Source organism: Streptomyces sp. NBC_01003, assembly GCF_045162695.1.
GTDB lineage: Bacteria > Actinomycetota > Actinomycetes > Streptomycetales > Streptomycetaceae > Streptomyces.
The window spans coordinates 5,548,773-5,603,906 of sequence record NZ_CP108707.1; the positions used below are offsets into that span (position 1 = coordinate 5,548,773).

At 70.7% G+C, this 55,134-nt stretch carries 58 protein-coding genes (2 of these 58 running past the window's edge); 42 read left to right on the plus strand and 16 right to left on the minus strand.

Going from position 1 to position 55,134, the window contains the following annotated elements:
- The 6 genes from OG698_RS25455 to OG698_RS25480 form a co-directional block, all read left to right on the plus strand.
- Positions 1-582, plus strand: the 3' portion of a protein-coding gene (locus OG698_RS25455; RefSeq protein ID WP_406105630.1) for a hypothetical protein. 210 nt of this gene lie to the left of the window's left edge; the window shows 582 of its 792 coding nt (coding positions 211-792); the start codon falls outside the window, past its left edge; the stop codon is at positions 580-582.
- Positions 582-1,442 (plus strand): hypothetical protein, encoded by an 861-nt coding sequence (locus tag OG698_RS25460; RefSeq protein WP_406105632.1) that lies wholly within the window; start codon positions 582-584, stop codon positions 1,440-1,442. Before OG698_RS25455 ends, OG698_RS25460 begins: the two co-directional genes overlap by 1 nt.
- Positions 1,439-2,299: a hypothetical protein gene (locus tag OG698_RS25465; protein ID WP_406105633.1), complete on the plus strand. Its 861-nt coding sequence runs from the start codon at positions 1,439-1,441 to the stop codon at positions 2,297-2,299. Before OG698_RS25460 ends, OG698_RS25465 begins: the two co-directional genes overlap by 4 nt.
- Positions 2,300-2,556: 257 nt before the next feature.
- On the plus strand, positions 2,557-3,129 hold the full coding sequence (locus OG698_RS25470) for an FABP family protein (RefSeq protein WP_406105635.1): 573 nt from the start codon (positions 2,557-2,559) through the stop codon (positions 3,127-3,129).
- 82 nt (positions 3,130-3,211) lie between these two features.
- On the plus strand, positions 3,212-3,679 hold the full coding sequence (locus OG698_RS25475; protein ID WP_406105636.1) for a Fur family transcriptional regulator: 468 nt from the start codon (positions 3,212-3,214) through the stop codon (positions 3,677-3,679).
- 60 nt (positions 3,680-3,739) lie between these two features.
- The gene (locus OG698_RS25480; protein WP_406105638.1) at positions 3,740-4,705 is read left to right on the plus strand and encodes a YgfZ/GcvT domain-containing protein; all 966 of its coding nucleotides are present in this window, start codon (positions 3,740-3,742) and stop codon (positions 4,703-4,705) included.
- Positions 4,706-4,723: 18 nt separating this feature from the next.
- Here the strand turns inward: OG698_RS25480 and dtd are convergent, their stop codons facing one another.
- A complete protein-coding gene (dtd, locus tag OG698_RS25485) occupies positions 4,724-5,149 on the minus strand; it encodes a D-aminoacyl-tRNA deacylase (protein ID WP_326775119.1) in 426 nt (141 codons plus the stop codon).
- A gap of 305 nt (positions 5,150-5,454) precedes the next feature.
- Here dtd and OG698_RS25490 point away from each other — a divergent pair, with 305 nt between their 5' ends.
- The 3 genes from OG698_RS25490 (at position 5,455) to OG698_RS25500 (ending at position 8,453) form a co-directional block, all read left to right on the plus strand.
- Positions 5,455-6,075 (plus strand): ABC transporter substrate-binding protein, encoded by a 621-nt coding sequence (locus OG698_RS25490; RefSeq protein ID WP_406105640.1) that lies wholly within the window; start codon positions 5,455-5,457, stop codon positions 6,073-6,075.
- 84 nt (positions 6,076-6,159) lie between these two features.
- Positions 6,160-7,158 carry an asparaginase gene (locus OG698_RS25495; protein ID WP_406105641.1) on the plus strand — a complete coding sequence of 333 codons (999 nt, stop codon included), beginning with the start codon at positions 6,160-6,162 and terminating at the stop codon, positions 7,156-7,158.
- Between the two features lie 41 nt (positions 7,159-7,199).
- Positions 7,200-8,453, plus strand: coding sequence for a GNAT family N-acetyltransferase (locus tag OG698_RS25500; RefSeq protein WP_406105643.1), 1,254 nt, complete (start codon positions 7,200-7,202; stop codon positions 8,451-8,453).
- Between the two features lie 120 nt (positions 8,454-8,573).
- On the opposite strand, the gene OG698_RS25505 is transcribed toward OG698_RS25500, so the two are convergent.
- Positions 8,574-8,759, minus strand: a complete 186-nt coding sequence (locus OG698_RS25505) for a hypothetical protein (RefSeq protein WP_100595631.1) — start codon at positions 8,757-8,759, stop codon at positions 8,574-8,576.
- 175 nt (positions 8,760-8,934) lie between these two features.
- On the opposite strand from OG698_RS25505, the gene OG698_RS25510 reads away from it, so the two are divergent.
- The gene (locus tag OG698_RS25510) at positions 8,935-9,831 is read left to right on the plus strand and encodes a GntR family transcriptional regulator (RefSeq protein WP_406105645.1); all 897 of its coding nucleotides are present in this window, start codon (positions 8,935-8,937) and stop codon (positions 9,829-9,831) included.
- A 21-nt stretch (positions 9,832-9,852) separates the two neighbouring features.
- On the opposite strand, the gene OG698_RS25515 is transcribed toward OG698_RS25510, so the two are convergent.
- Positions 9,853-10,041, minus strand: a complete 189-nt coding sequence (locus OG698_RS25515; RefSeq protein ID WP_406105647.1) for a hypothetical protein — start codon at positions 10,039-10,041, stop codon at positions 9,853-9,855.
- Positions 10,042-10,167: 126 nt separating this feature from the next.
- Between OG698_RS25515 and OG698_RS25520 the strand changes: the two genes are divergently transcribed.
- The 5 genes from OG698_RS25520 to OG698_RS25540 all read left to right on the plus strand — a co-directional run bounded on the left by OG698_RS25520 (position 10,168) and on the right by OG698_RS25540 (position 16,264).
- Entirely contained in the window at positions 10,168-11,052 is an 885-nt protein-coding gene (locus tag OG698_RS25520) for a GntR family transcriptional regulator (protein WP_406105648.1), read from the plus strand.
- Positions 11,052-11,792 (plus strand): HAD family hydrolase, encoded by a 741-nt coding sequence (locus tag OG698_RS25525; protein WP_406105650.1) that lies wholly within the window; start codon positions 11,052-11,054, stop codon positions 11,790-11,792. The genes OG698_RS25520 and OG698_RS25525 overlap by 1 nt, the downstream gene beginning before the upstream one ends.
- Positions 11,793-12,047: 255 nt before the next feature.
- Positions 12,048-13,124, plus strand: a complete 1,077-nt coding sequence (locus OG698_RS25530; RefSeq protein ID WP_406105651.1) for a phosphotransferase — start codon at positions 12,048-12,050, stop codon at positions 13,122-13,124.
- Positions 13,125-13,459: 335 nt separating this feature from the next.
- A complete protein-coding gene (locus OG698_RS25535) occupies positions 13,460-14,092 on the plus strand; it encodes a TetR/AcrR family transcriptional regulator (protein WP_406105653.1) in 633 nt (210 codons plus the stop codon).
- Between the two features lie 63 nt (positions 14,093-14,155).
- Entirely contained in the window at positions 14,156-16,264 is a 2,109-nt protein-coding gene (locus tag OG698_RS25540; protein WP_406105654.1) for a HelD family protein, read from the plus strand.
- A gap of 11 nt (positions 16,265-16,275) precedes the next feature.
- On the opposite strand, the gene OG698_RS25545 is transcribed toward OG698_RS25540, so the two are convergent.
- From OG698_RS25545 to OG698_RS25555, 3 genes are all read right to left on the minus strand, one after another.
- Positions 16,276-16,740 carry a TIGR03618 family F420-dependent PPOX class oxidoreductase gene (locus OG698_RS25545; RefSeq protein WP_406105655.1) on the minus strand — a complete coding sequence of 155 codons (465 nt, stop codon included), beginning with the start codon at positions 16,738-16,740 and terminating at the stop codon, positions 16,276-16,278.
- Between the two features lie 47 nt (positions 16,741-16,787).
- Positions 16,788-18,233: an MFS transporter gene (locus tag OG698_RS25550; RefSeq protein ID WP_406105657.1), complete on the minus strand. Its 1,446-nt coding sequence runs from the start codon at positions 18,231-18,233 to the stop codon at positions 16,788-16,790.
- Positions 18,234-18,379: 146 nt separating this feature from the next.
- Positions 18,380-18,865, minus strand: coding sequence for a MarR family winged helix-turn-helix transcriptional regulator (locus OG698_RS25555; protein ID WP_406105659.1), 486 nt, complete (start codon positions 18,863-18,865; stop codon positions 18,380-18,382).
- A gap of 122 nt (positions 18,866-18,987) precedes the next feature.
- Between OG698_RS25555 and OG698_RS25560 the strand changes: the two genes are divergently transcribed.
- The 4 genes from OG698_RS25560 (at position 18,988) to OG698_RS25575 (ending at position 21,069) form a co-directional block, all read left to right on the plus strand.
- Positions 18,988-19,437, plus strand: a complete 450-nt coding sequence (locus tag OG698_RS25560; RefSeq protein ID WP_406105661.1) for a helix-turn-helix transcriptional regulator — start codon at positions 18,988-18,990, stop codon at positions 19,435-19,437.
- 108 nt (positions 19,438-19,545) lie between these two features.
- Positions 19,546-19,974, plus strand: coding sequence for a helix-turn-helix domain-containing protein (locus tag OG698_RS25565; protein ID WP_406105662.1), 429 nt, complete (start codon positions 19,546-19,548; stop codon positions 19,972-19,974).
- 28 nt (positions 19,975-20,002) lie between these two features.
- Positions 20,003-20,599, plus strand: a complete 597-nt coding sequence (locus OG698_RS25570) for a hypothetical protein (RefSeq protein WP_406105664.1) — start codon at positions 20,003-20,005, stop codon at positions 20,597-20,599.
- A gap of 128 nt (positions 20,600-20,727) precedes the next feature.
- On the plus strand, positions 20,728-21,069 hold the full coding sequence (locus OG698_RS25575) for a DUF2516 family protein (protein ID WP_100595782.1): 342 nt from the start codon (positions 20,728-20,730) through the stop codon (positions 21,067-21,069).
- Positions 21,070-21,112: 43 nt separating this feature from the next.
- Here the strand turns inward: OG698_RS25575 and OG698_RS25580 are convergent, their stop codons facing one another.
- From OG698_RS25580 to OG698_RS25590, 3 genes are all read right to left on the minus strand, one after another.
- On the minus strand, positions 21,113-22,453 hold the full coding sequence (locus OG698_RS25580; RefSeq protein ID WP_406105666.1) for a PP2C family protein-serine/threonine phosphatase: 1,341 nt from the start codon (positions 22,451-22,453) through the stop codon (positions 21,113-21,115).
- Positions 22,454-22,727: 274 nt separating this feature from the next.
- The gene (locus OG698_RS25585; RefSeq protein ID WP_406105667.1) at positions 22,728-23,789 is read right to left on the minus strand and encodes an NlpC/P60 family protein; all 1,062 of its coding nucleotides are present in this window, start codon (positions 23,787-23,789) and stop codon (positions 22,728-22,730) included.
- 222 nt (positions 23,790-24,011) lie between these two features.
- The gene (locus OG698_RS25590) at positions 24,012-24,806 is read right to left on the minus strand and encodes a class I SAM-dependent methyltransferase (protein ID WP_326775135.1); all 795 of its coding nucleotides are present in this window, start codon (positions 24,804-24,806) and stop codon (positions 24,012-24,014) included.
- A gap of 185 nt (positions 24,807-24,991) precedes the next feature.
- Here OG698_RS25590 and mshA point away from each other — a divergent pair, with 185 nt between their 5' ends.
- From mshA to OG698_RS25605, 3 genes are all read left to right on the plus strand, one after another.
- Positions 24,992-26,341: a D-inositol-3-phosphate glycosyltransferase gene (mshA, locus tag OG698_RS25595; RefSeq protein ID WP_406105669.1), complete on the plus strand. Its 1,350-nt coding sequence runs from the start codon at positions 24,992-24,994 to the stop codon at positions 26,339-26,341.
- Positions 26,342-26,348: 7 nt separating this feature from the next.
- Positions 26,349-26,843 carry a YbjN domain-containing protein gene (locus OG698_RS25600; RefSeq protein WP_406111271.1) on the plus strand — a complete coding sequence of 165 codons (495 nt, stop codon included), beginning with the start codon at positions 26,349-26,351 and terminating at the stop codon, positions 26,841-26,843.
- 188 nt (positions 26,844-27,031) lie between these two features.
- Positions 27,032-28,651: a glycosyl hydrolase family 28-related protein gene (locus tag OG698_RS25605; RefSeq protein WP_406111273.1), complete on the plus strand. Its 1,620-nt coding sequence runs from the start codon at positions 27,032-27,034 to the stop codon at positions 28,649-28,651.
- Positions 28,652-28,682: 31 nt separating this feature from the next.
- Here the strand turns inward: OG698_RS25605 and OG698_RS25610 are convergent, their stop codons facing one another.
- Positions 28,683-29,957 (minus strand): MDR family MFS transporter, encoded by a 1,275-nt coding sequence (locus OG698_RS25610; RefSeq protein WP_406105671.1) that lies wholly within the window; start codon positions 29,955-29,957, stop codon positions 28,683-28,685.
- 199 nt (positions 29,958-30,156) lie between these two features.
- On the opposite strand from OG698_RS25610, the gene OG698_RS25615 reads away from it, so the two are divergent.
- Positions 30,157-30,918 (plus strand): phosphoglyceromutase, encoded by a 762-nt coding sequence (locus tag OG698_RS25615; RefSeq protein WP_406105673.1) that lies wholly within the window; start codon positions 30,157-30,159, stop codon positions 30,916-30,918.
- Positions 30,919-31,019: 101 nt separating this feature from the next.
- Here the strand turns inward: OG698_RS25615 and OG698_RS25620 are convergent, their stop codons facing one another.
- The 3 genes from OG698_RS25620 to OG698_RS25630 form a co-directional block, all read right to left on the minus strand.
- The gene (locus tag OG698_RS25620; protein ID WP_406105674.1) at positions 31,020-32,285 is read right to left on the minus strand and encodes a serine hydrolase domain-containing protein; all 1,266 of its coding nucleotides are present in this window, start codon (positions 32,283-32,285) and stop codon (positions 31,020-31,022) included.
- 142 nt (positions 32,286-32,427) lie between these two features.
- Positions 32,428-32,934: a hypothetical protein gene (locus OG698_RS25625; RefSeq protein WP_406105676.1), complete on the minus strand. Its 507-nt coding sequence runs from the start codon at positions 32,932-32,934 to the stop codon at positions 32,428-32,430.
- Positions 32,935-33,035: 101 nt separating this feature from the next.
- The gene (locus OG698_RS25630; protein ID WP_406105677.1) at positions 33,036-34,523 is read right to left on the minus strand and encodes a purine-cytosine permease family protein; all 1,488 of its coding nucleotides are present in this window, start codon (positions 34,521-34,523) and stop codon (positions 33,036-33,038) included.
- Between the two features lie 161 nt (positions 34,524-34,684).
- Here OG698_RS25630 and OG698_RS25635 point away from each other — a divergent pair, with 161 nt between their 5' ends.
- The 6 genes from OG698_RS25635 to OG698_RS25660 all read left to right on the plus strand — a co-directional run bounded on the left by OG698_RS25635 (position 34,685) and on the right by OG698_RS25660 (position 39,972).
- Positions 34,685-35,593: a LysR family transcriptional regulator gene (locus OG698_RS25635; protein ID WP_406105679.1), complete on the plus strand. Its 909-nt coding sequence runs from the start codon at positions 34,685-34,687 to the stop codon at positions 35,591-35,593.
- Between the two features lie 126 nt (positions 35,594-35,719).
- Positions 35,720-36,256, plus strand: coding sequence for a flavin reductase family protein (locus OG698_RS25640; RefSeq protein WP_326775144.1), 537 nt, complete (start codon positions 35,720-35,722; stop codon positions 36,254-36,256).
- On the plus strand, positions 36,253-37,725 hold the full coding sequence (locus OG698_RS25645; protein ID WP_406105681.1) for a 4-hydroxyphenylacetate 3-hydroxylase family protein: 1,473 nt from the start codon (positions 36,253-36,255) through the stop codon (positions 37,723-37,725). The genes OG698_RS25640 and OG698_RS25645 overlap by 4 nt, the downstream gene beginning before the upstream one ends.
- Positions 37,722-38,144: a RidA family protein gene (locus tag OG698_RS25650; RefSeq protein ID WP_406105683.1), complete on the plus strand. Its 423-nt coding sequence runs from the start codon at positions 37,722-37,724 to the stop codon at positions 38,142-38,144. Before OG698_RS25645 ends, OG698_RS25650 begins: the two co-directional genes overlap by 4 nt.
- Entirely contained in the window at positions 38,141-38,818 is a 678-nt protein-coding gene (locus tag OG698_RS25655; protein ID WP_406105685.1) for a DUF1028 domain-containing protein, read from the plus strand. The genes OG698_RS25650 and OG698_RS25655 overlap by 4 nt, the downstream gene beginning before the upstream one ends.
- A complete protein-coding gene (locus OG698_RS25660) occupies positions 38,815-39,972 on the plus strand; it encodes a M20 family metallopeptidase (protein WP_406105687.1) in 1,158 nt (385 codons plus the stop codon). The genes OG698_RS25655 and OG698_RS25660 overlap by 4 nt, the downstream gene beginning before the upstream one ends.
- Here the strand turns inward: OG698_RS25660 and OG698_RS25665 are convergent.
- Positions 39,950-40,564, minus strand: coding sequence for a TetR/AcrR family transcriptional regulator (locus OG698_RS25665; RefSeq protein WP_406105689.1), 615 nt, complete (start codon positions 40,562-40,564; stop codon positions 39,950-39,952). The two genes, OG698_RS25660 and OG698_RS25665, sit on opposite strands and share 23 nt — an antisense overlap.
- A gap of 116 nt (positions 40,565-40,680) precedes the next feature.
- Between OG698_RS25665 and OG698_RS25670 the strand changes: the two genes are divergently transcribed.
- From OG698_RS25670 to OG698_RS25685, 4 genes are all read left to right on the plus strand, one after another.
- Positions 40,681-42,144 (plus strand): aldehyde dehydrogenase, encoded by a 1,464-nt coding sequence (locus OG698_RS25670; RefSeq protein WP_406105691.1) that lies wholly within the window; start codon positions 40,681-40,683, stop codon positions 42,142-42,144.
- A gap of 59 nt (positions 42,145-42,203) precedes the next feature.
- Positions 42,204-43,556 (plus strand): aspartate aminotransferase family protein, encoded by a 1,353-nt coding sequence (locus OG698_RS25675; protein WP_406105693.1) that lies wholly within the window; start codon positions 42,204-42,206, stop codon positions 43,554-43,556.
- A gap of 86 nt (positions 43,557-43,642) precedes the next feature.
- The gene (locus OG698_RS25680) at positions 43,643-45,220 is read left to right on the plus strand and encodes an APC family permease (protein WP_406105695.1); all 1,578 of its coding nucleotides are present in this window, start codon (positions 43,643-43,645) and stop codon (positions 45,218-45,220) included.
- Positions 45,221-45,281: 61 nt separating this feature from the next.
- On the plus strand, positions 45,282-45,440 hold the full coding sequence (locus tag OG698_RS25685) for a hypothetical protein (RefSeq protein ID WP_326775153.1): 159 nt from the start codon (positions 45,282-45,284) through the stop codon (positions 45,438-45,440).
- 79 nt (positions 45,441-45,519) lie between these two features.
- On the opposite strand, the gene phoU is transcribed toward OG698_RS25685, so the two are convergent.
- Complete coding sequence (phoU, locus tag OG698_RS25690) at positions 45,520-46,203, minus strand: phosphate signaling complex protein PhoU (RefSeq protein ID WP_329572648.1); 684 nt, start codon at positions 46,201-46,203, stop codon at positions 45,520-45,522.
- Between the two features lie 187 nt (positions 46,204-46,390).
- Between phoU and OG698_RS25695 the strand changes: the two genes are divergently transcribed.
- On the plus strand, positions 46,391-47,668 hold the full coding sequence (locus OG698_RS25695; protein ID WP_100595663.1) for a cell wall metabolism sensor histidine kinase WalK: 1,278 nt from the start codon (positions 46,391-46,393) through the stop codon (positions 47,666-47,668).
- A complete protein-coding gene (locus OG698_RS25700; protein WP_111665435.1) occupies positions 47,665-48,345 on the plus strand; it encodes a response regulator transcription factor in 681 nt (226 codons plus the stop codon). Before OG698_RS25695 ends, OG698_RS25700 begins: the two co-directional genes overlap by 4 nt.
- A gap of 93 nt (positions 48,346-48,438) precedes the next feature.
- Here the strand turns inward: OG698_RS25700 and OG698_RS25705 are convergent, their stop codons facing one another.
- Positions 48,439-49,083, minus strand: a complete 645-nt coding sequence (locus tag OG698_RS25705) for a DUF461 domain-containing protein (protein WP_406105697.1) — start codon at positions 49,081-49,083, stop codon at positions 48,439-48,441.
- Between the two features lie 676 nt (positions 49,084-49,759).
- Between OG698_RS25705 and OG698_RS25710 the strand changes: the two genes are divergently transcribed.
- The 7 genes from OG698_RS25710 to OG698_RS25740 all read left to right on the plus strand — a co-directional run.
- Positions 49,760-50,242 carry a CarD family transcriptional regulator gene (locus OG698_RS25710; protein ID WP_003953493.1) on the plus strand — a complete coding sequence of 161 codons (483 nt, stop codon included), beginning with the start codon at positions 49,760-49,762 and terminating at the stop codon, positions 50,240-50,242.
- 294 nt (positions 50,243-50,536) lie between these two features.
- A complete protein-coding gene (ispD, locus tag OG698_RS25715; RefSeq protein WP_100595665.1) occupies positions 50,537-51,280 on the plus strand; it encodes a 2-C-methyl-D-erythritol 4-phosphate cytidylyltransferase in 744 nt (247 codons plus the stop codon).
- Complete coding sequence (gene ispF / locus OG698_RS25720; RefSeq protein ID WP_406105700.1) at positions 51,270-51,764, plus strand: 2-C-methyl-D-erythritol 2,4-cyclodiphosphate synthase; 495 nt, start codon at positions 51,270-51,272, stop codon at positions 51,762-51,764. The genes ispD and ispF overlap by 11 nt, the downstream gene beginning before the upstream one ends.
- Before the next feature lie 72 nt (positions 51,765-51,836).
- Positions 51,837-52,241 carry a PPOX class F420-dependent oxidoreductase gene (locus OG698_RS25725; RefSeq protein ID WP_399974876.1) on the plus strand — a complete coding sequence of 135 codons (405 nt, stop codon included), beginning with the start codon at positions 51,837-51,839 and terminating at the stop codon, positions 52,239-52,241.
- Between the two features lie 93 nt (positions 52,242-52,334).
- Positions 52,335-53,735 carry a cysteine--tRNA ligase gene (gene cysS / locus OG698_RS25730; RefSeq protein WP_399974878.1) on the plus strand — a complete coding sequence of 467 codons (1,401 nt, stop codon included), beginning with the start codon at positions 52,335-52,337 and terminating at the stop codon, positions 53,733-53,735.
- 83 nt (positions 53,736-53,818) lie between these two features.
- Positions 53,819-54,763, plus strand: coding sequence for a 23S rRNA (guanosine(2251)-2'-O)-methyltransferase RlmB (gene rlmB / locus OG698_RS25735; RefSeq protein WP_399974881.1), 945 nt, complete (start codon positions 53,819-53,821; stop codon positions 54,761-54,763).
- 91 nt (positions 54,764-54,854) lie between these two features.
- A protein-coding gene (locus tag OG698_RS25740) for a DoxX family membrane protein (RefSeq protein ID WP_406111275.1) crosses the window boundary here: on the plus strand, positions 54,855-55,134 show its 5' end (the start). It continues 1,385 nt past the right edge of the window; 280 of the gene's 1,665 nt are visible here — the first part of the coding sequence; it begins with the start codon at positions 54,855-54,857; its stop codon lies beyond the right edge, outside the window.

Sequence of the window (55,134 nt, forward strand, 5' to 3'; positions counted from 1 at the left end):
CAGCCGGTCGTGCCGCAGTCGAAGGGCAAGGCCCCCGAGCCGCTGTCCGCCGCGCGGGACCGCAAGGTCCGCACGGACGGCGATCTGCGCAAGCTGCTGGTCAAGAGGCCCAAGGGGGCCACGGATCTGCCGAATGCCCTCACGCCGGACCGCTGGCAGAGCGTCCTGGAGATGGCGGAGATGTACACGCATTCCGACACCGTCTTCACCCAGCTGGTCGAGGCGGATTTCCGGCGTGCGGCGCTGGACGGGTGGCGGGAGGACGGAACGATGGTCAGCGTCCGCCTGAGGCAGTACCGCGACGAAGCGACCGTGGCGTCCGCCGAGGCCGCCCTGTATGAGCAGGGCTGGGCCGAGGGTCGTCACCCGTCCACGGTCGGCCGCGCCATTCCCGGTTCGGGCACAGGCCAGGTCTATGTCCACGCGCAGCCCGAGCGGGAAGCCGGATACATACCGCTGTACACCGCCGAGGCGTACGCGTCCCGGGGCGACATCCTCATGGAGGTCTCGTTGGTGGGCCCCCGCCCGATCAGCAAGAAGCGCGCCATGCAGGTGGCCCGACAGCAGTGGGAGCGCCTGTGATGAGCGACGCGGACACCACGCCCGGGGCCGTGCCGGCCGACGGGGCAATCTCTTCCGGGGCCGTGCCGGCCGACGGGACGACCCCTCCCGAGGCCGTCACGCCCGGCACCCGCCCACCCGGAGACCGGCGCCGTCGCCTCCTCACGCGCGTCGCCGTGCCCGTGCTGCTGCTCGGTGTGGTCGCCGGTGGTGTCGGCTACACCGTGGTCCGGGTCGAGGGCGCCGACCGGGACGCCGGGGCCGCCCGCTACAAGTTCCCGGATGCGCCCCGCGACAACTCGGCGCGGGACAAGGGGCGTACGGGCCTGAAGGCCTCCCTGCTCCCGATGCCCGAGGGATACCGGGCCGGGCCCGACATCGCCGGGTTCGGCGCCGACACCGAGCTCAGCGGCCGGCAGGCGGCCGCCCTGCGCAAGCAGTCCCTGCGTTCGCTGCCGCTCAAGGAGCGGCGCCGGCTGGAGGGGGAGTTCGACCGGCAGGAGATCAAGGGCATGGCGATGCGCAGCTACGCGTCGGGTAACCGGGCCGACGGCGGCATCGTCGTCACCATCTCGCTGTCGCGGATGGGCAACCGGCAGGACGCCCGGGAGATCTCCCGGTTCCAGTCGCGCTTCGCCGAGGCGATGACGGTGTTCCGCAAGGGCCCGAAGATCAAGGGTCACAAGGACGCCGGCTGCTTCCTGCCACCCGCGGACAAAGAGGAGAAGCTCGACATCATGGTCTGCTCCGGATACAGCGGGGACGTGCTGGTGAGCTTCACCGCGTACGGGACGAAGGACGGCCTCGTCTCCTCCGGCGAACCCGCCGAGCTGATGCGTGAACAGCTCGACGCCGTCGAGTCGCCCGGGGAGGCGGTGTGAGCGCCGAGACGATGCCGACCGACGCATCCCTGCCCCTGCCCCTGCCCGTGCCTTCGGCTGAGCCCGCACCCGCAACCGCCGCCCCCGAGCAGGCGCCCAAGGACCGCCGCGTCCTGCGCGCCGTGCTGCGCTGGACCTCCGCGGTCGTCGTTTTCGGCGCGCTCGCCGGGGCGGCCGCGTACGGCGTCACCGAGCAGCAGCGCACCCGCCTGCCGGGCCTCGCCACGGCCTCGGACGGGCGCTGGACCTACCCGGAACTGGTGCGCCCCCCGCTGCCCGAGGGCAGCCCGGCCCCCTTCGCCGAGGCCAACTCCGCGCAGGCGCACTACGCCGACCCGCGCGCCCTCGTACTGAAGGCCCCCGAGGGCGCCCGGCCCGACCCGGGCGTGAAGACCGACGACGGCTGGGTGCCCAAGTCCGCCCTTCTCGCGCAGTTCATGAAGGAGGAGCGCGAGGAACTGGGCCAGGACCTGACCGACGCCGGCCTGCGGCACATCGCCGGGCGTGGCTGGATCATGCCGGACGGGAGCACGACCCGCGTGTTCCTGCTCCACTTCGGCACCGGAGCGGCCGCCCAGGAGTTCTCCGACGGGCTGGTCGGCACCTTCGCCCCCGTCCGGCAACTGGCGGGGACCGCCGACGCGGCCCTCGACGAGTCGTACCCGGACGACGCGCACGTCAAGAACGTCACGGAGTACGTCTACGACGAGGCGCGACCGCGCGGCGCCGAGCATGTGCGCAGCGCCTATCTGGTCGCGGGCGACACGGTCGGCCTGGTCGTCCAGTCCCGCAAGGGCACCGCCCCCGCCGTCCCCTTCCGGCAGGCGGTCGTCCTGCAGAGCCAGCTCCTGGGCTGAGAGCCTGGGGGCACAGGCTCTGTGCGGCCCGCACCCCGCTTGGGTGACCTCATCGAGAGAGCCGGGCCCCACCCGACTAAAGTGGGGTCCGGCTCTGTACCGACCACCGCTCACCGAGGAGCACCCCGTGCTTGAGGCCTTCTTCTCCGCTCTCCTTGTCCTGGTCTGCGTCGGCGTTCTCGCGTTCGCCGGGCTGACCGTGAAGAAGCTGTACCAGGGCCAGCGCTGACCCCCACCAGAGAGACGCTTCGCAGACCATGATCGAGATCCCGTCCGACCTGCACCCCGACCTCGTCCCCCTGGTGTTCCTCCTCGGCAACTGGGCGGGCGCGGGTGTCACCGACTTCCCCGGCGCCGAGAAGGCGAACTTCGGGCAGGAGGTCTCCTTCACCCACGACGGGCGGGACTTCCTCGAGTACCACTCGCACACCTGGATCCTCGACTCCGAGGGCAACAAGGTGAAGCCCCTGGAGACCGAGTCCGGGTTCTGGCGGATCGACAAGGACCGCAAGGTCGACGTCGTCATGGTCCGCGACGACGGCGTCGTCGAGATCTGGTACGGCGAGCTCGCCGACCAGAAGCCGCAGATCGACCTGGTCACGGACGCCGTCGCGCGCACCGCGACCGCGGCACCGCACACCGGTGGCAAGCGGCTCTACGGCTATGTGAAGAGCGACCTGATGTGGGTCGGCGAGAAGCAGACCCCCGGGGTCGAGCTGCGCCCCTACATGTCGGCCCAGCTGAAGAAGGTCGTCTCCCCGGACGACGTGGCCGAGATGGCCCGCAACCTGCCGGACCTGCCCGACGACGGCATCGCCTTCTTCAAGTAGTCCGGTCGGCCCAATGGTCCGGTAGTCCCGAAGTCCAGCAGTCCAGAAGTCGTTCCCGGCAAGTGGACCTACACTCGGCGGTGTGGTGAGCACCGACTGGAAGAGCGACCTGCGGCAGCGCGGCTACCGGCTGACGCCTCAGCGTCAGCTGGTCCTCGAGGCCGTCGACACCCTCGAGCACGCGACCCCCGACGACATCCTCTGCGAGGTGCGCAAGACGGCGTCGGGGATCAACATCTCGACCGTCTACCGCACCCTCGAGCTGCTCGAGGAGCTGGACCTCGTCAGCCATGCCCACCTCGGGCACGGCGCGCCGACGTACCACCTCGCGGACCGGCACCACCACATGCACCTGGTCTGCCGGGACTGTACGAACGTGATCGAGGCCGACGTCAAGGTCGCCGCCGAGTTCACGGCGAAGCTGCGCGACACCTTCGGGTTCGACACCGATCTCAAGCACTTCGCGATCTTCGGCCGCTGCGCCGACTGCTCCGAGCGGGACGGCGAGGAGATCGAGGGCGGCGACGCATCCGCCGCCCCGCAGGAATAGACGAATCCGCCGCCCCGCAGGAATAAGCGCGTCCGTGTGCTCGTCGTAGTGTCTGTGAACATGAAGAGCCCCCTCCTGTCCCTGCCCGGCGCCGTTCCCGCCGAGGGCGTGGACGAAGGCGTCGCCGCGCACTACGGCGACCTGTTCCGCGAGCAGCGCACCCTCGCCGACGGCAACGGCCTCGTCGACCTCTCCCACCGCGGCGTCATCACCGTCACCGGCGACGACCGGCTCGCGTGGCTGCACCTGCTCCTCACGCAGCACGTCAGCGACCTCCCGCCCGGCCAGGCCACCGAGGCACTCGTCCTCTCCGCGCACGGCCACATCGAGCACGCCCTGTACATCGTCGACGACGGCACCACCACGTGGGCGCACGTCGAGCCCGGCTCCCAGGAGGCGCTGATCGCCTACCTGGAGTCGATGAAGTTCTTCTACCGGGTCGAAGTCGCCGACCGCACCGAGGAGTTCGCCCTCGTCCAGCTGCCGGCCGGTTCGATCGCGCAGGTCCCGGACGGCGTCGCGGTGCGCGAGACGGCGTACGGCCGCGACGTGTTCCTGCCGCGCGCAGACCTGGAGGCGTACGCGGAGCGGAACGGGCCCGCGATCGGGCTCCTCGCCCACGAGGCGCTGCGCGTGGAGAACCACCGGCCGCGCCTCGGCTTCGAGACCGACCACCGCACCATCCCGCACGAGCTCGGCTGGATCGGCACCGCCGTCCACCTCCAGAAGGGCTGCTACCGCGGCCAGGAGACCGTCGCCCGCGTGCAGAACCTCGGGAAGCCTCCGCGCCGCCTCGTCTTCCTGCACCTGGACGGCAGCGATGTGCACCTGCCCCCGCACGGCGCCCCCGTCCGCCTCGCGTCCGACGGCCCCGAGGGCCGCAAGCTGGGCTTCGTGACGACGTCCGTACGCCACCACGAACTCGGCCCGATCGCGCTCGCCCTGGTGAAGCGGAACGTGCCGGTGGACGCGGACCTCATCGTGGACACGACCGCGGCCGCGCAGGAAGTCGTCGTCGAGCCCTGACACGCCTCAGGGGTCGGGCTACATCTCCAGAAGCACCGTGAACGGGCCGTCGTTCGTCAGGGACACCCGCATCTGCGCCCCGAACCGGCCCGTCGCCACGGTCGCCCCAAGGGCCCGCAGCTGCGCCACGACCTCGTCGACCAGCGGCTCGGCCACCGGTCCGGGCGCCGCCGCGTTCCAGGTGGGGCGGCGGCCCTTACGGGCGTCCCCGTAGAGCGTGAACTGGCTGATCACCAGGAGCGGGGCGTCGATGTCGCTGCACGACTTCTCGTCGGCGAGCATCCGTACGGACCAGAGTTTGCGGGCCAGTTGGGCCGCCTTCTCCTTGGTGTCCTCGTGGGTGACCCCCACGAGGACGCACAGCCCCTCGCCCTTGATCTCGCCCACGACTTCGTCTTCCACGACGACGCTCGCGCCGTCCACTCTCTGCACCACTGCACGCATACGAACCATCATGCCGTGCGCCCGAACCGCCCATCCGGGGCGGATTAGGGGCACTCGTGCACAGAGCGGCCACTCGGAGTGGCACGATGCTCGGAGTCGGTCTTTGAAGCCCGGCCGGGCGCGGGACGCCTGGCACGCACGCTCGCGGCGTTGCCGAAAAGCCCTAGTAGCTCCGCTACGAGGACTTTCCGGCGCCTTGCGATCGCGCGCACCAGACGCCCCGCGCTGATCCGGCCGGGGTTCAAAGACCGACTCCCACACGCGGTGCACCGCGTCGGTCCGGTCGAGGGGACGGTAGGGACGCAATGAGCCACACATCGAGCATCGGGCAGCCTCCAGGGACCCCCGTTTCGTTGACGCACGCCAGTCGCATCACCGGCACGAACCGCCTCAGCACGGCGCGCCCTCCGAAGCAGCGGGTCGCCGGCCCCGACCTCCCGGAGCCACCCGGGCACGACCTGTCCGCGCTCCGGCTTCCCGAGCTGCGCACACTGCGCCGCGACGCCCAGCAGGACGAGGCCGACCTGAGCTACGTACGACGGCTGCTCCAGGGCCGTATCGACATCCTGCGGGCCGAGGTCGCCCGCCGCAGGGACCCCGAGGCGCCGGTCGTGGACCGGCTCTCCGAGATCCTCACCGACAAGGCCGGCGGGCACCGCTCCTCCGCCCGCCACGTCACCCTCGGCACGCCCCGCAGCGAGGAGTACCGGGGCCTGGCCGCCGAGATGCTCGCCGAGGTCGAGCTGTCGGACCTGGACGCCCGAACGGACGATGAGCTGCACACGGCGATGGGCCGCCTCGTGCGCTACGAGCAGCAGGTCTCGCGCCGCCGTCACCTGCTCCAGTCGACGGCCGACGATTGCAGCGCCGAGATCGCCCGCAGGTACCGTGAAGGCGAAGCACAAGTAGACGACCTGCTCGCGTGACGCGGCCGCACCGGTGACCCCGGTGGCCCGCTGCGGGGCGGGTCTGTCCATGGCCCGCCATGGACCCGCCCCGGAAGGCCACCGATGTCCCCCTCCTCCGCCGCCGCCATACCCCCGGTCCTCGCCGAGGTCGTCCGTTCCGGCTTCGTCGAGGGCCATCACCGAGGCAGCCTGGTCGTGCTCGCCGCGGACGGGACCGTGGAGCTCGCCCTGGGAGACGTGACCGCTCCCGTCTTCCCCCGCTCGTCGAACAAGCCGATGCAGGCGGCGGGCGTGCTGCGCGCGGGCCTCGACCTGTCGGGCGAGCGGCTCGCGCTCGCCGCCGCAAGCCACTCCGGTGAGATCTTCCACCGCGATCTCGTCCAGAAGATGCTGTCCGAGCACGAGCTGACCCCGGCCGACCTCCAGTGCCCGCCCGACCTGCCGCTCGACCCGGTCGAGACCGAGACGTACCTGGCGGCGGGCGCCGTACGGGACCGGGTCACGATGAACTGCTCCGGCAAGCACGCGGCGATGCTGGCCGCCTGCGACCTGAACGGCTGGCCCAAGGACTCCTACCTGGACCCCGGCCACCCGCTCCAGAGGCTCATCCACGAGGTCGTGGAGGAGGCCGCGGGCGAACCCGTCGCCGCGGTCGGTACGGACGGCTGCGGGGCGCCCCTGATGGCCATCAGCCTCACCGGCCTCGCCCGCGCCTTCCGGCACTTCGTGCTCGCCCCCGAGGGCTCGGCGGAGCGCCGGGTCGCCGACGCGATGCGCGCGCACCCCGAGTACGTCGCCGGTACGCGCCGCCCCGACACGTGGCTGATGCGCGAGGTGCCGGGCACCCTGTCGAAGATGGGCGCCGAGGCGGTCCAGGCCGTGGCGCTCCCGGACGGGCGGGCGCTCGCCTTCAAGATCGACGACGGCTCGACGCGGGCCCTCGGCCCGGTCCTGGCCCGCGCGCTGCGGATGCTGGGCGTGGACGGCGAGGTCGTGGCCCGCATCGGCGCGGCGCCGCTGCACGGCGGCGGGGGCGTCGTGGGGGAGATCCGGGCGGTCTTCCAGGCCCCGCTGCCAGACGGGACGGGGGCCGCGCGGTAATCGGGTGGCCTCGCCCCGCGGACCCCGCTTAGCGTGACGGGATGACTCGCGACGACATCGACGTACGGCCGATCACCGATGACGAGTTTGCCGACTGGTCCCGGGCGCTGAACACCGGCTTCCTGCGGAGTACCCCCGACTCGCGGGAAACCCTCGACAAACGCAGGGAACAGGCGCGCGGCTCCCGGGTCCTGGGCGCCTTCGACGGCGGGCGCTGCGTCGCCACCTTCCGCTCGTTCCCGCAGGAGCTCACCGTGCCGGGCGGCGCGGCCGTCCCCGCCGACGCGATCTCCAACGTCACGGTCAGCGCCACCCACCGTCGGCGCGGCCTGCTGAGCCGGATGATGGCGGCCGACCTGGCCGACGCGAAGGCCCGCGGCGACTTCGTCGCGACGCTCATCGCCGCCGAGTACCCGATCTACGGCCGGTTCGGCTTCGGGCCCGCCACGTCGCTCATCGAGTGGGCGGTGGACGTGCCGCGCGCCGGTCTCGACCCGCGCCGGCCGGTGCCGGACGACGGGGGCCGTATCGATCTCGTCGACGGCGAGGAGGTCCGAAAGACGGGCCCGGAGCTGCACGAGCGGCTGCGCGCGAGCAGGCCCGGCGCCGTCGACCGCGACGGGTACTGGTGGCGCCGCAGCACCGGACTCCTCGAAACCCCAGAAGAGCCCTGGAAAGAGCCCTTCTACGCGGTCTACCGCGCGCCGAACGGCGAGGCCGAGGGCCTGATCGTCTACACCGTCGACGACAACTGGGGCGACACCAAGCAGCCGCACAACACGGCGACCGTGCGCGACCTGATCGCCGTCACCCCGGCCGCCGAGCGTGCCCTGTGGCACTACGTCTGCTCGGTCGACTGGATCGCGACCGTCCGCACGGGCTACCGGCCCCCGGACGACCTGCTGCCGCACCTGCTGCCCGACCCGCGCGCGGCCCGCGTCGTCACGCACGCGGACTGGCTGTGGGTGCGGATCCTGGATGTCGTAAGGGCGCTCGAGGCGCGTACGTACGCGGGGACGGGATCGCTGGTCCTCGAGGTCGGCGACGCGGCCGGCCTCTCCGGGGGCCGCTACCGGCTGGAGGCGGAGCCCGGGGGTGCGGTGTGCGCGCCGACCTCGGAGGAACCCGAACTCACGCTGGACGTGAGCGAGTTGGGGACGCTGTGGCTGGGCGACGAGTCCGCGGTGCGACTCGCCGCGCTCGGCCGCGTCAGGGAGGAGAGGGCGGGCGCCGCCGCCATTGCCGACGCCCTGCTGCGTACGTCCAGGCGCCCGTGGTGCCCGGACATCTTCTGAGGCGCATGTGCTGAGACGCGTCTTCCGAGGCGCATTTACTGAGGTGTGCTGTGGTGCTCCGGCGCGCTGTGACGCCGTGGCGTGACCGGGCTCCCGGCTCCCCTCCGGAAGGGAGCCCGGTCAGCCGCTCTGGGCCAGCAGCATCACGAGGATCACGGCCCCGATGCCGCTGATGAGGTTGTTCTTGGCCTTGAGGCCGATGGAGAGCGCGACGAACGCGATGATGCCCATCGGCCCGTACTTCCACTGGATCAGCTGCTCGAACCCGATGGCGAGGGCTGCTACGGCGATGGCGATGAACGGCATGTCTGGTCCCCCTTCAGTTCGGGAGTGATGACCAACCGGGCCAACCCTTGAGGATGTCCGACCATATGGCTCAAGTTGGCAACCAACTCCACTGAACTTATCTCCGCCCAATGCCGACTCATAACCACCTTTCCCTCAACTCCCCAAAGATGGCGGGAAGTTGTAGGGTTCGTCTGTGGGTTCGGAACCTGCCGCGGTCCATGGCCACCAGGAGCCGCCGGCGACGTATCGCCAGGTGGCCGACGAGCTGCGCGCCCGGATCAGGGCGGGCCGGTTGCGGCCGGGTGAACGTCTGCCGACCCAGGCCCGCCTCGCCGACGAGTTCGGCGTGGAGCGCGCCGCCGTGCGCCAGGCCCTGCGCGTCCTGCGCTCGGAACACCTGCTCGCCGATGTGTCCAAGAGGGCCCCGGCCACCGTCGCGCAGCACACGGGCCTCGTCCTCACCGGCCCGGGAGCGCCGCCCCAGCCCACGATGGTGGGGCTCGGCCCGCGGGTCACCGCCGCGTTCGGCGCCCGGCACGTCCAGATCGACGCCCTCTGTCTGACCGCGGTCTCGCTGACGCTCGCGATGGGTGAGCCGCTCCGTCAGATCCACGCCGGCCGTTCGAATCCGGCCAAGGTCGACGTCCGCGTCCTGCTGCCGAGCCGCGACATCGACCTCGCGTTCCCGACGCGGGTGGGCGCGGCGGACGCCCGGCTCCAAAGGAACTGGCTGGCGCAGCGCAACGCGCAGGGGCAGGTCCTGCGCCACAACCTCCTCGCCCTGCGCTCCACGCACGGGATCGACGTCCACGTCACGTTCAGGGCACTGCCGTTCACGCCACCGATCAAGCTCTATCTGCTCAACGGCGGCGAGGCGCTGTTCGCGTACTACACACTGACGAGGCGGGACGAGCAGATCGACCAGGAGTACCTGGAGACGTACGGGGTGCAGGGCACGCGGTCGATGCTCTTCCCGTTCGAACAGGGGCAGGGGCAGGGACTGCGGGAGACGACGTTCGTCGAGCAGTCCCATCTGTGGTTCGACAGCCTCTGGAACACGATCAGTTCGGACCTTACGCTCACGCCGTGAGGGCGCGGGGGCCCGCCTGTGTCAGAGCGCGGGTCCGGCGATCATCAGAGCCAGGAGTACGGCGCCGACGGAGCTGCAGGTGGGGCTCTTCGCCTTGACGCCGATCGTGAGGAGCAGCAGGCCGGTGATCCCGACGGGACCGTAGCGCCACTGGACCAGCTGCTCGAAAGTGATCACGAATACGGCGGAGAAGAAGGTGAGGACGGGCATGGTGGTTCCTCCTTCGGCCATCTTGCTCCAAGTTGGTAACCAACTACGATGAAGTTGTCCCCACTTGGTCGAGGTCGATAAACAACTCCTCAACAACTCCCGCCAAGTGATGGTTAGTTGTAGCGTTTGGTTGTGACCCAGGAGAGCGTTGCAGTGAACGGCAGCAGAAGGTCCTCACCACAGGAGATCGCCGACGTCCTGCGGGAGCGCATCAAGGTGGGTGAGCTGCGCGCGGGCGAGCGGCTGCCGACGCAGGCGGAGCTGGCCGAGGAGTTCGGCGTGGAGCGCGGCGCCGTACGCCAGGCCCTGCGCTCCCTCCAGGAGGACGGCCTGCTCAGCAACGTGAGCAAGGGCAGCCCGCCGAGGATCGCCGAGCAGGCCCCGGCCCGCGACGAACCGCAGCGCACGATGGTCGGCCTGGCGCCGCGCCTGTCCGAGGCGTTCGCGTCGCCGCAGGTGCGGATCGACGCCGTCTGCCTCACCGCGGAGACCCTGATGCTGGCGCTCGGCGAGCCGCTGCGCTTCATCCACGAGGGCCGTATACGCCCCGACTCGGTCGACGTGCGCATCCTGCTGCCGGGCAAGGACATCAATCTCGCCTTCCCCGTATCGGTCGAGGACGCCGGAGCCGGGGAGGGTGATGTCGTGCACCAGCGCTGGCTCGACCAGCGCAACGCGCAGGGCCAGGTCCTGCGCCACAATCTGCGTTCGCTGCGGTCCTCGCACGGCATCGACGTACGGGTCACGTTCCGTGCGCTGCCCTTCACTCCGCCGGTCAAGCTCTACCTGCTCAACGGGAATGAGGCGCTCCTCTCGTACTACCTGGTCACGCGGCGCGAGGAGGAGATCGAGAGCGGCACGCTCGACATGTACGACACGCTCGGCACGGAGTCGCTGCTGTTCTCGTTCGAGAAGCGGGCCGGGCAGCGGGACACGGCGTTCGTGGAGGAATCGCAGAAGTGGTTCGACGCCCTCTGGGAAACCATCACCACGGACCTGACACTCTCCTAGTGACTTCTGATGCAACGAAGCAGACTGTTCCGGTGGCTGAAGCGACGGAATCACTGCGGGAATTGATCAAAAGGGCGCGCTTCGTGCTCTTCGACTTCGACGGGCCGATCTGCCGGCTCTTCGCCGGGCACTCCGCGGAGCGGGTGGCCGTCGAACAGGTGCGGTGGCTCGAGGAGCGCGGGCTGCACGGTCTGCTCACCGAGGAGGAGCGCGCGGAACCGGACCCGCACGCCGTCCTGCGCGCCGTCGACCGCCGGCGCCCCGGCAGCGACCTGGTCGTCGAGCTGGAGGAGCGCCTCACCCAGCAGGAGCTCACGGCGGTGGCCTCGGCGTGGCCCACGCAGTACGCCGACCCGCTGATCAGGACGTGGTTCGCGGTGGGCGCCCACCTGGCCGTCACGACGAACAACTCCCCGGCGGTGGCGTCCCGCTACCTGGCCACGCGCGGCCTCACCAGTTGCTTCGCCCCGCACATCTACGGCCGGACCCAGGACCTCCACCTCCTGAAGCCCCACCCGCACTGCGTACAACGCGCCCTCGGCGCCCTGGGGGCGACCCCCGAAACGTCCCTGATGATCGGCGACACCCCCTCGGACTTCGAAGCGGCCACAGCGGCGGGCATCGCGTTCCTCGGCTACGCCCGCAACGACCGCAAGGCAAAGGTCCTGAGGGAGGCGGGAGCGGAGGTGGTGGTGTCGTCCTTGGAGCCGGTGCTGGGGGTGTTGCGGGAGCGGGGCTGACGGCTTCAGGCGCCTCTTGGAGCATGCACGCATGGTGCGACTCCGTCTGGAATGTGATCGCGGAGCGGGAGGCGACGGGTCAGGCCACTGCTCCACTCAGCTCCGGTCAGGCCGCTGCCCGGCGCGTTCAGTCAGCGATTTCGCACGGACGGCGCGAGTGGTACGTGAGTGGGTTCTGGGATGCTGCCGCCTGGCGGAGTACCGTACTCCTCCTCTTCAATAACGCTGGTGCTACTCCTGGCGAAAGAATGGGCGATGGCAACGGACCCGACCACGACAGCCTGGCGACGTGCTGTCGCATTGAGTGGTGGCGAACAGTCAATCGAAGGTCCGCTCAAGGGTTACCACCATGAAACATATGTCCTCCCTTTTCTGTGTACGGGTGACCTGTCCCGGACCGGTCGGTGGAAGTGCCGGGAACCTCGCAGCGGCCTCTTCTGGTTCGACCGCCGGTGCTTCGAATCGGAGGAAGCCCTGCTCGACGCCCTGGCGGGGCGCGTCTCACGCATTCCCGAGGTCGTCGAGGTCGAAGGTGCCAGGCTGCAGCAGTTCATCGAGGGCAGCACGCTCGGGTCCCTGGAGAAAAGAGGGGAGCCCGCGCCCTCGGATCTGAGCGGACAGCTGGGCACCCTGTTTCGCGAAATGGCCGAGGTGCGACCCGATTCGCTCTCCATTGCCAGAAAGTGCACAAAAGAGGACCAGGCGCCGGACGGGGACTCCGCTGAATTCCTGGAGCGGCTGATCAGGTTCACCGAAAAGCAGGTATACGAAAAGAACCTGGAGCGGTTCGGCGGACTCTTCGGTCACCTGGGTCTGGACGGTGAAGCCTTCACGCGCCTGCGGAAGCATGTTCTGGGGCTGGTGGAGCGGCCCTTCTGTCTTCTGCACGCGGATCTCCACCGCGAGAACCTGATCGTGGACCCGTCATCGCGGCTCTGGGCGATCGACTGGGAACTGGCCATGTTCGGTGATCCCCTGTACGACCTCGCAACGCATCTGTATCTCATGCGATACCCGCAGGCGCAGGCGTCCGGCGTCATCACCTCTTGGCGCAGCAGTGTCGAGGACGTCAGGAAGGGAAGTTCCCAGGGCTGGGAGAAGGACCTTCCGCTCCTGATCGACTTCAAGAGGGCGCAGTCGGTGTACACGGATGTGATCAGGTCCGCGACGAAGCTCAGTGCCTCGCCGGCCCGCGACGGATCGCTGCTCTGGCTCACGGCCGTCAAACTGCGGAGCATCGTGTCCGCGGCGGCTGTCCCCTTGGGTCTGGAGTCCGTCCCCTCCGTTGCCCGGATCGCCGAAGGGCTGGCTCGCTGGCTCACCGGCCGCTGAGGCCGGCCGCATGGACCGGCGCCGGTGCTGCCCGCTGTCCCGCCCCTTCGCGCGGGGGTGGTGACCATGGGCGGCACGGGATGCGTAAAACGGGATGCGTAAAGGGGGATGCGTGGCGCGCGATGGGGGAGCCGATGGCAGAGGTGTCGCGTGGCTGAAGGATCTGGCGCGGTTCGAGGTCCTGGCGGGGCGCGGACGGTGCGGAGGGCGTCGCGATGTGGACCAAGCATTTCAACGACCTCTGGACGCTTGCTTCCGTTCCGCCCTGGCGGCAGTCGTGACCGCGACGCCGGCGCGGTGAGGCGGGCCCGCCGGCTCTGCGTACCCTTCGCCCTATGAGTGGCGAGACCGGTGCAATGGGCCTCCGTGAGCGGAAGAAGCGGCGGATGTATCAGGCGATCTCCGAGGCGGCCATCGGGCTGTTTCTGGAGAAGGGGTTCGACAAGGTGTCCGTCGCCGAGGTCGCGGCCGCCGTCGAGATCTCCAAGCCGACCCTTTTCCGGTACTTCCCCACCAAGGAGGACCTGGTCCTCCACCGGTTCGCCGATCACGAGGACGAGGCCGCGCGCGTCGTCGCCGGGCGGGGCGAGGGCGTGACCCCGCTCGCCGCGCTGCGGGCGCACTTTCTCGACGGGCTCGAGCGGCGCGATCCGGTGACCGGGCTGAACGACCACCCCGCGGTACTCGCCTTTCACCGGCTGCTCTACGGCACCCCGTCGCTGGTCGCGCGGGCGTACGGGTACCAGGAGCGGTCGGAGAAGATCCTGGCGGGCGCGCTCGGCGAGGGGGTCAGGGCGGCGCTCGGGGCCGGGCAGATCTTTGCCGTACAGCGGGTTCTCGCCATGGAGAACTGGCGGCGGATCGCCGAGGGAGAGAGCGCCGACGCGGTGTGGCCGGATGCGGTGGAGGCTGCCGAGCTGGGGTTTCGGCAGTTGGAGCGGGGGCTTGGAGCCGGGGGTGGCGCATAGCGCTCGCCACGCAGGTCGTGAAGTCGGGTAAAAAACGTTACCTGGTTGCGTTATTCTCGTCCGGTGACCGCTTCCGCCGATCTCCGTGCCCTCGTCCAGGAACGCCACCACCACGACCTCTGCCGCGCCGCCCTCGCCGCGATGATCGAAGGCGCCGACGAACAGGTGATCGTCGGCGAGAACGCCTCCGCCTCCGGGGCCGATGCCGAAGTGCTCGGGTACCAGCTGCGCAGCAAGGCCAAGGAACTGCACGAACTGCCCGAGGTCCCGCTCTTCTTCGGGCGCCTCGACTTCGCGGACGGTGACGGCGACCACGCCGGGCAGAGCTACCACGTAGGACGGCGCCGCGTCAGTGAGCACCCGGCCGCCCCGCCCCTCGTCGTCGACTGGCGCGCCCCCGTCTCGCGCGCCTTCTACCAGGCCGGACCCCAGGAACCGCAAGGCGTCGCGGTCCGGCGCCGCTTCGGATGGGCCCCCGCCAGCAAGGGCGACTCCGCCGATCTGACGGGCCTGGAGGACGAGTGGCTCACGGTGGAGGGCGAGGCCGAGGAAGGGTCCGGTGCCGCTCCCACGTCTGGCTCCGGTGAGGGCAGCCGTATCGTCGCCCGCGAGATCGAGCGCCCCCGCGTCGGCCCCATGCGCGACATCGCCGCCACCATCCAGCCCGACCAGGACGACCTCGTCCGCGCCGATCTCGGCACCTCGGTCTGTGTGCAGGGCGCCCCCGGCACCGGCAAGACCGCGGTCGGCCTGCACCGGGCCGCGTACCTCCTCTACACCCACCCTCAGCGCGTCCAGCGCGGCGGACTCCTCATCCTCGGCCCCAACCGCACCTTCCTCACCTACATCTCGGAGGTGCTGCCCGCGCTCGGCGAGAGCGGCGTGCGGCAGTCCACCATCGAGGAGATCCTCGTCGAGGAGAGCAGTACGGCGGTGGCCAGGGCGCGGACGTACGAGGACGCCGGAGCCGCGGCAGCCGTGAAGCACGACGCCCGCATGGCCGACGTCCTGCACCGCGCCCTCTACTCCCGCGTACGGCCCGAGGCCGCCGCCGACTCCCTCGCCATTTTGGACGGTTCGTACCGCTGGCGGGTGCCGGCCGGCGTGCTCGGGCGGATCGTGGCGGGTGTACGCGAGGAGGAGCCCCCGTACGCGATCGGGCGGGAGCGCGTACGCAGTCGGGCCGTGCGGCACCTTCAGGAGCAGGCCGAACGCAGGTCGGGACCGGTGAACAACCTCTGGCTGCAGAAGGTCGGCAGGGCGCGGCCGATGAGCGCGTACGTCGACGCGGTGTGGCCCAGGGTGCGGCCGGAGGAGGTCGTCGCCGGGCTCCTCGGCGACGCGGACGCTCTCGCCGCCGCGGCGGACGGGATCCTGGACGCCGACGAGCAGCGGTCGATCCTGTGGGCGAAACCCCCGCGCTCCTTCCGTTCGGCCTCCTGGTCGGCGGCCGATCTCGTACTCCTCGACGAGGTCGCCGGGCTCCTCGAACATCCCGCCGGATACGGGCACATCGTCATCGACGAGGCACAGGACCTCTCCCCGATGCAGGCCCGGTCGATCGCCCGCCGCGCCGCGTACGGCTCGCTCACCGTCCTCGGCGACCTCGCGCAGGGCACCACCCCGTGGGCGGCCCGCACCTGGGGCGAGCTGCTCGGCCACCTGGGCAAGCCCGACGCCCTGATCGCGCCCCTGACGACGGGGTTCCGCGTCCCCGGCGCGGTCGTCGCCCTCACCAACCGCCTCCTCGGCATCCTCGACGTGGACGTGCCGCCCGCCCGTTCCCTGCGCCAGGACGGCGAGTTGAGGATTCGTGAGACGGGCGACGTCATCGCGGAGACCGTCGACGCCGTGCACGAGGCGCTGGCGTACGAGGGGTCGGTGGGCGTCGTTGCGGCCGACGAGGAGACGGTGCAGCTGTTGCGAACTGCCTTGACCGGCAAGGGCATTGAGGTGAGCGGGCCGGATGATCCGCGGGCTCGCGTGACCGTCCTCGGGGCCTTTGTCGCCAAGGGCCTCGAGTACGACCATGTCGTCGCCGTCGAGCCGGCCGCCGTCGCCGAGGCCGAGCGCCGCGGCCTGCACCGGCTGTACGTCGTCCTGACCCGCGCGGTCTCCCGCCTCGACGTCGTGCACAGCCGGCCACTGCCGTTCGGGCCGGACGCGGCCTGAGCCGCCCGGGCTCACTTCGGGATGTCGAGCGCCGTCCCGTAGAGGCGGGAGACGCGGAGCCTGATCACCACGCGGCGCTCCTCGACCAGCTGTGCAAGGAACTCCGCCTCCTGCTCGGGGTGGTCGAACCCCGGTGTCATGGCGAGTAGTTCGCGTCCGACGGCGTCGCCGGGCGAGGCTGTCACCTCCGACACCTCGGCCTCGCCCTCGGCGACCGCGAAGGACCACACGTCGGGGCCGCTGACGTGCAGCGCGGCATGCGGGTCGGTCCGCAGTCGGCGGGCCTTGAGCCGGTCGGCCGTGGTGGAGACGCGCACGACGCGCTCCTCGGGGCTCCAGTGGTAGAGCACGGTGGACAGGTGCGGGTGCCCGGTGCGCCGGACACTCGCCAACGTTCCGAACCGGCTGCGGGAGAGCAGCAGTTGGAGCTCTTCGTCGGTGAGGATCCGGGGTGCGGGGCCACTCTTCGCTGTCATGACGCCTCCGTCGGTGGGGTGTTGTGGTGGTGCGCGGGTGGGGCTGATCAGGCCGTCGTGCGGGGCCTGCGCAGCACCACGTAAGCGATCAGGAACGCGGCGACGAGCAGACCCGTACCGACCGTGAAGGCCAGGTGGTAGCCGCTGGTGAGGGCCTCGGCGCGGGTGGCGCCGTGCGCGGTGAGCGAGCGGGTGCGGGAGGCGGCGAGCGTGGAGAGCACGGCGACGCCGACGGCCATGCCGATCTGCTGGGTGGTGTTGAAGAGGCCGGAGGCGAGCCCGGCGTCGGCCTCGCTCGCCCCGGACATGCCGAGCGAGGTCAGCGCGGGCAGGGCGAGGCCGAAACCCGCCGCGAGGAACATCACCGGGAGGATGTCGGTGGCGTAGTGCGCGTGCACGGGGACGCGGGTGAGGAGTCCGAGTACGCCGATGAGGAGCACGATCCCGGTGAGCAGCACGTTCCGTTCGCCGAAGCGGGCGCCCAGGCGGGCCGAGACGCCGAGGGAGACCGCGCCGATGACGGCGGCCGCGGGGAGCATGGCGAGGCCGGTTTCCGCGGCGTCGTAGCCGAGGACGTTCTGGAGGTAGAGGGCGACGAGGATCTGGAAGGAGAAGAGCGCGGCGACCATCAGCATCTGGACGAGGTTGGCCCCGGCGACGCTGCGCGAGCGCAGGATCCGCAGTGGCATGAGCGGCGTGCGGGCCCTGGCCTGCCGGACGAAGAACCCGGCGAGCAGCAGCGCGGCGACGGCCCCGGTCCCGAGCGTGCGCGCCGAAGTCCAGCCGTACTCCTCGACCTTGACGACGGAGTAGATCCCGAGCATCAGACCGCCGGTGACGAGCAGCGCGCCGGCCGTGTCGGCGCCGGCCCTGAGCCCGAGGCCGCGGTCGCGGGGCAGGGCGGGCACGGCGACCGCGAGGGCCGCGAGCCCGATGGGCAGGTTGATGAAGAAGATCCAGTGCCAGCTGAGCGCGTCGGTGAGCACGCCTCCCAGGACCTGCCCTATCGAGGCCCCGGCGGCGCCGGTGAAGCTGAACACGGCGATGGCCCTGGCTCGTTCGCGGGGTTCGGTGAACAGCGTGACGAGGATGCCGAGACTGACGGCGGACGCCAGCGCGCTGCCGACGCCCTGGAGGAACCTCGCGGCGATCAGGAGCTCGGGGCTCGTGGCCACGCCGGCCAGGAGCGAGGCCGCGGTGAAGACCACCGTGCCCGCGAGGAACAGCCGCTTGCGTCCGACGAGGTCGCCGAGCCGCCCGGCGAGCAGCAGCAGGCTGCCGAACGCGATCAGGTAGGCGTTGACGACCCAGCTGAGTCCGGCCGGGGTGAACCCGAGATCGCTCTGGATGGCCGGCATCGCCACGGTCACGATGCTGCCGTCGAGGACCGTCATCAGCATCCCCGTGGCCAGGACACCGAGGGCCGGCCACCGGGAGCGCTGGGGGGCGAGGAGCGCCGGAAGGGCGCGGAGTGGTGCGGAAACGGCAGCCATTTACGGTCATCTCCTGATCAAAGGGCCACTGCGGGAGCCGCTGCGGGCCAACAGGAATGACCGTAGCAGATAGTTTTGTTGCAGACTATCTTTTACGGGCGCATGTGGAGATGGGTCGGGGAGTGGGGTGCTGGGAGGGGTGGGGGCTAGTGCTGGCGCGCCCTCCGGGGGGCCGGGTGCGTGCTCTCGGGCGGGGCGGCCAGGTGGCCGTCGACCAGGGCGTTCAGCGCTCGCAGCAGAACCTCGCGCTCCGTCTCGGGGAGCGAGCCGAGCGCCTCCTCGTGGACGTGGTCGACGATGGCCTGGCTCTCCACGGCGGCCTGCGCGCCCTTCTCCGTGACCGCGATGATCCTCGCCCGCCGGTCCCGCGCGGACGGGCGCCGCTCGGCGAGGCCCGCCTTCTCCAGGGCGTCGACCGTCACCACCATCGTGGTCTTGTCCATGTCGCCGATCTCCGCGAGCTGCGCCTGCGTGCGCTCCTCCTCGAGTGCGTGCACCAGTACGCAGTGCATGCGGGCCGTGAGGCCGATCTCGGAGAGGGCCGCCGCCATCTGCGTACGCAGCACATGGCTGGTGCGGTCGAGCAGGAAGGAGAGGTCCGGTTCGGTGCGGGTGGGTGCCATGGAGGTCATGAGTGCCAGGGTAGCGAATTTGATCCGTTGCGGATTATCTGTTGCGGTTGCGCACTCGTGGCTTTGCGGGCGGTACGGCGAGTGGCCGTACGGGGACCCGGGCCCCGCCGTACGCTGGCAGCGTGACGCTCGATGACCTCGTACGGCTGCGCCGGGCCCGGGACATGATGGACCGGGACTACGCGCAGCCCCTCGACGTCCCGGCCCTGGCGCGCGCCGCGCACATGTCGCCCGGCCACTTCTCCCGCAGCTTCCGTGCCGCCTTCGGCGAAACCCCGTACAGCTATCTGATGACCCGCCGTGTCGAGCGGGCCAAGGCGCTGCTGCGGCGGGGTGATCTGAGCGTGACGGAGGTCTGCTTCGAGGTCGGCTGTACGTCACTGGGGTCGTTCAGCTCGCGCTTCACCGAACTGGTCGGCGAGACCCCGAGCGCGTACCGGGCCCGCGGTCATGAGCCCGGCGCGGTCATACCCGCGTGCGTCGCCAAGATCCTCACCAGGCCGGTCAGGAACGGACCCGTGGGCAGTGCTCAGGTCCTCGACGGAGGACCGGAAGTGGGCCCTGGCGCGTAGGGCCTTTCGTTCGGGTCGGGCCGGGCTCGCGCCGCCTTCCGGGTGGCATGGCGCACTATTGCAAGCAGTCGCTTGCAATAGTTAGCACCGGCGAGGCACTATCGGAACATGGCATCGCTCAACGTCGGCAATCTCGGTGAGTACCTGCGCGAGCAGCGCCGCAGTGCGCAGCTCTCGCTCAGGCAGCTCGCCGATGCCGCCGGGGTGTCCAATCCGTATCTGAGCCAGATCGAGCGCGGTCTTCGCAAGCCGAGCGCGGAGGTTCTCCAGCAGGTAGCCAAGGCCCTGCGGATCTCCGCGGAGACGCTGTACGTGCGGGCCGGGATCCTCGATGCGGAGCGGGACCGGGAAGAGGTGGAGACGCGTGCCGTCATCCTCGCCGACTCCTCGCTCAACGAACGCCAGAAACAAGTGCTGTTGCAGATCTACGAGTCCTTCAGGAAAGAGAACGGGACCGAGGCACAGCACAACAGTCAGGAACACCTCGCCGACGGCCCCCGCACGGCCGGGGACAGCGGTGCCGAACCCTCAAGCTGAAGCCGATGTGATCCGGGAGGACCACGCCATGGCCATCACCGACGACCTGCGCAAGACCCTCAGCAACCCGACCCCCCTCTACTTCGCCGCCGGCACGGCCGAGCTCGCCTACCAGCAGGCGAAGAAGGTGCCCGGCATCGTGGAGCAGCTGCGTGCCGAGGCCCCGGCCCGGTTCGAGGCCGTGCGCAACACCGACCCGAAGGACGTTCAGGAGAAGGCGGCCGGCCGCGCCAAGGAGGCCCAGGCGGTCATCCAGGCCAAGGTCAACGAGGTGCTCGGCACCCTCGACACCGACCTGAAGAAGATCGGCGAGACCGCTCAGGACCTCGCGCTGCGCGGTGTCGGCGTCGCCGCCGAGTACGCCGTCAAGGCCCGCGAGACGTACGAGAAGGTCGCCGAGCACGGCGAGGAGACCGTGCGGGCCTGGCGCGGTGAGGCGGCCGACGAGATTCTCGAGGTCGCCGAGGCCGTCGAGCCGGAGGCGGAGCCCGTCGCCGTGGCCGACCAGCCGGCCGCCGCGAAGCCCCGGCCGGCCGATGCGTCCGCCACGAAGCCGGTGGCGGCGAAGAAGACCCCGGCCAAGAAGACGACGACCGTGAAGAAGACCTCGCCCTCCGCGAAGTAGCGGCACGGCGGGGTAAGGAAAGCGGTACGGAGCGTACCGAGGGGCGGGCCGGGCACTTACCGAGTGTCCGGCCCGTTCACCGGGTACGGTGACCGCGTAGGACTGATCTGACTCGGGTGGTGGGCGTTGTGCTGATGTCGGCTTTCGGCGGCTTGATGTGGCTGCTCTACACCGCCATGCTCGTGCTCGCGGTGGTTGCTCTGGTGATGGCCGCGTTCTCGCGCGAGGACGCGTTCCGCGCGGCGGACAAGCAGAACAAGATGTTCTGGCTGATCATCCTCGGTATCGCGGTCGCGGTGAATCTCCTGATCCCGATGCTGTTCCTCCAGCTCGCGGGGCTCGTCGCGACGATCGTCTTCTTCGTGGACGTGCGGCCCGCGCTCCAGCAGGTGTCGGGCGGCGGCCGGGGCCGCCGTGGCGGCGGCTCCAGCAGCGACGGTCCGTACGGCCCGTACAACGGCGGTCGCTGAGCCCTCCGGCTCCCGGGGCGCGGTCAGCGCCCCGGTTCAGGGGCTATTTCCCCCGGTCCAGGAGGACGACGGCCACGTCGTCCGTGAGGTCGCCGCCGTTGAGGTCGCGGGCCTCGTTCACCGTCGCGTCGATGAGTTCCTCGCCGCGCAGTCCCTCCGCCAGCCTGCGGCGCACCATGTCCACCATGCCGTCCTGGCCGAGGCGCTGCTTGCCGTCGCCGACCCGCCCCTCGATCAGGCCGTCCGTGTAGAGCATCAGGCTCCACGTCGGGCCGAGCTCCACCTGGCGGCGCGGCCAGCGGGCGCGCGGCAGCAGACCGAGCGCCGGGCCGTTGTCCTCGTACGGGAGCAGCTCGGCGGTCGGGGTCCCGGCGACGCGGGCGGAGCCGGGGACCCGGGAGTACGTCGGACGGGAGATCAGCGGCGACGGGTGCCCGGCCAGGCACAGGCCCGCGCGGCGCCCGTCGGGGGAGATGTCGACCGTGCACAGCGTCGCGAAGATCTCGTCGTCCGACCGCTCGTGTTCGAGGACCTGCTGGAGCGTCGAGAGCAGTTCGTCGCCGCACAGGCCGGCGAACGTCAACGCTCGCCAGGCGATGCGCAGTTCGACGCCGAGCGCCGCCTCGTCGGGGCCGTGCCCGCAGACGTCGCCGATCATGGCGTGCACTGTGCCGTCGGGCGTACGGACGGCGTCGTAGAAGTCGCCGCCGAGCAGCGCGCGGGAGCGGCCGGGGCGGTAGCGGGCCGCGAAGCGCAGCGGGGAGCCGTCCAGGAGCGGCGTCGGGAGCAGGCCGCGCTCCAGGCGGGCGTTCTCCTGGGCGCGCAGGCGGGACTCGGCGAGCTTGCGCTGGGCGACGTCGGCGCGCCTGCGCTCGACGGCGTAGCGGACTGCGCGGCCGAGGAGGCGGCCGTCCAGCTCGTCGCGGAACAGATAGTCCTGGGCGCCGACGCGCACGGCCTCGGCGCCGCGCTCGGCGTCACCGGATGCGGTGAGGGCGAGGACGGCGTGCCGCGGCGCGAGACGCAGGACGTGCCGGAGTGTCTCCAGCTCGTCGGTGTCCGTGGCCGCGCCGGGCGCGGGCAGGGCGAGGTCGAGCAGGATGCAGTGGACGTCGTCGGTGAGGAGCCGCTCGGCCTCGGTGAGGTTGCGGGCGGTACGGACGCGGATCGGCTTGCCCGCCGAGTCGGTCAGTTCGGGCACGCCGAGGGAGGCGGTGGGGTCGTCCTCGATGACGAGGAGCGTCAGAGGGCCACCTCCGCCGCTCTGGGCGCCGGAGGCCGTGGGCTGCCGGGGCAGCGTGACGGGCGGCGGCGTCGGCACAGTCGGAGCCTGACCACCTTCCACGGCCGGGATCGCTCTCTGCCGCGGTACGGGTACGGGCATCGCTCGGTTCCTTCCCTCCCCCCGAGGGCGTGGTGGAGCGAAGGATCGTCGCACCACCGACGGTGGACCTTAGCGGTAGGCGGCCCGGCAACGGAATGGTGAGAGGCAAACCGCCACTGTCATATGCCGCATCAACTAACGGAATTGGGCACGCCAAAGGGCCCATCGGCCCTTTCGGGGATGACGAAGGTCACGTCGTTTCACTGCAACCGGAGGCATCGGAGTGCGGTGGGTCACGTGGCCCAGCTCACGACAACCGGCCCCGCGCGGACCTTTACGCGTCGGGGCGGACGACCCCGAGAATCGTCATGGAGCCCGCGCCCGCGACCGTGACGTTCCGCCCGGGCCGGGGGGCGTGGACGATCGCGCCGTCCCCTATGTACATCCCGACGTGGCTGGCGTCGTCGTGGTAGATGATCAGGTCGCCGGGACGCATGTCCTTGATGTCGATGTGCTTGAGCTGCTTCCACTGCTCCTGCGAGGTCCGCGGGATCGGCCGTCCGGCCGCCGACCAGGCCTGCGAGGTCAGGCCCGAGCAGTCGTACGAGCCGGGTCCCTCGGCGCCCCACACGTACGGCTTGCCGAGCTGGCCGGTGGCGAACGCGACCGCCTTCTTGCCCCGCGCCGACGCGCTGCCCTTGATGTCCTTGAGGACCCCCGAGCTGAGCCAGGCCGTCTGCTGCTTGTACTCGGCCTGCTGCTCCAGCTGCTTCAGGCGCTCCCGCTCCTTCTTCTCGAGCTGCGACTCGAGCTTCTCGGCCTCCGCGATCTTGCTCTTGATCTTCTTCTGCGCCCGGGCCTTCTCCATGCGGTTGGCCTCGAGCTTCTTCCAGTTCCGCGTGGCGTCCTGGGCGTACGTCTGCAGGTCCTCCTGCGTCCGGGTCAGCTCGCCCATGAGTCCCTTGGTGGCGTGCTGCCCCTGCCGCATCCGGTCCGCGCCGTCCAGGAACCGCGAGGGGTTGTCCGAGAGCATCAGCTGCGCCTCCGGCGGCATCCCGCCGTTGCGGTACTGCTGGCGGGCCGCGGCGCCCGCGCGGGACTTCAGCCGGTCCAGCTTCTTCTGGCCGGCGACGATGTCCTTGGCCAGCTGGACGATCTGTCCCGACTGCTTCCGGGCCTTCTCCTCGGCCGCGTTGTACGCCTCCGTGGCGACGGCCGCGTCGTGGTAGAGCCCGTCGAGCTTGGCGCGGACCGCCTCGAGGTCCGGGCCTCTGTCTGCCGTTGACGGCGGCGCGGGCCGCGCGGGACTCGCGTACGCGGCGCCCGGCGCCGTCAGTACGGTCATCGCGCTGACCAGTGCCACGGCCGCCATGACTGTCGTGGTCCGCTTGCTCATCGCGCTCCGCCCCCAAGCAGTGAAGACTCGCCAGAACTGATTTACCGTCAGTAACTTACGGATGCCCTGGGGATGGTGCCATGGCGGCGCCGAATGTGACAGACCCGGGCAACAACTCCCCATCCGCTCCCGGCCCGTCCCCTCAGCCCCGTACGCCCCTTCCCGCATCGTCTGACGTACGACCCTGCGAGATCGTTCCCTCCGGCTCCGGGCGGTTCGTCGTCAGCCCCGTGGCGCCAACGCCCCCCAGGCGACCGTCACTTCCCCCTGCCGCCACCGCGCGGGCCGGTCGAGCACCGGCCAGTCCGCGCTCAGCGCCCGTGCCGTCCGGATCCAGCGCTGCCGCGCCCCGTACGAGGCGTAGGGGGCGGCCGCCGCCCAGGCGCGGTCGAAGTCGCGCAGGAAGGCGTGGACCGGCTCGCCCGGCACATTGCGGTGGATCAGCGCCTTGGGGAGGCGCTCGGCGAGGTCTGAGGGGCGGTCGAGGGAGCCGAGGCGCGTCGCGAAGGTGACCGTGCGCGGGCCCTCCGGCCCGAGCGCCACCCACACGTGGCGGCGGCCGATCTCGTCGCAGGTCCCCTCGACCAGGAGCCCGCCGGGCGCGAGCCGCGCGGTCAGCCGCCGCCAGACCTCGGCGACCTGGTCCTCGTCGTACTGGCGCAGCACGTTCGCGGCCCTGATCAGGAGCGGGTCGTGGGGGAGGGGCACCTCGAAGCCGCCGTGCCGGAAGGTGAGGCCGTCCCGTTCGTAGGGGAGGGCGGCGGCGACCCGCGCGGGCTCGATCTCGATGCCCACCACACGCGTGCGTGGCGCCACGGTGCGCAGCCGTTGGAGCAGTTCCACCGCGGTCCAGGGCGCGGCGCCGTAGCCGAGGTCGACGGCGACGGGGTGGTCGGCGCGGCGCAGGGCGGCGCCGTGCGTGGCCGCGATCCAGCGGTCCATGCGGCGCAGGCGATTGGGGTTGGTGGTCCCGCGTGTGACCGTTCCCACGGGGCGGGACGGGGGGCGCGGGCTCATGGCTACGAGGGTATGCGCCCGGGTCCGCGGTCCCGGGGTTGAGTCCCCGACGGTAATGATTCGGCAAAACGGAAATGGAGCGGAGAGATCAGGTGTTGCAGCCGCAGAAGGAGGGTTCGCGCCCGGGCTCCGCGCCCGCGGTGACGGGCCCCCGAAGCCGTGCCCGCAGCAAGGAGGACCGCCACGTGAGCCAGTACGTGTCCAGGCTCCGCCGTTCCGGGGCCTCGTCCCAGCGGCTCAGGTTGCCCGGCGCGCACCGCAGACCGCGTCGGGTCGCCATGCTGAGCGTGCACACGTCACCGCTCCATCAGCCCGGCACGGGCGACGCGGGCGGCATGAACGTCTACATCGTCGAGCTCGCCAAGCGCCTCGCCGCGATCAACATCGAGGTCGAGATCTTCACGCGCGCCACGACCGGCACGCTGCCCCCGTCCGTCGAGCTGTCGCCCGGTGTCCTGGTCCGGCACGTGGACGCGGGCCCGTACGAGGGCCTCGCCAAGGAGGAGCTGCCGGCCCAGCTGTGCGCCTTCACGCACGGCGTGATGCAGGCGTGGGCGGGCCACCGGCCGGGCTACTACGACCTCGTCCACTCGCACTACTGGCTCTCCGGTCACGTCGGCTGGCTGGCTGCCGAGCGCTGGGGCGTCCCCCTCGTGCACGCCATGCACACCATGGCCAAGGTCAAGAACGCCGCGCTCGCCGAGGGCGACACCCCCGAGCCCGCCGCGCGCGTCATCGGTGAGACCCAGGTCGTCCGCGCCGCCGACCGCCTCATCGCGAACACCGCGGAGGAGGCCGACGAGCTCGTCCGCCACTACGAGGCCGACGCCGGCAAGGTCGCGGTCGTCCACCCCGGCGTGAACCTGGAGCGCTTCTGCCCCGCCGACGGCCGCGCCGCCGCCCGGCACCGCCTCGACCTGCCCCAGGACGCCCTCATCCCGCTGTTCGCGGGCCGTATCCAGCCCCTGAAGGCGCCGGACATCCTGCTCAGGGCCGTCGCCGTCCTCCTCGACGAGCGGCCCGAGCTGCGCTCGCGGATGGTCGTGCCCGTCGTGGGCGGCCCCAGCGGCAGCGGTCTGGCCAAGCCGGAGGGGCTGCACAAGCTCGCCGCCAAGCTCGGCATCGCCGACGTCGTCCGCTTCCGCCCGCCGGTCGGGCAGGACCAGCTCGCGGACTGGTTCCGCGCGGCATCCGTCCTCGTCATGCCGTCGTACAACGAGTCCTTCGGGCTCGTCGCCATAGAGGCGCAGGCGGCCGGTACGCCGGTGATCGCGGCCGCGGTCGGCGGTCTGCCCGTCGCCGTGCGCGACGAGTCGACCGGCTTCCTGGTCCCGGGCCACGACCCGACGGCGTACGCGCGCCGGCTCGGCCAGTTCGCCGATCATCCACAGCTTGTGGACAGCATGGGCGCCGCGGCGGCGGCGCACGCGCAGGGCTTCGGCTGGGACACGGCGGCCTCCGCGACGGCCGATGTGTACACGGCGGCCACCTACGAGCACCGCCACCCCCGTCACGTACCCTCGCTGCATGGCTGACAGCACCATGGCCGGCGCGGCGGCGGTCATCGAGCAGGTCCTCACCGAGGCCGAGCTCGAGTGGGAGAGCCCCGAGCCCGGCTCGTCGTACGTCGTGAAGCTGCCCGGGACGCGCAAGCTGTCGACGACGCTCTCGCTGCTCGTCGGCAAGCACTCGCTCTCGCTGAACGCGTTCGTGATCCGGCACCCGGACGAGAACGAGCAGGGCGTCCACCGCTGGCTCCTGGAGCGCAACCTCCGTCTGTACGGCGTGAGTTACGCGGTCGACCAGCTCGGCGACATCTACCTCACGGGCAAGCTGCCCCTCGCGGCCGTCACCCCGGACGAGGTCGACCGCCTCCTCGGCTCGGTCCTGGAGGCCGCGGACGGCGCGTTCAACACGCTCCTCGAGCTCGGTTTCGCGAGCGCGATCCGCCGCGAGTACGCCTGGCGGGTGTCGCGCGGGGAGTCCACGCGCAACCTTGACGCGTTCACGAATCTGACCCAGCGCCCCACCAAATAGCCCTTCCCTCCCGCCCGTTGACTGTTGCATGCCCCCTTCCGCCGCGGGGGTCGCCGTGGCATGCTCGCGACCGACGCGGACATGAACAACGTTCACATAGTTGAACGTATGGAATCGTGTGGAGGGTGGCGGCGGTGGAGAACCTCAGCAGACGCGGGTTGTTGGGCAGCGCGATCGCGGTGGCGGCCATGACGGCGACGGGAACCGGCGCGCGGGCCGCCACGGCCCGGTCCGGTGAAGTGCCGCCCATCTGGCACGAGTTCACCCGCACCCCCTATACGCACCCGCAGATCCCGTACGTCGGCCGGGCCGGATACCGCGTGGGCCGGCACGGCTTCGCCCGCCCCCGCGTCGTCGCCGACGTCGTACGCGACTACGGCGCCCGGCCCGACGGCTCGGCCGACGCCGCCCCCGCGATCAACCGTGCCCTCGCCGACGCCGGACGGGCCGGCGGGGGCACGGTCCAACTGCCCCCGGGCAGGTACCGCATCGACGACCTCATCCGCATCGGCCACTCCGGCGTCGTCCTGCGCGGCGCGGGCAGCACCCGCACCAAGCTGTACGCGACCCGCAGCCTCACCGAACTCATCGGCGTCTACGGCTCCCGCTACGGCGGCGACAAGTCCAGCTGGTCCTGGGCGGGCGGCCTGGTCTGGCTCTGCCCCGAGGACCGCTTCCGCACCCTGACCGACGCGATCAGGGCGAAGGCCTGGCCCTTCGAGGGCTGGACGGGCAACAAGCGCGACGAGTGGGACACGCTGACGGCGGTCGAACCGGCCACCCGCGGCTCCTGGTCGGTGACGGTCGCCGACGCGACCCGCCTCTCGCGCGGCGACCTGGTCCTCCTGCGCCTCGCCGACGACCCCGGGCACACCCTCCTCGAACACATGGCGGGCGGCGGCCCCGGCCCCGAGGCGTACTTCTGGGACGACAAGACCAAGCTGACCTCGTACGTCCCCTACGAATGGCCCGTACGGATCGAATCCGTGCACGGCCGCCGCGTCACCTTCGAACGCCCGCTCCCCCTCGACGTACGCCCGGAGTGGGACCCGCGGCTGACCACGCACGCCGGCGCCCTGACCGGCTCGGGCGTCGAGGCGCTGACCCTCGAAGCGGTCGAGACCCCGCAGTCCCAGCACCTCCTCGACAAGGGCTACAACGGCGTCGCGTTCCAGTGCGCGTACGACTGCTGGGCCGACGACGTCACCGTCCGCCACGTCGACAACGGCTTCGGCCTGGTCGCCGCGTCCGCCTGCACCCTGCGCCGCACCCGCGTCGCGGGCCGCGGCTCGCACCACCCGTACTTCTGCCGAGAGGGCTCCCACGACAACCTCGTCGAGTCGTTCACGATCGAGCAGCGCACCGTCCCCGCCCCCGCGGGCACGCAGCTGCACGGCATCAACGTCGAGGGCCTGTCGTCGTACAACGTGTGGTCGCGCGGCGAGATGGAGATGGGCGCGTTCGACTCGCACCGCGGCATGCCCTTCGCGAACGTACGCACCGACATCACGGTGAACAACGACGGCCGGCACGGCGGCGACGCGTCGGCGGGACCGCTCTTCGGCGCGCGCTTCGCACACTGGAACATCCGCGTCACGAACCAGCGCGCCGGGCTGATGCGCCTCGACGGACTCGCGCCGTACAGCGCGACCGTCGCCGTCAACACGGTCCGCGAGTTCGACCAGATCGATGTCCCGGACTTCACCGGCGACCTGCATGCGCGGCTCGAGCTGTACGGCGACGGGGTGTCGGACACGGTCCGGCCGTGGAACCTGTACGACGCGCAGCGGTCGTCGGTCAGGCAGTGAACGTCGGGCGGTGAGTGTCGGGCGGTGAGTGTCAGGCGGTGAGCTCGGGCTCGGTCCCGGTCTTCTCGGGGCTGGTGACGGGTGTGACGGGGTGTTCCTCCGCGGGCAGCCCCCGCATCAGGATCCAGTACCCGGCCGCCGCGACCGTCCCGAGCGCCGCGCAGCCCGCCCACAGCCACTCCGCGCCGAACCGGTCGATCGTCACGCCCGACGCGAGCGGGGCGACCAGGGCCGCCACCGACCACGACATCGCGTACATGCCCTGGTAGCGGCCGCGCCCGTGGGTCGGGGCGAGCCGCGCCACGAGGCCGGACTGCGTGGGTGCGTTGACCATCTCGCCGAGGGTCCACACGACGACGATCAGGGCGTACGCGGCCATCGACCCGGCGAACGCGGTGAGCGCGAAGCCGTAGCCGATGAGGAGCGAGGAGACCGTCAGCAGTCGGCCCGCGTCGCGCTTCTCGATGAAGCGGGTGAGCGGGATCTGCAGCGCCACGATCACGATGCCGTTGACGGCGGCGACGAGCCCGACGTCCGAACTGCTCAGCCCCGCCTGCCCCATGACGATGGGCAGCCCGGACGAGGACTGCGTGAAGACGACGGAGATGAGGAACGAGAGGCCGACCATCAGCATGTACCGGCCGTCGCGCAGGACGGTCAGCATCGTCACGTCGGCGACGGGCGCCGCGTCGGGCTTCGGGTCGGCGCGCTCGGGCCGCGACTCGGGCACCTTCACGAACACCAGGACCGCGCAGGCCAGCGTCATCGCGGCCTCGAGGAGGAAGCCGGCGGCGTAGCTGGCGGCGACGAGGAAACCGGCGTAGACGGAGGAGACGGCGAAGCCGAGGTTGATGGCCCAGTAGTTGAGCGAGAACGCCCGCACGCGGTCCTTCGGCGCGACGATGTCGGCCATCATCGCCTGCACGGCGGGCCGCGACGCGTTCGAGGCGACGCCGAGCAGGAAGCCGGTCACCGCGATCCCGGCGGGGTCGCGCACGAAGGCGAGGACGGCGACGGTCGCGGCGGTCGCGAGTTGCGCCGTGAGGAGGGTGGGCCGCCGCCCGATCCGGTCCGCGAGCACCCCGCCGAGCACCGACGCGATCATTCCGCCGAGCCCGATGAGCGCGGCGACGAGACCCGCGAACGACGCGGAGAAGTGGCGCTCGGTGGTCAGGTACAGCGCCATGAACGTGAGGACGAAGCCGCCCAGGCGGTTGATCAGGGTGCTGGTCCACAGCCACCAGAACTGGCGCGGCAGACCGGACACACTCTCGTGTGCGGCCCGTCTGAGAGCGGTGACGGACATCGGGACGGATCCCCCCTGGGAGTGCTGGTAAGCGGCGCAGCTGGTATCCGAAACTTACGGGGGAGGGGGCCGGGGGAGCCACTCAATTGACGGCGGCCGTCAATCGTCGGCGGGACCCGTCTCCGTCCCGTCGGACCCGTACCGTCCGGCCCGTGACCGGGCGCGCCGGGTGCCGGAGGCTTGGATTAGGCTCGGAGCCATGGCCGACGCACCGTACAAGCTGATCCTCCTCCGCCACGGCGAGAGCGAATGGAACGCGAAGAACCTGTTCACCGGTTGGGTGGACGTCAATCTCAACGAGAAGGGCGAGAAGGAGGCAGTCCGCGGCGGTGAGCTGATCAAGGACGCAGGCCTGCTCCCCGATGTCGTACACACCTCGCTCCAGAAGCGTGCGATCCGCACGGCCCAGCTCTCGCTGGAGGCCGCGGACCGCCACTGGATCCCCGTCCACCGCTCGTGGCGCCTGAACGAGCGGCACTACGGTGCGCTCCAGGGCAAGGACAAGGCACAGACGCTGGCCGAGTTCGGCGAGGAGCAGTTCATGCTCTGGCGCCGCTCGTACGACACCCCGCCGCCGCCGCTGGCCCGCGACGCGGAGTACTCCCAGTTCAACGACGCGCGCTACGCGACCCTCCCGCCGGAGCTGCGCCCGCAGACGGAGTGCCTCAAGGACGTCGTCGTCCGCATGCTCCCCTACTGGTTCGACGACATCGTCCCGGACCTCCTGGACGGCAAGACGGTCCTGGTAGCGGCCCACGGCAACAGCCTGCGCGCCCTGGTCAAGCACCTCGACGGCATCTCCGACGCCGACATCGCGGGCCTGAACATCCCGACGGGCATCCCGCTGTCCTACGAACTCGACGCGGACTTCAAGCCCCTGAACCCGGGCGGCACCTACCTGGACCCGGACGCGGCCGCGGCGGCGATCGAGGCGGTCAAGAACCAGGGTAAGAAGAAGTAGCGGAGCTGCTCGTACGATCTTGCCCCTGAGCTGCGCGTTCTGCGCGGCTCAGGGGCATTTTCATGGGGTGGGCCGTGTCCCGGGCGTCACCCCGGAGTTCGTCACTGCGCCGCCGGCTGTGCCGGGAGGTTGAAGACGTTGGACGGGGAGATGATCTTGGTGATCGCCTGGCCGACGAGGGTGCTCGGCTCCGAGTTGTCGTGGTCGATGTCCGTGTTCAGGACCACCACGAGGGTCGCCTTGGCCGACGGCAGGTAGATCGTCAGGGACTCGTAGCCCGGCAGGGAGCCGTTGTGGCCTATCCAGCCCTGGACGTTGAAGATGCCGAGGCCGTAGCCCGCGCCCGGGATCGTGGTCTTCGGGGTGATGAGGCGCTGCCTCTGCGTGGCGGGGCTGATCATCGTGTCGCCGTTGGGGAACGTGCCGGTCGCGACCGTGGGTGCCCAGATCCGCAGGTCGTCGAGGGTGGAGATCATCGCGCCTGCCGCCCAGCCCCAGGACAGGTTCCAGTCGGTCGAGTCCTCGGTCTTCCCGCTCGCGGTCTGGTTCGTGTAGCCCTGCGCGTGCGGCTCCGGGAACTCGTTGCCGGTCGGGAACAGCGTCTGCTTCATGCCGGCGGGCGTGAGGATGTTGTCCTTGATGTACTCGTCGAGGGGCCGGCCGCTCTCCTTCTCGACGACGAGGCCGAGCAGGATGAGGTTGGTGTTGCAGTAGTAGAACTTCTCGCCCGGCGAGAACAGCACGGGGTGCTTGAACGAGTAGTCGAGGAGCTGCTGCGGCGTGAACGGCCGCTCCGGATCGGACGTCAGCGCCTTGTAGAAGTCTTCGTCCTCCGAGTAGTTGAAGAGTCCGCTGCGCATCTCGGCGAGCTGGCGGATGGTGATCTCGTCGCCGTTGGGGACCCCGTCGACGTACTTGCCGATCGGGTCGTCCAGGCCGACCTTCTTCTCGTCGACCAGCTTCAGGATCGACGTGACGGTGAACGTCTTGGTCTCGCTGCCGATACGCGTGTGCAGGTCGGGCGACATCTTCTGGCCGGTGCTCTTGTCGGCGACACCGAAGGACTTCACGTACTCGCCCTTGTCCGGCGTCCACACGCCGAAGGTCACGCCCGGCACATTGGCCTCACGCATGACCTTCTGCACGGCCGCGTCGAGTTCCTTCTCCACGGCGGGAGTGAGCTTCTGGACCTGGCCCGCAGCTGCCGACCCGGAATCGGACGGGGAGGGCGGGTCGGTGGCCGTGACGGCGGCGGCAACGGATGCCGTTGTCCCGAACGCGGCCCCACTCGCGGCCGGCAGCATCAGCATTCCGACCGCGGTGACGGTCACGGCCCCCCTGCGCATCCGTCCGGTCGAGTGCGTCATGGGCGTGCTCCAGCCAAGAGGAAGACCCGAAGGACAAAACCCCACGACCATCGTAGGTCGACATGAGTACCCGGTCGCGTCGAGCGGGCAGGGGCCAACGGGCACAAGGCGATGCCCGGCCGGGGCGGGCGTGCCGGCCCCGTCAGCCGACCCCGCGCAGATAGACCCGGCTGCTCCCCGCACCGACCGGATGCACGGCCACCCCAAGGGAGTTCAGCTCGCCGGCGCAGGGCGCGCACACGGGTCCACCGCGCACATCCGCAAGCGTCTCCGGCTCCTTGAGCCCGAGGTGCGCGAACGGCGTCATGGGCTTCACCGAGTGCGTCAGGGGCTCTGCGCGGTGGGTGAGAGGCTGCTCGGGGGCGAGCCGGTCCAGGAACGCGTCGACGCGCGCGGTTCGCAACGTAAAGGACAGAAGAAGCCCGTCGTCCTGAAACCCGTCCTGACAGCCGGCACGCCGGTCCGTGGCGTCAGCGGGGATCTGTACGTGCATCAGGTCGCCGACCTCGTTGGGGGCCACGCCCGACTTCCAGTTGGGGACTTGCGGACGCGCATCCGCATCACGTGCGGTGCCGCCCGAGCAGCCGGTGAGCACGACGAAGGCTGCGAGGACCTGCGCGCCGGCGGACATCCCTCGCATGGGGAGCATCGATGAACCCACCTTTCCCCGTGGCGTGTTGGCCGGATGCGTCGCCTCAGCCTCTCAGACACCGGCGCGCGGCTCAGCCGGTCGCCGTCACGCGGTCGCTGTCATGCGCTCGCAGAAGTCGACTCCGGCGTCACCCCCGACTCCGTCTCCGTCCCCGACTCGGTCCCCGTCTCCGTCACATCGCTCTCGCCCCGCACCGCCACCCTCCGCGCCCACACGTAGTACACCGGCGCCGTCACCACCAGTCCCACGAGCCACGACAGGTCCGCGCCGCCGAGGGGAGCTACCAGTGGGCCCGTGTACAGCGACGTGGCGACGTAGGGGAGTTGGACCGCGATGCCGATCGCGTACGACGTCAGGGCCACCGGGTTGAAGCGGCCGTAGCGTCCGCCGTCGGGTGCGAAGAGGTCGCCGAGTGCGTAGCGCCCGCGGTGGACGAGGTAGAAGTCGATCAGGTTGATCGCTGTCCAGGGGACGAGGACGACGAGCAGGACCAGTACGAGGTTCACGAAGCTGGAGACGAAGTCGCTGGACAGGGCCGTCGCGATGATCAGCGCGGCCACGAGGACCACCGCGGAGACGACGCCGCGTGCCCTCTGGCGTGGGGTCCACGCGGGGCGGAACGTCTGGCAGATGGTGATCAGCGACAGCACCGCGCCGTAGAGGTTGAGCGCGTTGTGGTTGATGACCGAGAAGAGGAACAGGAGCAGCACGACCGGCCCGAAGGCGCCCGCCGCGCTGTCGAAGCCCGCCACCGTGTCGTCCGTGCCGGGCGACGCGAGGCCGATCACCGTGCCCGCGAGGAAAGGCAGCATCGAACCGAGACACGAACCCCAGTACGTGGCCCAGAAGGTCGACGCCGTACGGACGGTGCGCGGCAGGTAGCGCGAGTAGTCGGAGACGTACGGGGCGAAGGCCAGCTGCCACAGGGCGCTCAGGGACACCGTCGCGAGCCAGCCCGCGAACGTGAAGGAGCCCGCTGAGAAGAAGCCGTCGGGCAGGCCGCGCCCGACCACCACGGCGAGGCCGACCAGTACGCCCGCACCGAGCACCCACGTCGCTATCTTGTTGAGGGTGTGGATGAGGCGGTAGCCGACCCAGCAGATCAGGGCCGAGCCGAGCGCCCCGAGCACGATGCCCGCGTCGACCGGCACCGCGGGCGCGAGGCCGTGCAGGGACTTGCCGGCCAGGATGATGTTCGAGGCGAAGAAGCCGATGTACATCGCCGCCGCCACGACCACGATCAGCAGGGCGCCCACGCTGCCGAACTGCGCCCGGCTCTGGATCATCTGCGGGACGCCGAGCTGCGGGCCCTGCGCCGAGTGCAGCGCCATGAAGACGGCGCCGACGAGCTGGCCGACCAGGATCGCGAGGACGCTGGACCAGAACGACTGGTGGAACACCTGGACGCCCATGGCGCCGGTGACCAGCGGCAACGGCGCGATGTTCGTGCCGAACCACATCGTGAACAGGTCACGGACGCGGCCGTGGCGCTCGTTCTCGGGGACGTGGTCGATGGTGTGCTGCTCCACCGAGGGAGATGCGGAAGCGGAAGCAGCAGGGGACGGGGACGGGGACGGGTCTGTCATGTGGGACTCCCTGTCTGGGCGGGGCGGGGGGAGTACGGGGGCGGCGTCGGTCGGGGGAGTCTCGCGACGGTTTCGGTCAACGGTCAAACATCGATTTCCCGGGAGTTACATCTGATTTCGAGATGCAGACAGCTCGCGGGCGCCCGGGGCACAATCCCGCCATGGCCAAGGACGCGAACTTCACCCTCGTGCAGCTGCGGTACTTCCTCGCCGCCGCCGAGCTCGGCAGCATGACCGCCGCCGCGCACCGCATCAACGTCTCGCAGTCCGCGGTCTCCACCGCCGTGCACCATCTGGAGCGCGAGCTCGGCGTGCAGCTCCTGATCCGCCGGCACGCGAAGGGCCTGGAGCTGACGGCCGCGGGGGAGCAGTTCCTGCACGAGCTGCGCGGCTTCCTCACGCACGCCGACGAGCTCGCCGAGTCGGCCAGGAGCCTGGGCGCCGACCTCGTCGGCGAGCTGGCCGTGGGCTGCTTCCAGACCCTCGCCCCGTTCTATCTGCCCCGCCTGCTGAGGGAGTTCGGCGAGCGCCAGCCCGCCGTACGCGTCGAGGTCGTCGAGGGCGACATCCCGGCCGTGCAGGAGAGCCTGCGCACGGGCGCCTGCGAACTGGCGCTGCTCTACGACATGGATCTCGACGCCGACATCGAGTGCGAGGTCCTCGCGATGGCCCCGCCCTATGCCCTCGTCCCCGAGGGGCACCGGCTCGCGGGCGGTGGCCGGGCCCGTCTCGCCGACCTCGCGGACGAGCCGATGATCCTGCTCGACCTGCCCGCGAGCCGCGACTACTTCCGCTCCGTCGCGGCCAAGGCCGGCGTCGAACCGCGCATCAGCCACCGCACCCGTAGCTACGAGACCGTGCGCGCCCTGGTCGCCGCCGGATACGGCTGGTCGCTGCTCAACCAGAGGCCCGCGCACGACCGCACCTACGACGGGTCGAGCGTCGTCGCCCTGCCGCTCGCCGACCCCCTGCCCGCGCTCCCCGTCGTCCTGGCGAAGCTGCGCGGGGTCCGTCTGACAGGCCGCGCGCAGGCGTTCGCGACGGCCTGCAGGGAGGCTTTGCGCGCCTGAACGACCAGCTCAGGCCGAGCATCTCCAAAACAAATGCAGTAGCGCTAAAAGATCTGTTGTACGGATGCAGGTCCCGGCTCCCATAGTGGTCGCACCACAGCCCACTCGCTCCGAGGGAGGCCGCTCGTGACCATTGCTCCGGACCAACTCCTCACATCCCGCCAGGACTTCGTGGCCGCGATGGGGAACGCCGCGACGGGCGTGACCGTTGTCTCCACAGAAGGACCGGCCGGTCGCTTCGCCCAGACCGTCTCCGCCATGTGCTCCGTCTCCGCCGACCCGCCCTCGCTGCTGGTGTGTGTGAACGAGCGGAGCCCCCTCGCCGCGGCCGCCGTGCGCAACGGCGTCATCGCCGTGAGCGTCCTCGCCGCCGGCCAGGCCCACGTCTCCGACGTGTTCGCGGGCCGCCCCGCCCGCGGCAGCGGCCCGTACGACTTCGACAGCGCCGAGTGGGACGTGCTCGCCACCGGCGCCCCCGTCCTGCGCGGCGCGGCCGCCGCCTTCGACTGCAGGCTGGCCGACTCGGTGACGCAGGGCACCCACCAGGTCCTGTTCGGCGCGGTCGTCGCCTCCGCGGTGTCCGGCGCGCACCCCCTCGTCCACCACGCCCGTACGTATGCCACCCCGAGCCCCCTCAACTCCCTCAAGGAGCACGGCGCATGATCCGCACCGGAGACCAGTACCGCGAGTCGATCCGCGACGGCCGCGACGTATGGATGAACGGCGAGAAGGTCACCGACGTGACCACGCACCCCGCGTTCAAGCCGCTGGTCGACATACGCGCCCGGATCTACGACATGGCGCACGACCCGCAGACCCGGGACTCCATGACGTACAAGGACGAGACGGCCGGTGAGGTCAACGCGATCCAGCAGAAGCCGCCGCGCACCCGCGGGGACTGGGACGCGAAGCGGGCCGCGACGGACGCCGTGCTGAGCGACGTCGGCGGTGTCGTGACCCGCGTCGGTGACGAGACGATCGGGGAGGTCTGGTCGCTCATCGACGGCCAGGACGTCCTCAACGCGATCAACCCCGCGTACGCGGAGAACGTCAAGCGGCACATCGACCACGCGCTGTACGCCGACCCCTTCCACGTCTCCGCGAACACCGACCCGAAGGGCGACCGCTCCAAGCGCCCCCAGGACCAGGACCCGGACATGCTCCTGCATGTGGTGCGGGAGACGGACAGCGGCATCGTCGTGCGCGGCGCCAAGTACGAGACGGCCGCCGCCTACTCGAACCAGGCGTTCACGAAGCCGACCATCGCGAACTGGGGCGACTCCGAACTCTCCGACTACGCCCTCGGGTTCATCGCCGACATGGGCTCGCCCGGCCTGAAGTACATCTGCCGTACGGGCTTCGCCGGTACGAAGCCGCCCGCCGACTACCCGGTCTCCAGCCGCTTCGACGAGGTCGACACCCTGGTCGTCTTCGACGACGTCGAGATCCCCTGGGAGAACGTCCTCTTCTACCGGGACACCAAGGCCGCCACCTTCATCCGCGCCACGCTCCACCGCTACAGCGCGTTCGCGTTCACGCAGCGCAATCTGCGGCTCGCGGACCTGATGATCGGCGCCGCGCTGTGGAACGTGAAGCAGACCGGCCTGGAGAAGCAGCAGGCCGTGCAGGAGAAGCTCGCGACGCTGGCCTGCTACCGCGAGGGCATCAACGCGCACCTGACCGCGTCCATCGCGATGGCGGAGCCCAGCCCCGGCGGGCTCCTCATGCCGAACCAGTCGCTCCTGTACACCGGCCGCGTCCTGGCCTGCTCGCAGCTGCACGAGATGATGCACATCGCGCGCGAGCTGTGCGGCGGCCAGATCTGCATCACGCCCGACAAGGCGTCCTTCGACCACCCGGACACCAAGCCGTGGCTCGACAAGTTCTACTCGATCAACGAGCACTGGGTCGCCGAGGACCGCCGCAAGCTCCTCGCGTACGCCCGTGACCTGCTCAACTCGGACTACGCGGGCCACCGTCTGACGTTCCAGCTCTTCGCGCAGTCCCCGCCGTTCGCGCACCTCGGCGCGGTGTACCGCAACTTCGACTGGGAGGGCCCGCTCGACCTGGTGAAGGACGCGGCCGGGCTCAGCGACAACGTCCTCGGCACGCTCGGGAGGACGGCCAAGTGACGACCCACCAGCGCATCCGCCCCTTCAACACGGCGGACACGTACCCCGAGCAGGACCTGTCCAACGACCTCGCGCAGGCGGTCGTCGCCGACGGCACCGTCTATCTGCGCGGCCAGATCGGCCAGGATCTCGACACGCGCGAGAACGTCGGCGTCGGGGATGTCGCCGCCCAGGCCGAGAAGGCCATGGCGAACATCGCGATCCTCCTGGAGGAGTCCGGCAGCCGCCTGGAGGACATTGTCAAGATCACCGTCTATCTGACGGACATCCGCTTCCGCGAGCCCGTCTACCGCGTCATGGGCCGCCGGCTGAAGGGCGTCCACTACGTCTCCACGGGCCTGGTCGTGTCGGCGCTGGCCCGCCCGGAGTGGCTCGTCGAGATCGACGCGACGGCCGTCATCCCGAAGGAGCGCCGATGACGTTCTCGATCGCCGCGCGGTGTCCGCGCACGGGCCGGTTCGGGGTGGCCGTCACCTCGTCCTCGCCGGCCGTCGCCGCGCGCTGCGCGCATGTACGGCCCGGAGTGGGTGCGGTCTGCTCGCAGAACGTCACCGACCCGCGCCTCGGCGCCCGCCTGCTCGACCTCCTGGAATCCGGGGTGCCCGCAAAGACGGCTGTGCGTGAAGTGGCGGCCCAACCCCACTCCGAATGGCGTCAGTTGACGGCCGTCGGCGCCTCCGGTCCCGGCGCGGCCTTCTCGGGCGCGCGGACCCTCGGCACGTACGCGGAGGCGGTCGGCCCCGACGCCGTGGCCGCGGGGAACCTCCTGTCGGGCCCCGGCGTCCCCCGGGCGGTACTCGACGCCTTCACGGGCGCGGACCCCGAGGCTCCGCTCGCCCGCCGCCTCGTCGACGCCCTCACGGCGGGCGCGGCGGCGGGCGGCGAGGCGGGACCCGTCCACTCGGCCGGACTCCTCGTCGTCGACGTACAGCAGTGGCCGGTGACGGACCTGCGCGTCGACTGGACCGAGGGCGACCCGATCGCCGAGCTCGCGCACCTGTGGAAACTGTGGGAGCCGCAGCAGGAGGCGTACGTGCAGCGGGCCCTCGCCCCGGACGCGGCGCCGAACTACGGCGTGCCGGGGGACGAGTGAGGCCCGTGCGCGAGGCGGTCGCGAAGGCGGCACCCGAACTCCTCGCCCTGAGCCACCGCATCCACGCGAACCCCGAGGTGGCGTGGGAGGAGGAGAAGGCGGCGCGCTGGACCGCGTACGCCCTCGACGACCTCGGCTACGACGTCGTGACCGGCACCGCGGGCCTGCCCACCGCCTTCACCGCCACCGTCGGCAGCGGCCCGCTCCACCTCGCGATCTGCGCCGAGTACGACGCGCTGCCCGGCCTCGGCCACGCCTGCGGGCACAACGTCATCGCGGCGGCGGCGGTGGGCGCGGCGGCCGGACTCGCTTCGCTGGCCGACGAGTTGGGCCTCAAGGTCACCGTCTTCGGCACCCCGGCCGAGGAGGGCGGCGGCGGCAAGATCCTCATGCTGGAGCGCGGCGCCTTCGACGGGGTGCACGCGGCGATGATGGTGCACCCGGGGCCCGCGGACGTCGCCGAGGCCGACCCGTACGCGGTCGCGCACCTCAAGGTCCGCTTCCACGGCAAGGCGGCGCACGCGGCGGCCTACCCGGAGCAGGGCCGCAACGCGGCGGACGCATTCACGGTCGCCCAGGTCGCCATCGGCCTCCTGCGCCAGCAGCTCCCCTCCACGACGCGCGTGCACGGCATGGTGACGCGCGGCGGGGAGGCCCCGAACGCGATCCCGGAGCTGACCGAGGGCCGCTGGTACGTGCGCGCGGGCAGCCTTGAGGAACTGTCCGCGCTCCAGCCGCGCGTCGAGAGGTGCTTCGAGGCCGGCGCGCTCGCCTCGGCCTGCGACCTGGAGATCGAGCCGGAGTCCCGCCCGTACTCGGAGTTCCGCAACGACGCCGCGATGCTGGCCGCCTACCGCCGGGCGGCCGAATCCCTTGGCCGTACGTTCGACAGCTCCGGATCCCCGGCGGCCCGGATGAACCGCGCCTCCACGGACATGGGCAACGTCTCCCGCGTCCTGCCCGCCATCCACCCCTACCTGGGCATCAACTCGCTGCCCGCGGTCAACCACCAGAAGGAGTTCGCGGCGGCGTGCGTCACCCCGGACGCGGACCGGGCGGTCCTCGACGGCGCGCTCGGCATGGCGCTCACCGCGGTGGCCCTCGCGGGCGACGACGGCGAGAGGGCCCGGCTCACAGCTCCGGGCAGCCGGTGACCGTCCGCGCGTAGCCGAGGAGCAGGCGCCGGGCGACGTCCGGCGTCAGCTCGGCGTTGCGGCTGACGATGTGCAGCCCGTAGCCGTCCTCCAGCGCGACGAGGTTGCGCGCGAGGTCGGCGACGGGCTCCGTGAGCGTGAACTCGCCGACTGCCGCGCCGACTTCGAGCACGGTCGCGTACAGGGCGACCTCGCGCGCGAAGAGCGACGCCATCAGGGTCGCGTGCCCGGAGCTGCGGTCGGCGCGCCGGTGCAGCTCGAAGAGCAGTCCGTGGACGGCGTCCCCCGAGCCGCCCGGCAGCCCGCTCCCCACGAGAGCCCGCAGCCGTGCGGCGGCCCCGGTCGCCCCGTCCACGGCCCCCTGCCGGGCGGCGAGATAGCGCTCCACGGCGCCCCGGTGCACCTCCAGGACCAGCTCGCCCATCTCCGGGTAGTAGTACAGAACAGACCCCGCCGACATCCCCGCCTCGGCGGCGATGTCCTTGATGCGCAGCCCCTCCAGGCCCCGATCGGCGATGGCGCGCCCCGCCGCGTCGACGAGGGCCTCGCGGCGCGCCGTCTGGTTCTTCGGTCTCCCAGGCTTGTTCCCCATGGGTTAATTCTCTGTTACTCGGTTCAAATAAATCAAGTTCCTTGCGTTCAGGGCATTGACGACCCGGCATCCCATTGTTTGAATCCGATCTCAAAGAAATAGAGGGGAGCCGCCGTATGAACACCTACGCAGACTGGCAGCGCCGAGCAGCCGAACTGACGCCACGTACCAGGGCGTTCATCAACGGCACATGGACCGAGTCGCAAACCCGAGCCACCTTCCCCACCACCAACCCGGCCACCGGCAAGGTCACCGCGCACGTCACGCGCGGCGAAGCGCCCGAGATCGACGCGGCGGTCCGCGCGGCCCGCGCCTCCTTCGAGGACGGCCGCTGGTCCCGCACCGACCCGGCGGCCCGCAAGCGCGTCCTGCTCAGGCTCGCCGACCTGATCACCGCCAACGCCGAGGAGCTGGCCCTCCTCGACACCCTCGACATGGGCAAGCCGATCGCCGAGTCCTACGGCACGGACGTGCCCGGCGCGGCCGGCGTCTTCGCCTGGTACGCGGAGGCCGCGGACAAGCTGTACGACGAGATCGCGCCGACGCCCCCGGGCAGCCTGGCGACGGTCCGCCGTACTCCGCTGGGCGTGGTGGGCGCCGTGGTCCCGTGGAACTTCCCGCTGGACCTGGCGAGCTGGAAGCTGGCGCCGGCCCTCGCGGCAGGCAACAGCGTCGTACTCAAACCGGCGGAGCAGTCCCCGCTGTCGGCGCTGCGCCTGGCCGAACTGGCAGCGGAGGCAGGACTGCCCGATGGCGTACTGAACGTCGTCCCCGGCACGGGTGACACCGCGGGCCGGGCCCTCGGCCTGCACAAGGACGTCGACACGCTGGTCTTCACGGGCTCGACGGAGGTCGCCCGCCGCTTCCTCTCCTACTCCGCCGAGTCGAACATGAAGCAGGTCTGGCCGGAGGCGGGCGGCAAGAGCCCGAACGTGGTCTTCGCGGACGCGGACCTGGACGCGGCGGCAGAGCGCGCGGCCTGGGGATTCGCGTACAACGCGGGCCAGGTCTGCTCGGCCAACACCCGCCTTCTGGTGGAGAGTTCGATCGCCGACGACTTCACGGCCCGCGTCGCGGAGCACGCGGCACGCTTCGTACCGGGCGACCCCCTGGACCCCGGCACGAACCTCGGCCCGCTGGTCGACGAGGCCCAGGCGACCCGGGTCCTCGCGGCGGTCGAGGCATCGGGCGGCAAGGTGATCACGGGCGGCACGCGCGACGGCGCCTACCTCACCCCCACGATCGTCACCGGCCTGCACCCCGATGCGCCCCTGGCCCGCGAGGAACTCTTCGGCCCGGTCCTGACGGTCCACGCCTTCACCGCGGAGGAGGAGGCGATACGCACCGCCAACGACTCCCCGTACGGCCTGGCGGCCTCGCTGTGGACGAGGGACCTGGCCCGCGCCCACCGCGTCTCGGACGCCCTGCACGCAGGGACGGTCTCGGTGAACACGGTCGACGCGCTGAGCCCGCTGACGCCGTTCGGCGGCTTCAAGCAGTCGGGCCACGGCAGGGACCTGTCGCTCCACTCGCTCGACAAGTACACGGGCCTGAAGACGACGTGGATCACGTACGCGTAGCCGGGCCCGACCGAGACCGCCCGGACAACTTCCCACCCTCTCCCGAAGGGACGAACACCATGACCCTCACCCCCGCACAGCAGCTTGCCGCCATGGACCGGGCGCACATCATCCACCCCTACCTCCCCGGTACCGCCGAGGAACGTGTGGTGATGACGGAGGGCAAGGGCTGCCGCCTCACCGACGCGGAGGGCCGCAGCTACCTCGACGCGACGGGCGGGCTCTGGCTCGCCCAGGTCGGCCACGGCCGCAAGGAGATCGCGGACGTGGCGCACGCGCAGATGCAGCAGCTCGAATACTTCACGAGCTTCTGGGAGTTCTCGAACGACAAGGCGATCCAGCTGGCCGAACGCCTCAGCACGCTGGCCCCCGACAACCTCAACCACGTCTACTTCACGTCGGGCGGCTCGGAGGGCAACGAGGCGGCCATCAAGATGGCCCGCTACTACCACCACCGCAGGGGTGAGGGCTCCCGCACCTGGATCCTGGCCCGCGACAAGGCGTACCACGGCATCGGCTACGGAGGCGGCTCGGCCACCGGATTCCCGGTCTACCACGAGGGCTTCGCCCCGATGATGCCGCACGTCAGCCACCTGACGCCGCCGTGGCCGTACCGCACGGAGCTCTACGGCAACGCCGACCCCACGGACTTCCTGATCGCCGAACTGGAGGGCCGCATCGCGGAGATCGGGGCCTCCAACATCGCGGCGATGATCGGCGAACCCATCATGGGCGTGGGCGGCATGCTGGTCCCGCCGGCGGACTACTGGCCGCGCGTGCGCGAGGTCCTCGACCGCCACGGCATCCTCCTCGTCTTCGACGAGGTGGTGACGGCGTACGGCCGCGTGGGCGAATGGTTCGCGGCCCAGCACTTCGACGTGAAGCCGGACATCATCACCACGGCGAAGGGCATCACGTCGGGCTACACCCCGCTCGGTGCCCTGCTCGTCTCCGACGGGGTGACGGAGGTGCTGCTCCAGGACCACGGCTTCCCGATGGGCTACACGTACAACGGCCACCCGGTGGCGGCGGCGGTGGCCCTCGCGAACCTGGACATCATCGAACGGGAGAACCTCCTGCCCCGAGCGATCACGATGGGCGAACACCTCCACACCCAACTCACCGATGAGCTGGGTGACTTGCCGATCGTGGGGGAGATCCGCTCGGTGGGCATGATGCTGGCGGTCGAGCTGGTGGCCGACCGCGAGACCCGCACCCCCCTCCCCCTGAACCCGGCCCGCATGCCGCACGACGTGATCCGCAAGGAGACGGGCGTCATCGTCCGCGACTCGGCCCACAGCCTGGTCCTGTCCCCGCCGCTGATCATGACGGAGCAGGAGGCGAAGGAGGCGGCCACGGCGATGCGCTCGGTCCTCGAACGCACGACACCGACGGGCGAGATCACCAAGTAGCCCCCGGGCCCCCGCACCGAGTGCATCAGTCGCGCCCCACAGCCACCCGCACGGTCCCACCCGTCCCCAGCCCCGAGGACACAGACGTGCCCGACCACAAAGAACAAGCAGCACCACCACCAAGCACCGCCGCCGTGGAATCCGCCGCCGTGGAATCCGCCGCCGCGGAGTCCACCGGCGAAGAAACCACCCCCACCCCCAACCTCCACAGAAGCCTCCGCCGCTTCGACATCACGGCGATGGCCGTGGCGGCGGTGATCTCCTTCGACACGGTGGGCCAGATCGCGACGGGCGGCGGAGAGGCGGTGACGTGGACGGCGGTCATCGCGGTCGCGTTCCTCGTCCCGTACGCGCTGCTCTTCGCGGAGACGGGCGCGGCCTTCCCCCAGGAGGGCGGCCCCTACGTCTGGGTGAAACTGGCGTTCGGCCGGCTGACGGCGGCGGTCACGACGCTCTTCTACTGGGTGACGAACCCGATCTGGCTGGGCGGCTCGCTCGTCTTCATCGCGGCACAGACGTGGGACGGCTTCGTGTTCCGCCTGGGCCAGGGCACGTTCGCGGACTACGCGTTCAAGACGGTGTTCATCTGGACGGCGATCCTCACGGCAGTGGTCTCGCTGCGCAAAGGCAAATGGATCACCACGGCGGGCGCGGCGGCCAAGGTCCTCGCGCTCACCGTGTTCACGGCGACGGCAGTGGCGTACGGCATGGCACACGGCTTCCAGGGCCTGACAGGAACGGCGGACGACACCACAGCCGCCACTACCTTCAGCCCCACCACGGCGGGCTTCCTGGCCCTGGTCCCGGTGCTCCTCTTCGCGTACGTGGGTTTCGAGGCCCCGAACGCCGCGGGCGAGGAGATGCACAACCCGCAACGCGACGTCCCCACAGCCCTCGGCCGCTCCGCGGCGATCGCGGCGGCCTGCTATCTGCTCCCCGTACTGGCGATCCTCTCCGTGGTCCCGCCCGGGAAGGTGACCGGCATCGGCGGCTTCATGGAGGGCGCGCAGACCATCTTCACGATCTACGGAGGCGCAAGCGGCGCACTCCTGAAGGCGACCGCGCTCCTCTTCGTCTTCGCGCTCCTCACCCAGGGCAGCGCATGGATGATCGTGAGCGACCGGATGCAGGCGATGGCGGCGGCGGACGGCGGGTTCTTCAGCCGCAAGCTGGGCGCGTTCCACCCCACGCTGGGCACACCGGTGCGCACGAACCTGCTGTCGGGGGCGATCGCGACGGTGTTCATGGTGGCGGCGATGCGGCTCGCGGACGGCGACGCGGCGGCGGTGTTCTCGGTCGTCCTGACCGTCGCGGTGACGACGCTGCTGCTCTCGTACCTGACGGTGATCCCGGCCCTGGCGGTCCTGCGGCTGCGCCACCGGGACGTACCTCGCCCCTACCAGGTCCCGTTCGGGACGAAGGGGTTCATGATCTGCGCGACGCTGGTCTACGCGTGGATCCTGACCGGCTCATGGACGGCCCTGTTCCCGGGCACGCTGGAGGCGCTGCTCGGGATTAGGTACGACTTCCACGGCACGTGGGGGGTGTCACGGACGGCGTTCGAGGCATTCACGCTGGGCACGGTCGTCGCCCTGCTCCTCATCGGCACCATCGGTCACGCAGTGGCCGGCGCGGCGAACGACCGCGCGCGCGTGCGCCGTTGACGCGCCCGCCGGGCTGGGCATGAACTGGGAGACAGGCAGTTCGCCCTGAGGAGGGAACACCATGGCCGAGTCCCCCACCCCCGAAGCCATCGCAGAGCAGCCCACGGAAGTCCCGCAGCCGCACCGGCTGGTCCTGCTAGGCGCCTGCGGCTGCGGCTCGGGCTGCGGCTGTGGCTGCCAGTCGGGCGCGCCGTGCCAGTGCGGCGGCTGCTCGGGCTGACACGACGGAACATGCCGGGGGCCCCGCACCAGACAGGTGCGGGGCCCCCGGCAGACAGGCCCCCCGAGAGGGGCCCGGCTCAGCTGCCGTCGACAGGCTGCGGCTGAGGCGCCTGGATCTCGTCGGCGTGCTCACCGGTCACGAGATACACCACACGCTTGGCCACGGAGACCGCGTGATCGGCGAAGCGCTCGTAGTAACGGCCCAGCAGGGTCACGTCCACGGCCGTCTCGATGCCGTGCTTCCACCGGTCGTCCATCAGGTGCTGGAACAGCGTCCGGTGCAGCAGGTCCATCTCGTCGTCGTCCTGCTCCAGCTGGAGCGCGAGATCGACGTCCTTGGTGATGATGACCTCGGCGGACTTCGCCATGAGCCGCTGCGCCAGCTGCCCCATCTCCAGGACGGTCGCGTGCAGGTCGTGCGGAACGGCCTTGTCCGGGAACCGCAGCCGGGCGAGCTTGGCGACGTGCTGCGCCAGGTCACCGCTGCGCTCCAGGTCCGCGCTCATCCGCAGCGAGGTCACGACGATCCGCAGATCCGTGGCGACGGGCTGCTGGCGCGCGAGCAGGGCTATCGCCCGCGCCTCCAGGTCATGCTGGAGATCGTCGACCTTCTGATCCCCCGCGATGACACTCTCGGCCAGCTTCAGGTCGGCGTCGAGCATGGCCGTGGTGGCGCGCCCGATCGCCGACCCGACAAGGCGGGCCATCTCGACCAGGCCCTCGCCGATCGAGTCAAGTTCCTCGTGGTACGCGTCACGCATACAACTGTCCCTCTCACTCACTGCGGGGCTGCTGTGCCCCACGCTCCCACGTTCGGCCCTGTACGCGTCCGTTTCCGTCACCCCAAATGAATCACCTCTGTATCCAAGGTGAACTCTGGGCGACGAGTGTTCGAGCTACCACTCGGACGGCTGTGGGCAGTGCTGACAGGGCGCATAACCTGGAGGCATGGACGTGAACGCGGCGGTCGCCGCAGCGGCAGCGATCGCCGGGGTGTGCACCGGCGTGATCGCCATGCTGGCGTTTCGCTGGAGCGAACGCGACCAGAAACGCCCCACCCGTACTTCCCTGCACACGGACCCGGTCCTTCCGCCCGGCGTCGACACCGTCCTCTCCGTACTGCGCTCCTCCGCCGTCGTCCTCGACGAGGCGGACAGCGTGGTCAAGGCCAGCTCGGCGGCGTACGCCCTCGGCCTGGTCAGAGGCGGCAAGCTGGCCGTGGAGCCGATGCTCCTCATGGCCAGGGACACCCGCCGTGACGGGGAGATACGACAGGTCGAGCTCGACCTGCCCCGCCGCGGCACCGGGCGCGGGGACGCCCTCGCGGTCTCCGCGCGTGTGGCCCCCCTCGGCTCCCGCCTGGTCCTGCTCCTCGTGGAGGACCTGACGGAGGCCCGCCGCATCGAGGCGGTCCGCCGCGACTTCGTGGCGAACGTGAGCCACGAGCTGAAGACCCCGGTCGGCGCGCTCAGCCTCCTCTCCGAGGCGGTCATGGACGCGTCGGACGACCCGGAGGCGGTGGAGCGCTTCGCAGGCAGGATGCAGATCGAGGCGACCCGCCTGACGAACCTGGTCCAGGAGCTCATCGACCTGTCCAGGGTGCAGAACGACGACCCGCTGGAGGACGCCGAGCCGGTCCGCGTCGACGAACTCGTCGCCGAGGCGATCGACCGCTGTCGCCACCAGGCCGGCACGAAGCAGATCACCATGGCCGCGGGAGGCACCGCGGACCTCCAGATCTGGGGCAACCGCGGCCAGCTCGCCGCGGCTCTCGGCAATCTCGTCGAGAACGCCGTCAACTACAGTCCGGCCCGAACCCGCGTGGGCATAGCCGCGCGCCGGGTCACCGCACCCGGCGGAGACCTCATAGAGGTGGCGGTCACCGACCAGGGCCTCGGCATCTCCGACAAGGACAAGGAACGCATCTTCGAGCGCTTCTACCGAGTCGACCCGGCCCGCTCACGGGCCACCGGCGGCACCGGCCTCGGCCTCGCCATCGTCAAGCATGTGGCTGCCTCGCACGGCGGGGAAGTCACTGTGTGGAGCTCCGAAGGCCAGGGCTCCACGTTCACCCTGCGGCTGCCGGAGGCAGGCGCGACCCGCGACCGCGGCCCAGGACACGTAGGCGGCGACGCATACGGACACCACGTCGGCAACGACGCCGACGGGCCCGACGAGACAACCGCATACGATCCCATTCCTGCCGCCCCGGAGGTCCTTCCGTGACCCGAGTGCTCGTCGTCGAGGACGAGGAATCCTTCTCCGACGCCCTGTCGTACATGCTCCGCAAGGAGGGTTTCGAGGTCGCCATCGCGGCCACCGGCCCCGACGGTCTCGACGAGTTCGAGCGCAACGGCGCCGACCTCGTCCTGCTCGACCTGATGCTGCCGGGCCTGCCCGGCACCGAGGTCTGCCGCCAGCTGCGCGGCCGATCCAACGTCCCGGTCATCATGGTGACGGCCAAGGACAGCGAGATCGACAAGGTCGTGGGCCTCGAGATAGGAGCCGACGACTACGTCACCAAGCCCTTCTCGTCCCGCGAGCTGGTCGCCCGTATCCGCGCGGTCCTGCGCCGCCGGGGCGAGCCCGAGGAGGTCACCCCGCAGGCCCTGGAGGCCGGCCCGGTCCGCATGGACGTGGACCGCCACGTCGTCACGGTCTCCGGCTCCAAGGTCGACCTGCCCCTCAAGGAGTTCGACCTCCTGGAGATGCTCCTGCGCAACGCGGGCCGCGTCCTGACCCGCATGCAGCTGATCGACCGCGTGTGGGGCGCGGACTACGTGGGCGACACCAAGACCCTCGACGTCCACGTCAAGCGCCTGCGAGCGAAGATCGAGCCGGACCCGGGAGCCCCGCGCTACCTGGTGACGGTGCGCGGCCTGGGTTACAAGTTCGAGCCGTAAACCGCCGGGTCACGGCGGTGGCCCAGCCGCGGAACGCCGAAGGGCGGGATCCCCACCGGGGGTCCCGCCCTTCGGCGTTGCGTACGTACGTGATTACTGCCCGGCGGCGGCGCTGCCCGAGGCCGACTCGGACGGCGAGGCGGAGCCGGACGGGGTGGCCGACCCGGAGGGCGTCGCGGAGCCGGACGCGGACTCCGACGGCTCCGAGCTCGGCACGGCCGGGATCTCGCTCGGCCCCCACTTCTTGAAGTAGCTCTCGGCCGGCACGACGAACGACTGGATCTTGACGGCGCCCGTGGTGCTGAACGTGAAGGTCAGCGCCCGCACGTCACCGTCGAGGTCGGCGGTGCGGCTGTTGGGCAGCTGCGCGGAAGCGTTGTCCTTGCCGCCGAGCACGAGGGAGCCGCCGGCCGGGATCGTCACGGTCTTCTTGCCGTCGGCGGCCGACAACTCGGCCTTCTTGTCGACGCCGTCGAGCACGATCGAGTCGAGGGTCTGGGCCTTGGAGCCATTGTTGAAGAGCGTCGCGGTCACGACGGCCGGACCCGTGGACTTCAGGTCGGGCTGCGTGATCACGGTGGCGTTCTGGATCCGGATGTCCCCGACGGAGGTCTCCGCGTTGTCCGGCTTGACCCCCAACGTCTGGGCGTTGTTTCCGGCGCCGCACGCGGCGAGCGAGGCGATCGAGAACGCGAGGACGGCGGCGGCGAGGGTGCCGCGTCGAAGGCTGCTGCTCACGGCGGCGGCAACTCCTAGAACGTGGGCGGTAAGGGTCTGGACGCCTGGACGGGTGTAAAGCCGCCCTAAGGGTCTGTCAGCGGGCTCAGGTTACCGAGCCGTTCGCGCGCCGCTGCACCCGACCCGCCCCTAGGGAGTTTCGGATGGATCCCGGCCCCGGCCGATCCTCCGCTCCGACCGGGCCGAGTACCTCCGGCCCCGCCCGCGATCACACCCCGCCGGCCCCCCCTCGGCCCCTCTCACCTCACCTGACATGACGGGCCGCATTGGCCTCCCGTTCACCATTCGCATAAGTGTCCCGGGAGAGCACCTGCGGATTTCCGGTAAGGAATGCATGGCGGTACGGAAAATTGATCACCCCTCACGGTGATCAATTCCGGATTCGGGTCGCACGCGCCTCCGGCTCACCGAACGGAGTAGCGGAAGTGCAGCGCTTCGAACCGCGCGAAACGGGATGTTCCACCCCCTGCGGACGCCTCCAGGTAGGTGTACGGTGCGCGTTTCGTCTCCGCCGGAGAGCCGCTCCGACCTGCGAATACCCCCTTCCGCAAGCCCTCCGCAGCACGTTCCGGTTGTTGTTGTCAAGCCCCGAGATATGCCCTGACCTGCGAAAACGCCATTCAGAAGACGCCGTTTCCGTGTTACCCTGGATAGCCACGGAAGGGGTACCTGTCACATGACGTTCAAGGTTGGCGACACCGTGGTCTATCCCCATCACGGGGCCGCGCTGATCGAGGCTATCGAAACTCGCCAGATCAAAGGCGTGGACAAGACCTACTTGGTGCTGAAGGTCGCGCAGGGTGACCTGACGGTGCGTGTGCCAGCGGACAATGCGGAGTTCGTCGGCGTACGTGATGTGGTCGGTCAGGACGGTCTCGACCGGGTCTTCGAGGTGCTTCGCGCGCCGTACGCCGAAGAGCCCACGAACTGGTCGCGCCGCTACAAGGCAAATCTCGAGAAGCTCGCCTCCGGCGATGTCATCAAGGTCGCGGAAGTCGTCCGTGACCTGTGGCGTCGGGAGCGTGAGCGCGGACTGTCCGCAGGTGAGAAGCGCATGCTCGCCAAGGCACGGCAGATCCTGGTGAGCGAGCTCGCGCTCGCTGAGAACACGAACGAGGACAAGGCCGAGGCCCTGCTCGACGAGGTTCTCGCGTCCTGACGCGTGCCCTGACCGGCACGCGGCTGCGACAAGAAGTCCCGGGTGAAAGCCCAGGCGCATGAATAATGCCGCGGTGCCCGCTGACCCCCTGATGGTGTCGCCGGGCGCTGCGGCATGTTCGTACCCGCACTCTGTGCCTACTCGTGGTGCCTACCCGCTTGACTCAGCTGGTGTGCCGGGCCCGGGCAGCTGGCTCGACCGGATGTCACGGAAGGGGTCCGGTCAAGGCGTCGCGCCCGGCACTGGTGTTGGCCATACCCACCTCGGTCGAGCACACAAACCTGAACGGAAGCGATGTCTGACGAAACGCGGCCCTCGCGCACCGCGGCCGTGATTCCGGCCGCCGGCCGGGGCGTACGCCTCGGTCCGGGCGCCCCCAAAGCACTCCGCGCGCTCAACGGCACCCCGATGCTCATCCACGCTGTCCGGGCGATGGCCGCCTCGCGGTCCGTCTCCCTCGTCGTCGTGGTCGCCCCGCCCGACGAGGCGTCCGCAGCCGAGGTGAAGACCCTCCTCGCCGACCACGCGCTGCCCGAGCGGACCGACTTCGTCGTCGTACCCGGCGGCGAGACCCGCCAGGAGTCCGTGAAGCTCGGCCTCGACGCCCTGCCGCCCGGCATCGACGTCGTCCTCGTCCACGACGCGGCCCGCCCCCTGGTGCCCGTCGACACGGTCGACGGCGTCATCGAAGCCGTACGCGAAGGCGCCCCCGCCGTCGTCCCCGCGCTGCCCCTCGCCGACACCGTCAAGCAGGTCGAGGCCCGCACCGACGGCGGACCCGAGCTCGTCGTCGCGACGCCCGAGCGGGCCCGGCTGCGCGCCGTGCAGACCCCGCAGGGGTTCGACCGCGCCACGCTCGTGCGCGCCCACGAGACCGTCACGGACAACGTCACGGACGACGCCAGCATGGTCGAGCAGCTCGGCGAACCGGTCGTCGTCGTGCCCGGGCACGAGGAGGCCTTCAAGGTCACCCGCCCCCTCGACCTCGTGCTCGCCGAGGCCGTACTCGCCCGCAGGAGGGCCAACGATGGGTTCTGAGATGCCGGTCGTCCCCCTCGTCGGCATCGGCACCGACATCCACGCCTTCGAAGAGGGCCGCGAACTGTGGTGCGCCGGACTGAAGTGGGAGGGCGAGGGCCCCGGCCTTGCCGGGCACTCCGACGCCGATGTCGTCGCGCACGCCGCGTGCAACGCGCTGTTCTCCGCCGCCGGGCTCGGTGACCTCGGCGCCCACTTCGGCACAGGCCGCCCCGAGTGGTCCGGTGCCTCCGGGCTCACCCTGCTCACCGAGGCCGCCCGCATCGTGCGCGAGGCGGGCTTCACCATCGGCAACGTCGCCGTCCAGGTCATCGGCCCCCGGCCGAAGATCGGGAAGCGGCGCGAGGAGGCGCAGAAGGTGCTCTCCGACGCGGCCGGCGCCCCCGTCTCCGTCTCCGGCGCCACCACCGACGGCCTGGGTTTCCCCGGCCGCGGCGACGGACTCGCGGCGATCGCCACGGCCCTGGTCGTCAGGACGGGCTGAAATACCGCTCCGGGCGCGGATGTTGGCGCAGTATCGGGTACTCGTACAGGCACCCCCAAGGAGTGAGGTTCCATGTCCGCCCAGCTGTCCGACGAACTCAAGGCGTTGCTCGACACCCCCGTCTTCATCACAGTTGCCACCATCCAGCCCGACGGGAGCCCGCAGGTGTCGCCTGTCTGGGTGAAGCGGGACGGGGACGACGTGCTGTTCTCCACGACCGTCGACCGGCGCAAGGAGAAGAACCTGCGCCGCGACCCCCGCGTCACCGTCGTCGTGCAGCCCGCCGACAACCCCTACGCGTACGCCGAGATCCGCGGCAGCGCCGACCTCACCACCGAGGGCGGCCAGGAGCTCATCGACGAGCTGTCCCTCAAGTACACGGGCAAGAAGTACGCGGAGTTCAACCCCCGCTCCGCGGACGACGCCGAGCGCGTCGTCGTGCGGATCACCCCCCGCAAGGTCGTCGGCCGGGTCTGAACGGTGGCCTGACACCCGTCACAACGTCACGGTTGTGCCCCGTGGCCCCCAAGGGGTCGCGGGGCACTGCCTTGGGCCCACTACCCTGGAGGAGTGACTATTCGCCTGCACGACACCAGCGCCCGGAAGATCCGTGACTTCGTCCCGCTGACACCGGGTTGTGTCTCGATCTACCTCTGTGGCGCGACCGTGCAGGCCGCTCCGCACATCGGGCACATCCGGTCCGGCCTCAACTTCGACATCATGCGCCGCTGGTTCACGTACCGCGGCTACGAAGTGACGTTCGTGCGGAACGTCACCGACATCGACGACAAGATCATCAAGAAGGCCGCCGAACAGGGCAGGCCCTGGTGGTCGATCGGGTACGAGAACGAGCGCGCGTTCAACGACGGCTACACCGCCCTCGGCTGCCTGCCGCCCACGTACGAGCCGCGCGCCACCGGTCATGTCACCGAGATGGTCGAGATGATGCGCGGCCTCATCGAGCGCGGCCACGCCTACGAGGCGGACGGGAACGTCTACTTCGACGTGCGCTCCTTCCCCGGCTACCTCGAGCTGTCGAACCAGGACCTCGACGAGCTGCGCCAGCCCTCCGGCGACGGCGAGACCGGCAAGCGCGACCCGCGCGACTTCGCCATGTGGAAGGCCGTCAAGCCCGGGGAGCCCAGCTGGGAGACCCCGTGGGGCCGCGGCCGGCCCGGCTGGCACCTGGAGTGCTCGGCGATGGCCCACAAGTACCTGGGCTCCGCCTTCGACATCCACGGCGGCGGCATCGACCTGATCTTCCCGCACCACGAGAACGAGATCGCCCAGGCCAAGGCCTTCGGCGACGAGTTCGCCAAGTACTGGGTGCACAACTCGTGGGTCACCATGAGCGGCGAGAAGATGTCGAAGTCCCTGGGCAACTCGGTCCTCGTGTCCGAGATGGTCAAGGACTGGCGCCCGATCGTGCTGCGCTACTACCTCGGCACCCCGCACTACCGCTCGACCATCGAGTACAGCGAGGAGGCCCTGCGCGAGGCCGAGTCCGCGTTCGCGCGGATCGAGGGCTTCGTGCAGCGCGTCACCGAGCTGGCCGGGGGCGTCGTCGCCCCCGCCGACGAGGTGCCGCCCGCCTTCGCCGAGGCCATGGACGACGACCTGGGCGTGCCGCAGGCGCTCGCGATCATCCACACCACCGTCCGCCAGGGCAACAGCGCCCTCGCCGCCGACGACAAGGAAGCCGCCGTCGCCCGCCTCGCCGAGGTCCGCGCGATGCTCGGCGTCCTCGGCCTGGACCCGCTCGACCCGCACTGGGCCGGCGAGACCGAGCGCGGCGAGGACCTGCACGGGGCCGTCGACACCCTCGTACGGCTGGTCCTGGAGCAGCGCGAGTCCGCCCGCGCCCGCAAGGACTGGGCCACCGCCGACGCCATCCGCGACCAGCTCGGCCAGTCCGGGCTCGTCATCGAGGACAGCCCGACCGGGCCGCGCTGGACGCTCGGCCCGCGCTAGACCTGCGCGAATGTGCCGCTCGGGCCTCCGGGCGGCACACTTCATATACGTACGCACATACGCATCACACAGACAGGTAGATCATGGCCGCGAACAACCGCCGCATGTCCGGCAAGAAGGGCGCGCAGGTCGGCAGTGGCGGCCAGCGACGCCGGGGACTCGAAGGCAAGGGTCCGACGCCGCCCGCCGAGGCGCGCAAGGGACACAAGAAGAACCGCATCGCGGGCGCCAAGGCCAAGCAGGCCACCCGTCGCCCCGCGACGCTGAAGAGCCGCGGCGGCAAGGGCACGTCCGAGATGGTCGTCGGCCGCAACTCCGTCGTCGAGGCGCTGCGCGAGGGCGTGCCCGCCTCGATGCTCTACGTCCAGCAGTTCATCGACAACGACGAGCGGGTGCGCGAGGCGCTCCAGCTCGCCGGTGAGCGCGGCGGCATCCACCTGATGGAGGCCCCCCGCCCCGAGCTGGACCGCATGACGAACGGCCTCAACCACCAGGGCCTCGTCCTCCAGGTCCCGCCGTACGAGTACGCGCACCCGGAGGACCTCGCCGCCGGCGCGTACGACCAGGGTGAGGACCCGCTGATCGTCGCCCTCGACGGCGTCACCGACCCGAGGAACCTGGGCGCCGTCGTGCGTTCCGTCTCCGCGTTCGGCGGCCACGGCGTCGTCGTGCCGGAGCGGCGCGCGGCCGGCATGACCGCCGGTGCCTGGAAGACGTCCGCGGGTGCCGCGGCCCGCACGCCCGTCGCCCGCGCCACGAACCTGACGCGCGCTCTCGAGGGCTACAAGAAGGCCGGCATCGCCATCGTCGGTCTCGCGGCCGACGGCGAGCACACCGTCGGTGACCTCGAAGCCCTCGGCGGGCCCGTCGTCATCGTGGTCGGCAGCGAGGGCAAGGGCCTGTCCCGCCTCGTCGGCGAGACCTGCGACTACCGCGTGCGGATCCCGATGCCGGGCGGCACCGAATCCCTCAACGCCGGTGTCGCGGCAGGCGTCGTCCTGTACGAGGCGGCCCGCCGCCGTTCCTGACCGGGTGTCCGGGCCGCGATCTTGACGCGGTCCGGACATTTGCACGCGCTCAAGGCAGTGTCCTAAACACACATCACTCGGTTAGATGAGTGTGGACACCAGAACACCCCGCACACCTACGGGGGACCGCTCGCCCGGATTCGGCCCCGGATTCGATTCCGGATTCGACGACGGTCCCGCGCTGAGCATGGTGAAGGTGCCGTGCGATCCCGCGCAGGTCGTCGTCAATCACGCGAGTTTCCGCGTGCAGCTCCCCCGGGCGCAGCAGGCGCAGTCTCCCCGCATCGGCCGGCACCTGGGCTCGCTGGACCAGACCGCTCGCATCCCCGTCGTCGGCGCAGCCGCCGCGCGCCGCCGCGCCCCCGTCGTCT

What these genes read in the sequence shown, in the direction of transcription:
- OG698_RS25555 (WP_406105659.1), bottom strand. Translation starts at nt 18,865, where the DNA reads ATGACCTCCATGGCACCCACCCGCACCGAACCGGACCTCTCCTTCCTG.
- OG698_RS25580 (WP_406105666.1), bottom strand. Translation starts at nt 22,453, where the DNA reads ATGCCCGTACCCGTACCGCGGCAGAGAGCGATCCCGGCCGTGGAAGGT.
- OG698_RS25605 (WP_406111273.1), top strand. Translation starts at nt 27,032, where the DNA reads ATGACGGCGACGGGAACCGGCGCGCGGGCCGCCACGGCCCGGTCCGGT.
- OG698_RS25585 (WP_406105667.1), bottom strand. Translation starts at nt 23,789, where the DNA reads ATGAGCAAGCGGACCACGACAGTCATGGCGGCCGTGGCACTGGTCAGC.
- OG698_RS25490 (WP_406105640.1), top strand. Translation starts at nt 5,455, where the DNA reads ATGAGCCACACATCGAGCATCGGGCAGCCTCCAGGGACCCCCGTTTCG.
- OG698_RS25480 (WP_406105638.1), top strand. Translation starts at nt 3,740, where the DNA reads ATGAAGAGCCCCCTCCTGTCCCTGCCCGGCGCCGTTCCCGCCGAGGGC.
- OG698_RS25615 (WP_406105673.1), top strand. Translation starts at nt 30,157, where the DNA reads ATGGCCGACGCACCGTACAAGCTGATCCTCCTCCGCCACGGCGAGAGC.
- OG698_RS25600 (WP_406111271.1), top strand. Translation starts at nt 26,349, where the DNA reads ATGGCCGGCGCGGCGGCGGTCATCGAGCAGGTCCTCACCGAGGCCGAG.
- OG698_RS25625 (WP_406105676.1), bottom strand. Translation starts at nt 32,934, where the DNA reads ATGCTCCCCATGCGAGGGATGTCCGCCGGCGCGCAGGTCCTCGCAGCC.
- OG698_RS25545 (WP_406105655.1), bottom strand. Translation starts at nt 16,740, where the DNA reads ATGACAGCGAAGAGTGGCCCCGCACCCCGGATCCTCACCGACGAAGAG.
- OG698_RS25565 (WP_406105662.1), top strand. Translation starts at nt 19,546, where the DNA reads ATGGCATCGCTCAACGTCGGCAATCTCGGTGAGTACCTGCGCGAGCAG.
- OG698_RS25665 (WP_406105689.1), bottom strand. Translation starts at nt 40,564, where the DNA reads ATGGGGAACAAGCCTGGGAGACCGAAGAACCAGACGGCGCGCCGCGAG.
- OG698_RS25530 (WP_406105651.1), top strand. Translation starts at nt 12,048, where the DNA reads ATGGCAACGGACCCGACCACGACAGCCTGGCGACGTGCTGTCGCATTG.
- OG698_RS25620 (WP_406105674.1), bottom strand. Translation starts at nt 32,285, where the DNA reads ATGACGCACTCGACCGGACGGATGCGCAGGGGGGCCGTGACCGTCACC.
- OG698_RS25460 (WP_406105632.1), top strand. Translation starts at nt 582, where the DNA reads ATGAGCGACGCGGACACCACGCCCGGGGCCGTGCCGGCCGACGGGGCA.
- OG698_RS25725 (WP_399974876.1), top strand. Translation starts at nt 51,837, where the DNA reads ATGTCCGCCCAGCTGTCCGACGAACTCAAGGCGTTGCTCGACACCCCC.
- OG698_RS25570 (WP_406105664.1), top strand. Translation starts at nt 20,003, where the DNA reads ATGGCCATCACCGACGACCTGCGCAAGACCCTCAGCAACCCGACCCCC.
- ispD (WP_100595665.1), top strand. Translation starts at nt 50,537, where the DNA reads ATGTCTGACGAAACGCGGCCCTCGCGCACCGCGGCCGTGATTCCGGCC.
- dtd (WP_326775119.1), bottom strand. Translation starts at nt 5,149, where the DNA reads ATGCGTGCAGTGGTGCAGAGAGTGGACGGCGCGAGCGTCGTCGTGGAA.
- OG698_RS25495 (WP_406105641.1), top strand. Translation starts at nt 6,160, where the DNA reads ATGTCCCCCTCCTCCGCCGCCGCCATACCCCCGGTCCTCGCCGAGGTC.
- OG698_RS25670 (WP_406105691.1), top strand. Translation starts at nt 40,681, where the DNA reads ATGAACACCTACGCAGACTGGCAGCGCCGAGCAGCCGAACTGACGCCA.
- OG698_RS25630 (WP_406105677.1), bottom strand. Translation starts at nt 34,523, where the DNA reads ATGACAGACCCGTCCCCGTCCCCGTCCCCTGCTGCTTCCGCTTCCGCA.
- OG698_RS25515 (WP_406105647.1), bottom strand. Translation starts at nt 10,041, where the DNA reads ATGCCCGTCCTCACCTTCTTCTCCGCCGTATTCGTGATCACTTTCGAG.
- OG698_RS25590 (WP_326775135.1), bottom strand. Translation starts at nt 24,806, where the DNA reads ATGAGCCCGCGCCCCCCGTCCCGCCCCGTGGGAACGGTCACACGCGGG.
- OG698_RS25505 (WP_100595631.1), bottom strand. Translation starts at nt 8,759, where the DNA reads ATGCCGTTCATCGCCATCGCCGTAGCAGCCCTCGCCATCGGGTTCGAG.
- OG698_RS25550 (WP_406105657.1), bottom strand. Translation starts at nt 18,233, where the DNA reads ATGGCTGCCGTTTCCGCACCACTCCGCGCCCTTCCGGCGCTCCTCGCC.
- OG698_RS25470 (WP_406105635.1), top strand. Translation starts at nt 2,557, where the DNA reads ATGATCGAGATCCCGTCCGACCTGCACCCCGACCTCGTCCCCCTGGTG.
- OG698_RS25645 (WP_406105681.1), top strand. Translation starts at nt 36,253, where the DNA reads ATGATCCGCACCGGAGACCAGTACCGCGAGTCGATCCGCGACGGCCGC.
- OG698_RS25610 (WP_406105671.1), bottom strand. Translation starts at nt 29,957, where the DNA reads ATGTCCGTCACCGCTCTCAGACGGGCCGCACACGAGAGTGTGTCCGGT.
- OG698_RS25695 (WP_100595663.1), top strand. Translation starts at nt 46,391, where the DNA reads ATGGACGTGAACGCGGCGGTCGCCGCAGCGGCAGCGATCGCCGGGGTG.
- OG698_RS25535 (WP_406105653.1), top strand. Translation starts at nt 13,460, where the DNA reads ATGAGTGGCGAGACCGGTGCAATGGGCCTCCGTGAGCGGAAGAAGCGG.
- OG698_RS25675 (WP_406105693.1), top strand. Translation starts at nt 42,204, where the DNA reads ATGACCCTCACCCCCGCACAGCAGCTTGCCGCCATGGACCGGGCGCAC.
- rlmB (WP_399974881.1), top strand. Translation starts at nt 53,819, where the DNA reads ATGGCCGCGAACAACCGCCGCATGTCCGGCAAGAAGGGCGCGCAGGTC.
- OG698_RS25685 (WP_326775153.1), top strand. Translation starts at nt 45,282, where the DNA reads ATGGCCGAGTCCCCCACCCCCGAAGCCATCGCAGAGCAGCCCACGGAA.
- phoU (WP_329572648.1), bottom strand. Translation starts at nt 46,203, where the DNA reads ATGCGTGACGCGTACCACGAGGAACTTGACTCGATCGGCGAGGGCCTG.
- OG698_RS25500 (WP_406105643.1), top strand. Translation starts at nt 7,200, where the DNA reads ATGACTCGCGACGACATCGACGTACGGCCGATCACCGATGACGAGTTT.
- OG698_RS25655 (WP_406105685.1), top strand. Translation starts at nt 38,141, where the DNA reads ATGACGTTCTCGATCGCCGCGCGGTGTCCGCGCACGGGCCGGTTCGGG.
- ispF (WP_406105700.1), top strand. Translation starts at nt 51,270, where the DNA reads ATGGGTTCTGAGATGCCGGTCGTCCCCCTCGTCGGCATCGGCACCGAC.
- OG698_RS25635 (WP_406105679.1), top strand. Translation starts at nt 34,685, where the DNA reads ATGGCCAAGGACGCGAACTTCACCCTCGTGCAGCTGCGGTACTTCCTC.
- OG698_RS25710 (WP_003953493.1), top strand. Translation starts at nt 49,760, where the DNA reads ATGACGTTCAAGGTTGGCGACACCGTGGTCTATCCCCATCACGGGGCC.